This window comes from Streptomyces sp. NPDC023838, assembly GCF_040639555.1.
Lineage (GTDB): Bacteria > Actinomycetota > Actinomycetes > Streptomycetales > Streptomycetaceae > Streptomyces.
In genome coordinates this window covers 57,311-114,981 of record NZ_JBFAAD010000022.1, presented here as the reverse complement: position 1 = coordinate 114,981, position 57,671 = coordinate 57,311, and the positions used below count along the sequence as shown (strand labels likewise).

The window sequence follows — 57,671 nt, the reverse complement described above, 5'->3', positions numbered from 1 at the left end:
CCGTCTGGTCGCGGCGTACGACCCCGAACTCTCCGTCCCCGACTGGTCGTTGGGCTACCGCTGGGACATCGTCCTCGACGGCCCCACGGCCAACTCGTTCGAGGGGTGCGACGAGTACGAGGAGTACCGGGAGTCGGAGACGTACGAGGAGGGGAAACGGTGAGGCACCCCACGCCCTCCCAGACCATCGGCCCCTTCTACGGCCACGCCCTGCCCTTCGCGGGCGGCGCCGCGATGGCCCCGCCCGGCCACCCGGACACGCTCACGCTGCACGGCCACGTCTACGACGGCGAGGGCGAGCCCGTGCCGGACGCCCTCCTGGAGTTCTGGCAGCCGGGGCCCGACGGCTCCCGCACCGGCAGGCCCGGCTCCCTCGGCCGCAACGGGGTCGACTTCACCGGCTTCGGCCGGGTCCCCACCGACGCGTCCGGCCACTGGACCCTGCGCACGCTGGCGCCGGGCGGGGTCCCGTACCTCTGCGTCGCGGTCTTCGCCCGGGGCCTGCTGGACCACCTGTTCACCCGGGTGTATCTGACCGACGCGCCGGACCCGCTGCTCGACTCCCTGGAGCCGGAGCTGCGCCGCACGCTGGTGGCGGTGCCCGACCCGGGAGCGCGCGGCCACCGCTTCGACATCCACCTCCAGGGCGCGAAGGAGACGGTGTTCCTTGAGTTCCGCTGACCCCGCTGACCCCGGGAGCCCCGGCGACCCGGGGGGTGCCTGGCTCCCGCACCACCGCTGTGAAGGCCCGGCGGGCGGCCCCGTGCTGCTCCTCGGGCCCGCCCTGGGGACCTCCACCGCCGTGTGGGACGGCGTCGCCCCCGGGCTCGCCGCCACCCACCGCGTCGTCCGGTGGGACCTGCCCGGTCACGGCGGCTCGCCCACCGGGCCGATCGGTCCCGGGGCGGGCGTCGGGGACTTCGCCCGCCTCGTGCTGCGCCTCGCGGACTCGCTGGGCGTGCGCGGCTTCTCGTACGCGGGGGTCTCGCTCGGCGGGGCGGTCGGGATGTGGCTCGCCGCGCACCACCCGGATCGGGTGGACCGGCTCGCCGTGGTCTGCGCCTCGGCGGACTTCGGCGGCCGCGAACCCTGGCACGGGCGCGCCGCCGTCGTACGGAGGGAGGGGATGGAGCCGGTCGCGGCGGGCGCGGCCGGGCGGTGGTTCACGCCCGGGTTCGAGGCGCCGGGCCCGCTCGCGGACCTGCGCGCCACCGACCCGCGCGGATACGCGGCGGCGTGCGACGCGCTGGCCGGGTACGACCTGCGGACGGAGCTGAAGAAGATCGCGGCGCCGACGCTGGTGGTCGCCGGACGGGCCGACGCGGTCACGCCGCCCGCGCACGCGCGCGAACTCGCCGACGCCGTCCCGGACGCCTCGCTCGTGGAGATCGCGGGCGCCTCCCACCTCGCCCCGGTGGAGCGCCCCGAGGCCGTACTGGCCGCCCTGCGCGGCCACTTCGCGCCACCCACGCCCGGCGGCGCCGCCATCCGCCGCGAGGTCCTCGGGGACGCCCACGTCGACCGGGCCGAGGCCCGGACCGACGCGTTCACCGCCCGCTTCCAGGACCTCGTCACCCGGTACGCCTGGGGCGAGGTCTGGGGCGACCCGACGCTGAGCCGGCGCGAGCGCAGCCTGATCACGCTGACCGCTCTGGTGGCCCGGGGGCAGCTGGACGAGCTCGCCCTCCATGTGCGGGCCGCGCGGCGCGGCGGGCTCACCCCGGACGAGATCGGCGCGGCCCTGCTGCAGAGCGCCGTCTACTGCGGGGTGCCCGCCGCCAACTCCGCCTTCGCCGTGGCCCAGCGCGTGCTGGCCGAGCCGACGGCGCAGGCGGAGTGACGGGCCGTCAGCCCTGCGGCACGTACGACGGCCGGCCCCGGCCGCGGGTCAGCGTGTACCCGGCGACACCGGCGAGCGCGCCGAGCACACCGCCGACGGCCGTCCAGATCCAGCGGTCGGTCCACCAGCCGGACGACCAGCCGTCCTCCGGCTCGGCCTTCGGGCCGCCCGCCCCCAGCGGGGTGGAGAGGCTGCCGTCCACCGCGTGGGAGCCACCCGTCTTCAGGGTGGTCGGCTTCATCTCCGCCTTGACCGGCAGACCCCTCTCGGAGGCGGGCAGACCGACGGCGGTAAGCCGTACGTAGTAGCTGCCCGGCAGCGGGTCGTTCGACCAGGCGTCGGCCCAGGCCCGCACCGGGCGCAGCGTGCAGGAGAGCGTCACGCTGGTGGCGTCGGGCGCGGCCGCGCGGGACTGCGCTCCGTACATGCACGGCTGGCGGCGGCGCAGCCCGTCGTACACGTCGATCCGCCAGGTCGTGGCGGCCTGGCGGCCGGCCGACGGCAGCGTCACCGTGGCGTCGACGGTGGGGCGCTGCCCCGCGTCGGCGGGGAAGACCCAGTACAGGTAGTCACCGCTGGAGGCCGTCGCCGTGGCCTGCTGGCCCTGCTTGACGGGCGTGGCGGTGCGGAACGTGGTGCCCGCCTCCGTCGGCGCGCCGCTCGACTTGCTCGGGCTCGGAGAGGGCGTGTCGGCCAGCGCCGGGGCCGCCGGGGCGAGCAGCGCGGCCCCGGTCAGCAGTGCGGCGGCCAGGATCCTTGTGGTACGCATCAGTTGGTCCTCCAGACAGCCACGCGCCAGCGCGAGATCCAGCCCCACAGCAGACCGGCGACCAGGCCGGTGAGCACCAGGAAGCCCAGCAGCCACCAGCCGCGGCCGAGGCCGAAGGCGGCCACGTCGGAGGGCTGGTCGGGGCCGTCCACGACGTCCACGGTCAGCTCGACCGGCATGCCCGGCGTGGTCTTCACCGACGCGGGCGCCGAGAAGGAGTTGCTGACCTGGAGGCAGACGGTCTCCACGGCGTCCTTGCCGTCCTTCGCCTTCTCCTTCGCCTCCGGCTTCGGATAGCGCAGACCCGTCGAGATCAGGTCGGTGCGGCCGTCGCCCGCCTCGGAGCCGCGGACGATCTCCCGGCCGTGCCGGGTGACGGCCCGCATCAGGACGCCGTGGTCGTTGTTGACGGCGCGGTCGGCGCCGACGCTGACGGCGGCGCGCAGCTCCTGGCCGGGCTTGACGTCGACCTTGTACCAGCGGTGCTCACCGAACGTCTCGCGGTCGGTGTACAGGCCGGGCTTGAGCTGGGGCGCGCTCTCGCAGCTCGCGGAGCCGGTGGTGGCGACCGGGACGACCACCGGGTCGGCGGCGCGGTCCACCGACTGCTTGACGCGGTCCTTGAGTTCGTCCTTGTGCTTCACGGAGGTGTACGTGCCGCCGGTCGCCTGGGCGATGCAGGTCAGCTGGTCACGGGTCTTGGCGTCCGGGTTCAGGCCGAGGGTGTCGATGACCAGGTGGATGCCCTGGGCGGCGATGTCGCGCGCCACCTCGCACGGGTCGAGCGGGGCGCAGGTGTCCTCGCCGTCCGTGATGAGCACGATCCGGCGGGTCGCCTCGCCGCCCTTGAGGTCCTGCGCCGCGCCCTGCAGGGCGGGACCGATCGGCGTCCAGCCGGTCGGGGCGAGGGTGGCGACGGCGGTCTTCGCCTCGGTGCGGTCGAGCGGGCCGACCGGGTACAGCTGGCGGGTGTCCTTGCAGCCGACCTGCCGGTCGTTGCCCGGGTAGTTGGCGCCGAGCGTGCGTATGCCGAGCTCGACCTCCGGCGGGACCGAGTCCAGTACGTCGTTGAAGGCCTGCTTGGCGACGGCGATGCGGGACTGGCCGTCGATGTCGCGGGCCCGCATCGAGCCACTGACGTCGAGCACCAGCTCGACCTTGGGTGCGGCCTTCTGCGCGGGCGGTCCGTCGGCCGCGACCGCGTCGGCCGGGAGGATACCGGTGGCGAGGGTGGCGAGCAGCGCGCCCACCCCGGCCGCCAGCCGTTTTCTGGTGATCATCGCCGGATCCTATGGAAGATCGTATCCCCGCCCAAATCCAGCGGTGCGGCGGCCGGTTCCGCCGAGCGGCGGGCCGAGGGCGGCCGGCGTCAGGGATCCGCGCGCTTCACGCTCTCCAGGAGCATGTCCAGCCACTCGGTGACCTTGTCCCGGTGCTCGTCGCTGGGGAGCTGGGCGGCCCGCCAGGCGATGCCGCGCACCCCGTGGTCCTGGAGCAGGCGCTCCAGCGGGTCGTCCCCGGCCGGGGCGAGTGTGTCGAGTTCGCGCTCCCGGTCGTGCTCGCGGGCGGCGAAGGCGTGCAGCAGCTCCTGCTCGGTGCGGAGCAGCGCGTCGGCCAGCGCCTCGCTGTCCTCGGCGGTGAGATAGCCCGCGTGGACCTTGAAGAAGCGCTGGATGGCGTCGCAGTGCTCCATGGTCGGGCGCCGGTCGCCGTTGATGAGCGCACCTGCCTGCTGGCGGGACATCCCGGCGCCGTCGGCGATCTCCTGCTGGGTGTAGGGGCGCCCGTTGGGTTTCAGCCGGGAGCGGCGCAGCGCTCCGAACCGCTGGAGGAACCGCGCCTGGACGTCCGGTTCGCCCGCCGGCCGGCCCTCCAGCAGCGCCTGGACGACGTCGGCCGGAACGCCCGAGGCGTCGGAGAGCTGGTGGATGTCGAAGACCTCTGCCTGGCTCATTCCGAGCTTTCGAGCCAGTTCGTGGACGCGGGCGGCGACGTCCCCCAGGGGGCCCGTGGCCGCCGGTCCCGGATCCGAGAAGCCGTCCGTCACCAGTCATTCTCCTAGATCACACGAGTTGCTCCGCACAGCTCGAACACAAAGTGAATATGTCCGGAGGCTACTTGCTCGCGCCGTTGAGAACCAGAACTTGCCACAGCTGTGGCGTATTTGAGGCGTTCTCGGGCCGGAATGCCACGATGGTTGACATTCCGTTGTCGGCGGGAGCAGGATCGCAGCACGGTGCGAAGATCGACCTCTGTGCCATGAGGCCGCTGGGCCATGACGACGCAGGGGACGGCAGGCGCACCGCGTGCCTGCAAGAGGAGTCGCGTTCTCGATGGTGAAAGAACCGTTGGTGAACAGGTCAGCCGGCCCCGTACCGGAGAACGTACGGGGCGCCACCGCCACCGCCACCGGCCAGTGGGACGCCGAGGCGCGTGCCTATGTCGACGACCACATCGCGATGATGGACGCCACGGACTTACCGTCGTTCCTCGTCGACCGCAGCTGGAACATCGTGCACGCCAACACCGCGTACGACACGCTCTTCGAGGCCGTGGGCCCCCACCCCACCGCGATGCCGCGCGACAACTTCCTGCGTTTCGTCCTCTTCCACCCGCGCGCGGCCACCGTGCTCGCCCAGCACGAGACGGACTGGTGCCTGCCCATGCTCGCGCAGCTCTCGGCCGCCCTGGAGCAGGACCCGCACGACCCCGAACTGCGCGCCGTGCGCCGCGAGATCGGCGACGACCCGTTGATGAGCGCGGCCTACCAGCAGGGCCTGCCGCACTGGATGCGCATGGTCGGCCCCGCCGCCGTCGACCACGACGGGACCGTGCGCGCGGTGCGCCACCCCGACCCGGGCTGGGACGCCGTGGAGTGCCGGGTCCTGGACGAGTCCTCCGGCACGCTGGGCGAGCTGGGGCTGCGCCGCGTCACCCTGGTCCTGCGCCGCGAGCCCGCCGCGCCCCGCGCGCACGGGCCCGAGAGCGCCCCCGGGAGCGCCCCCAAGAACGTCGTGATCACCCGGCGCCGGGGCCATCTGAGCGTCGTCCGCACGGACCCGGCCCCCGCTGGAGGCTGACCGCGCGTCACCCGCCGCGCCACTGTGGACAATGGGCGGGTGACACTCCGCTACCGCGTACTCGGACCGACGCGGGCCCTGTGCCCGGACGGCAGTCAGACGCCGCTCGGCGGCGCCCGGCTGCGGGCGCTGCTCGCCGCGCTGGCGGCGGGCGCCGGGCGCGCGGTGCCCGTGGAGGCGCTGGCCGCACAGGTCTGGGGCGACGGCGACACCGCGCCCGCCGACGAGGCCGCGGCGGTACAGGCGCTGGTGGGACGGCTGCGGCGGGCACTCGGCCCGGGCGCGGTGGAGTCCCTGCCGGGCGCCTACCGGCTGGCCGCCGACCCCGACGACATCGACGTGTTCCGCTTCGAACGGCTGGCGCGCGAGGGCGCGGACGCGCTGGCGGACGGGGACGCGCGGCGGGCGGCACACCTGCTCGACCAGGCCCTCGCGCTGTGGCAGGGACCGGTCCTGGCCGACCTTCCGGCACGGGAGCGGGACCCGCTGGCCGTCCGGGCCGAGCGCCGCCACTTCGAGGCGCGCCGGTCCCGCCTCGCCGCCGAGACCGCGCTGGGCCGCGCCGAGCACGTCCTGCCCGAACTGGCCGCCCTGGTCGCCGCGGCGCCGCTGGACGAGCCGCTGCGGGCCCTGTACCTGCGCGCGCTGACGGCGGCCGGGCGCCGGGCCGAGGCACTGGTGGCGTACGAGTCGGCCCGGGTCGCCCTCGACGAGGCGCTGGGCGCCGCCCCCGGGCCCGAACTACGGGCGCTGCACGCCGAGTTTCTGCGGGACGACCCCTCGGCGGCGGACCCGGCCGCGCGGGCCGCGACGCCCCCGTACGCGCAAGACGCGCCACCCGCCGACGCCCGCCCCGGCGACCTCCGCGCCCGGCCCACCTCGCCCCCGTACGCGCAAGACGCGCCGCATCCCAGCACCCGTCCCGGCAACCTCCGCGCCCGGCTCACCTCCTTCGTCGGGCGCGAGCCCGAACTCCTCGCCCTGCGGGCGGACTTGACTGAGGCGCGGCTCGTCACCCTCACCGGGCCCGGCGGTGCGGGCAAGACCCGGCTCGCCCTGGAGGCCGCCGATGCCGTCGGGCACGCGTGGGCCGACGGCGTCTGGCTGGCCGAGCTCGCGCCCGTACGGGAGGCCGCGCAGCTGCCGCAGGCCCTGCTCACCGCGCTCGGGGCGCGCGAGAGCGTGCTGCTCGCGGGGGCCGAGGCCGGAGCCCGCGACCCGCTGGAGCGGCTCGTCGCCCACTGCGGCCACCGCCGCATGCTGCTCGTCCTCGACAACTGCGAGCAGATCGCCGCCGGGGCGGCCGAGCTGGCGCACGAACTGCTCACCGGCTGCCCGGGCGTCACCGTCCTCGCCACAAGCAGGGAGCCCCTCGGCGTCCCGGGGGAGCGGGTGCGCGGGGTCGGGCCGCTGCCGCTGGACACCGCCCTGCGGCTGTTCGGCGAGCGCGGCGCGGCGGCCCGGGCCGGCTTCCGGGTGGCCGAGGACCCGCAGGCCGCAGCCGAGATCTGCCGCCGCCTCGACGGGCTGCCGCTCGCCCTGGAACTCGCCGCCGCCCGGCTGCGGATGCTCACCCCGCGCCAGCTCGCGGACCGCCTCGACGACCGGTTCCGGCTGCTCGGGGACGGCGGCCGGACCAGCAGGACGCTGCGGCCCCGCCAGCAGACCCTGCGGGCCGTCGTCGACTGGTCCTGGGAGCTCCTCGACGCGCGCGAGCGGGCCGTGCTGCGCCGCCTCGCCGTCTTCTCCGGCGGCTTCGCGCTGCCGCAGGCGGAGGCGGTGTGCGCCGATCCCGCCGACCCGGCGGACGACCCCGCCGACGTGCTCGGGCTGCTCGCCTCCCTCGTCGACAAGTCGCTGGTCGTGGCGGTCCCGGACGGGGCGACGATGCGCTACCGGCTCCTTGAGACCGTCGCGGAGTACGCCGCCGAGCGCCTCGCGGAGTCCGGCGAGCGCACCGCGGCCGAGCTGCGCCATCTGGTCGCGTACCGCGAACTCGCCCGCACCGGCGAGGCCGTGCTGCGTGGGCCCCGGCAGGCCGACGGAATGCGGCGGTTCGAGACGGAGCACGAAAACATCCGGGCCGCGCTGGCCAGGGCGGTCGAGCACGGCCGCGAGCAGGACGCGCTCTGTCTGACCCTGTCGATGAGCTGGTTCTGGCAGCTGCGCGGCCACCAGTCCGACGCCCACGCCCGGTCGCTGGCCGTGGCCGGGATGGGCCCCGACCCGTTCGCGGAGCCGGTGCGCCCCGCCGTGCCGCTCGCCGCGCGCTGCACCGACGCGCCGCCGCCGTGGTCCGGGGAGCAGGTGTGGGAGGCGCGGCGCGGGGTGCGGCTGATGCTGTTCGCGGGCGGCGGCGGCGACGGCGAGGGCGCGGAGTTCGCCCGTCCCGAGGCCCAGCCCCATCTGCGGCGCATCGTGGCCGCGTACGGCACCGCGATGCCGCAGAACTGCCGCCAGCCCGGGTCCGTCTGGTACTTCGCCCGGATGCTGACCCACGAGTTCACCGGGTTCCCGCAGGCCGTCGACGCGATGGTCGAGGACTGCCGGGCGCTCGGCGAGCCGTGGGACCTCGCCTTCGCGCTGCTGCTGCGGTCCAAGCTGGTCGGCGGCCCGGACGCGGACGAGGCGCTGGCCCTGTTCGAGCGGCTCGGGGATCCGTGGGCCATCGCGGAGACGCTCTCCGCGCGCGGCGAGGACCGCTCGCGGCAGGGCCGGTACGAGGAGGCCGCGGCCGACTTCGAGCGTGCCATGGAGTCCACCACGTGGATCGGCGCGTACGCCCAGGGGCCGATGTTCAAGGCGCGCCTCGCCACCGTCCGCCTCGCCGTCGCCCGGACGGACGAGGAGACCGGGCGGGCCGAGCGGCTGCTGCTCGACGCCGTCGAGGAGTCGCGCCACTATGCGGGCGAGGGCGTCGGCACCGCCCGGATGCTGCTCGCCCACCACTATGCCGCCACCGGCCGCGTCGAGCTCGCCCGCGAGCAACTGCGCCTGATGGAGGCTGAGTTCACCAAGACCGTCCCGGAGATGTTCCGCGGTCTGGTCGCCGGGGTGGAGGGCTGGCTGGACTGCATCGGCGGCGCGTACGCGGACGCGCTCGGGCGGGTGCGGGAGGCGGTGCGGCAGCTGGAGGGGCAGGCCTATCTGGTCGCCCCGAACCTGATTACCAGTCAGTTCCTGGTCGCCGCCTGGGCGAAGGCGCATCTGGGCGCCGCCGAGGAGGGCGCCCGTCTGCTCGGCGCGTACGACCGGCACGCCACCGGGGAGCACGGCGGCTTCGGGCTGCGCCCGCTGCCGTCCGAGCCTGCCGTGCGGCGCCGCGCCGAGGCCGAGCTGCGCGCGGTGCTCGACGACAGCGCGTACCGCCGCGCCCACACGGAAGGCGACGGGCTCGCGGTGGCGGCGGCCGCGGCCCTGGTCTGAGGTGCGGTGGTGACCCCGGAGAAGGGGGAGTACGCCAGGGGCGCGTGAAGCTCGGCTGTTGACCCGCTTAAGAAAACCTCGATGGACGCGAGTGGCTCTTGCTCGGCAGATTAGTGATCAGCCATGGAACCATGGCTTTCGCCCCTCTTTGTACGTCCCGGGAGCCGCCCGCAATGAAGGCCCTTGTCAAGCAGCACGCCGAACCCGGACTGTGGCTCATGGACGTCCCGGAGCCGGAGACCGGCCCCGGTGACGTGCTGATCAAGGTGCTGCGCACCGGCATCTGCGGCACCGACCTGCACATCCGCTCCTGGGACGGCTGGGCGCAGGGCGCCGTCGAGACCCCGCTCGTCCTCGGCCACGAGTTCGTCGGCGAGGTCGCGGCGGTCGGCGCGGACGTCCGGGACATCGCGGTCGGCGACCTGGTCAGCGGCGAGGGCCATCTGGTCTGCGGCAAGTGCCGCAACTGCCTGGCGGGCCGCCGTCACCTGTGCCGCTCCACCATCGGGCTCGGCGTGGGGCGCGACGGCGCCTTCGCGGAGTACGTGGCGCTGCCCGCCGCCAACGTGTGGGTGCACCGCACGCCGGTCGACCTCGACGTCGCCGCGATCTTCGACCCGTTCGGCAACGCCGTGCACACCGCGCTCTCCTTCCCGCTGGTCGGCGAGGACGTCCTGATCACCGGCGCGGGCCCGATCGGCATCATGGCGGCGGCCGTGGCCAAGCACGCGGGTGCCCGCAGCGTCGTGATCACCGACGTCAGCCCCGAGCGCCTGGAGCTGGCCCGCAAGGCGGGCGCGACGCTCGCGGTGAACGTGGCGCAGTCCTCGATCGCGGACGCCCAGCGCCAGCTCGGTCTGCGCGAGGGCTTCGACGTCGGCCTGGAGATGTCCGGCCGCGCCGAGGCCATGCGCGACATGATCGACAACATGACGCACGGCGGCAAGATCGCCATGCTCGGCCTGCCCGCGCAGGAGTTCGCGGTCGACTGGTCGAAGATCGTCACCTCGATGATCACGGTCAAGGGCATCTACGGCCGCGAGATGTTCGAGACGTGGTACGCGATGACGGTGCTGCTCGAAGGCGGCCTCGACCTCTCCCCGGTGATCACCGGCAGCTACTCCTACCGGGACTTCGACGCGGCCTTCGACGAGGCCGCCACCGCCCGCAGCGGCAAGATCATCCTCGACTGGACCGTCTGAGTCCCTCCTCCGGCACCTAGGAGCCAGAAGCATGTACGCGTCCGTCCGTGACGACCTCCAGAACACCCTCGACGAGATCCGCGAGGCCGGTCTCTTCAAGCCCGAGCGGGTGATCTCCACCCCGCAGAACGCCTCGGTCTCCGTCCCCACCGGCGAGGTCCTGAACTTCTGTGCCAACAACTACCTGGGCCTCGCCGACCACCCCGAGGTGATCGCCGCCGCCAAGGAGGCGCTGGACCGCTGGGGCTACGGCATGGCCTCGGTCCGCTTCATCTGCGGCACCCAGGACGTCCACAAGGAGCTGGAGGCGCGGCTCTCGGCGTTCCTCGGCCAGGAGGACACGATCCTCTACTCGTCCTGCTTCGACGCCAACGGCGGTGTCTTCGAGACCCTGCTCGGCGCCGAGGACGCGGTGATCTCCGACGCCCTCAACCACGCATCGATCATCGACGGCATCCGCCTCTCCAAGGCCGCCCGTTACCGGTACGCCAACCGCGACATGGCCGAGCTGGAGGCGAAGCTCAAGGAGGCGTCCGGCGCGCGCCGTCGCCTCATCGTCACCGACGGTGTCTTCTCCATGGACGGCTACGTCGCTCCGCTCCAGGAGATCTGCGACCTCGCCGACCGCTACGACGCCATGGTCATGGTCGACGACTCGCACGCCGTCGGCTTCGTCGGCCCCGGCGGGCGCGGCACCCCCGAGCTGCACGGCGTCATGGACCGGGTCGACATCATCACCGGCACCCTCGGCAAGGCCCTGGGCGGCGCCTCCGGCGGCTACGTCGCGGCCCGCGCCGAGATCGTCGCCCTGCTGCGCCAGCGCTCGCGCCCGTACCTCTTCTCGAACTCGCTCGCCCCGGTGATCGCCGCGGCCTCCCTCAAGGTCCTCGACCTGCTGGAGTCGGCGGGCGACCTGCGCGACAAGCTCGCCGCCAACACCTCGCTCTTCAGGACGAAGATGACCGAGGCGGGCTTCGAGGTCCTGCCCGGCGACCACGCCATCGCGCCCGTCATGATCGGCGACGCCGCCGAGGCCGCCCGTATGGCCGAGCTGCTCCTGGAGCGCGGTGTGTACGTGATCGGCTTCTCCTACCCGGTGGTCCCGATGGGCCAGGCCCGCATCCGGGTCCAGCTCTCCGCCGCGCACTCCACGGCCGACGTGGAGCGGGCCGTGGCGGCGTTCATCGACGCCCGGGCGACAATGGCCGGGTGATCGACCCGCGCCGGCTCCGCATCCTGCGCGCCGCGGCGGACCACCGTACGGTGACCGCCGCGGCCGCAGCGCTCTATCTGACCCCCTCAGCCGTCTCCCAGCAGCTCGCCGCTCTGGAGCAGGAGACCGGCCACACGCTGCTGACCCGCAGCGGCAAGGGCGTACGGCTCACAGCGGCCGGCGAGATCCTCCTGGAGCACGCCAACGCGGTCCTCGCGCAGCTGGAGCGGGCGGAGGCGGAGCTGGCGGCGTACGCGGGCGGCGTGGCCGGCGACGTGACGGTGGCGGCGTTCGCCACGGGCATCGCCGAGGTGCTTGCCCCGGCCGTGGCCCGGCTGCGCGGGACGCATCCCACGATCCGGGTCCGTGTCCGTGACGCCGAGGGGGACGCGTCGCTGCCGATGGTCCTGGACGGCGAGGCGGACCTGGCGCTGGCGGTCGAGTACCGGGGCGCCCCCAGGGAGGACGACCGGCGCCTGGCCCGGGTCGCGCTCTACGCGGAGCCCTTCGACGCGGTGCTCCCGGCCGGGCACCCGCTGGCGACAGCGCCGGAGGTACGGCTCTCGGCCCTGTCCGAGGACGACTGGATCGGGCCCTACCCCGGCAACCCCTGCCACGACGTGGTCTTCCTCGCCTGTGAGCTGGCGGGCTTCGAGCCGCGGCTGATCCACTCCTCGGACGACTTCCGCGCCGTGGTGGCCCTGGCGGGGGCCGGGGCGGGCGTGGCCCTGGTGCCCCGCTCGGCGCTGCGCGGCATGGAGCGGAAGAACACGGTGGTGCGCCCGGTGGCGGGCCCCGCGGCCACCCGCCGCGTCTTCGCGGCGGTCCGCAGCGGGGCCGAGCACCACCCGCTGATCAGCCCGGTCCTGGACGCCCTGGCCCGGGCGGCGGAGGGGCTGCCGACGGGCTGAGCCCGTCGGCGGACAGGTGCGGTGCGCGGGGGCGGGGAGCGAAGTCCCACCCCGGGTCGGCGCGAAGGGCGGGCGAAGATGCTAGGACCATGCCGGTGCCGTTCCAGTCAGCTGGCATACCACCAGGTACAGCGGGATGGGCGGGGTGTACGGGCTGGTGCCCCCGGGGCAGTGGATCAACCGCCGTCCCGGAGTCTGCGGAGCGCGTGCGCCCGGAGCGTAGCGGGCCGGGTGCGGCCACGTCAGGTCGTGGTCCGAGCCGGGCGGGACCACCCACCACCAGCGGTCGGCGTCCGCGAAGACGCAGCCCGAGCGGGGCAGCCGCGCAAGGACCCGGAAGCCGTAGGAGGCGGGTACCGCGACCGCGTCGCAGCCAGCGGACGCCGGGAGCGCCGGCGGCAGCACCAGTGTGCTGCCGCCGGTCGCTCCGGCGCCCCCTTGCGAGCCGGGCCCCCAAGGCCCCCCAGCCTGATCCCGGCCGCCTCTGGACAGAAGTGTGTGTGAGCCGCTCAGCATGTACGGCCCGCCCCGAGCCGGGCCCAGACGATCCGGCCGGTGCCGCGCGGCACGTCGTGCGCGCCCCAGGCCACGCTCAGCGCGTCGACCAGCAGCAGGCCCCGGCCGCCCTCGTCCCCGTCGGCCGCGTCGCACAGGGTGGGCCCGCACGCCCCGTACCCCTGGTCCTTGACGGCGACCGTCAAGTGCCCGGCGGCGAAGGAGAGTTCGCAGGCCACACGGGTGCCCGCGGTGTGTACGACGGCGTTGGTGACGAGCTCGGAGATGACCAGGGCGGCCGCGTCGCCCAGCTCCTCGCCGAGGCCCCACCGGACGGTGAGCTCGGCCGTGTGGCGGCGGGCCGCGGCGGCGGATTCAGGCCTGGCAGCGAGGTCGAACGCGTACCGGCGGGCGTCGGCGACGGACACCGTGGGGGCCGCGCCTATGAGCTGCGGGACGAGCGCATTACCAGGAGCCACGACCGGGTCCTCACAGTGGGGAAGCGGTGTCGCACGCGACAGCCGCATGTGCTGGCGTTCACCGACCTACCTTCCACCCATCCGTGACACTTGGCAAGGGGCACTCTGAAAATTGCAGAGTGCTGTGTTCTGGGCTGAGGCGACATGGCACACTGCTCGGCAACAGGGTTAGGGGAGGTCTGACGTGAGTGAACCCCGGTCCGCCCCGACCGTGGGGCAGGTCGTGCTGGGCCGACGCCTCCAGGACCTGCGCGAGCGGGCCGGCCTCAAGCGCGAAGAGGCGGCGAAGGTGCTCCGCGTCGCCCCCGCCACGATCCGTCGCATGGAGACGGCCGAGGTCGCGCTGAAGATCCCGTACGTACAGCTGCTGCTCAAGGCGTACGGCATCGGGGACGAGGAGACGGACCGTTTCATCGAGCTCGCGGAGGAGGCCAACAAGCCCGGGTGGTGGCAGCGCTTCCACGACATCCTGCCCGACTGGTTCAGCATGTACGTGAGCCTGGAGGGCGCCGCCTCGCTCATCCGGGCGTACGAGCCGCACTTCGTTCCCGGGCTGCTGCAGACCGAGGCGTACGCGCGCTCGGTGATGGTCAGCGGCGCGCTCGGGCAGACGAGGACCGCCGACATCGAGCGGCACGTGGCGCTGCGCATGGAGCGCCAGTCGCTGCTCACCCGGGCCGACGCACCGCGGTTCTGGGTGATCATGGACGAGACCGTGCTGCGCCGCCCGGTGGGCGGCCCGGAGGTGATGCGCGGCCAGCTCGACCGGCTCCTGGAGGCGGCCGAGCTGCCCCATGTGACGCTCCAGCTCGCGGAGTTCGCGACGGGACACCACCCGGGGACCTACGGCCCGTTCGTCCTCTTCCGGTTCGCCGTGCCGGAGCTCCCGGACATGGTCTACAGCGAGTACCTGACCGGCGCGGTCTATCTCGACGCGCGCCCCGAGGTCGACACGCACCTCGAAGTCATGGACCGCATGGCGGCCCAGGCCGCGACTGCACGACGCACGAAGGAGATCCTGGCGGATCTCCGCAAGGAGCTGTGAATGGATCACATATACAACGGCATGCCGGCCCGCGAGCTCGGGACCGAGGGCTGGCACAAGCCGTGGAGCGGAGGCAACGGCGGCAACTGCGTCGAGGCCATGAAGCTGGCCGACGGCCGGGTCGCGGTGCGCCAGTCGGCCGACCCGGAGGGCCCCGCTCTGATCTACACCAGCAACGAGATCGCCGCGTTCATCCGCGGCGCCAAGTCGGGCCAGGCCGACTTCCTGCTGACGTGATCCCACCGCACGGCCGCCGCCCGCGCCCCCTCGGGGCCGGTGCGGCGGCCGAGCCGTGTCAGCCCACGTCGAAGACGTTGGGCAGCCCCAGACGGTAGCGGAAGCGGTCGTCGCGCTTGAGCGGCTCCAGCTCCGGGGCGCTGTAGAGCGACGTCACCGAGCAGCGCGGGGCGGTCGAACCGGCCCGCTCCAGCAGCGCGTTGGCGGCGAGGCGGCCCGAGGTGTTGGCGCCCTCCATCGTCGCCAGGTCGATGGGGACGGCCACGTAGTCGCCCGCCAGATAGAAGTTGGGGATCCTCGTGCCCGCCGAGGGACGGTTGTGGAACGTGCCGACCGGGTGGATCAGCAGCTCGTCCTCGTTCCTCGGGTCGGGGGTACCGATGCCGGAGACGCCCGGGTCCAGGAACCACGAGTGCAGCTTGCCGTCGCTGAGCACGGTCTTGCCGGTGTCGTTGACCGCGGCCTTCAGCTGCGCCCACACCTCGCGCGCGACCTCCTCGCGGGTGCACTGCTTGGCCGTCTTCCCGTACAGCATTCCGGGCTTGTCCCACTCGGAGATGTCCACCGAGAGGCAGTCCACCACCGTGCCGTCGCCGTAGTCGGTGCGGAAGTCGTGGTGCGGCCAGTGCTCGGCCTGGGCGATCGCGGTGAGCGACCAGGGGGAGTCGATGCAGTCGAAGTGGCCGTGCACCCCGTCGGGCCGCTCGGTCAGATAGAACTGGATGCCCGTCATCCAGTCCGTACGGAGCTTGTCGCAGCGGGCCAGCTGCGGGTCGGCCGCGCGCATCGCGGCGCTCCAGGTGAGCCGCGCGTGCTCCACCGGCAGCGCGCAGACGTAGTGGTCGGCGCTCACCGTGCGCCGCACCCCGCCCGGGTCCTCGACCACCGCGCCCGTCACCTTCGCGCCGTCGTACGCGAACTCCCGCAGGCTCCACCCGAGTTGGAACTCCACGCCGAGGGAGCGCAGGTGGGAGACCCATGGGTCGATCCACGCCTCGTTGGTGGGGGCGTTGAGGATGCGGTCGAGGGGGCCGTCCGCGCCCCGGCCGAGCACGTTGAAGACGAACGCCTCCAGGAGCGAGCCCACCGTGCGGGTGCTGGCCTCCTCCGCCTTGGTCGCCACGATGTTGCGGGTGACGCCGACGGCGAGGATGCGCTGGTACTCGTAACTCATCCGGCCCGCCTTGGTGAAGGTCCACCAGGGCGTCGCCTCCCACTGGTCGTTGCGGCGCTCGTCGCAGCTGGTCAGGAAGGTGATCAGGCGGTCGGCGAAGTACGCGGCCTCGCGCGCGGGCAGCCGCTGGAAGGTGCCGAGCAGGCCGGTGAGGGCGCGCCGCAGGGCGTCCAGGGTGAGCTGCTGCGGGGTGCCGGACCAGGGCAGCGGCAGACGCATGTCCTCGTAGCCGGTCCGGGCGAACATCATCTCCTTGGGCGCGACCAGGTTGTCCCAGACGCCGAGCGCGTTGCCCGGGAAGGGGATCCGCCGCATCGTGTCCGGCAGGTTGTGGTAGATCCCGGGGATGAACCGGAAGCCGTGCTCGGCCGGGAGCGGGGCCCGGCCGCTCCGGGCGCTGTCCGGCACATCCATGCTGCGCGCCTTGCCGCCGAGCGCCCGGCGCTCGTAGAGCGTGACGCGGAAGCCGCGTTCGGCCAGCTCGTGGGCGGCGGTGAGCCCCGCGACCCCGCCGCCGAGCACCACCACCGACTGCCCGGCCGCCGGGGCGGCCCCCGGGCGTGCCGCGGCCGCGGCCGGGAGCGCCGCGTCGAGCCCCAGGGCGGTCGCCGCGCCCGCCACCGCCGTCCCCGCGACAAATGTGCGCCTCGTACTGCCCGCAGTACTGCCCGGAGTGCTGCCCGAACGCTCCATGGTGCCCCCTATTACCAGTGGTAACGGTCACGTCGGCGCAGGAGCATACGGATGTGGCGGTCAAGCCGGAAGAGGCATTCGGGTCCAGAGTCGCGCGGGTGCACGGCAGTTGCGGTCTGCTCCAGCCGTGCCGGGCGCGGGCGGACGGATGTGGTCAGATAGGGGCATGGCCCGACGCACCTCCCGCCCCGCCCGCCGCCCCCAGCCCCCCGTGCACTGCCCCTGCGGGCTGCCCGCGCCGTATGCCGAGTGCTGCGGCCGCTACCACGCCGGGCAGGCGGCCCCCACCGCCGAGGCCCTGATGCGCTCCCGTTTCAGCGCCTTCGCGGTCCAGGACGAGCCGTATCTGCTGCGCACCTGGCACCCCGACCACCGGCCCGCGAGCGTCGACTTCGACCCGGGGATGCGCTGGATTCGCCTGGAGATCCTGGACACCAAGGACGGCAGCGCCTTCCACGCCACCGGCGAGGTCACCTTCCGCGCCCACTACACCGAGGGCGGCGGGGAGGGCTCGCTGCACGAGCGGAGTCGATTCGTCCGGTACGAGGGTGCCTGGGTGTATCTGGACGCTGTCTTCACGGACTGAACCGGATCGGGGTTTTCGGCGTCCTTTCCCGTGCACGGCCGTCATGGCCGGGATCAGGGGGAGAACATGTCCGACATCGCCGGGGACGAACTCGTCCCGTACACCGACCGGTTACCGATTCCCGAAGTGCTGCGGCCCGCGAAGGCCGATGTGCGCCGGGAGACCGAGATCGCCGTCCGCCCCACCTGGGTACGGCTGCACAGCCAGCTGCCGCCCACGCTGATGTGGGGCTACAACGGCACCGTGCCGGGCCCCACCATCGAGGTGCGGCGCGGCCGGCGTGTCAGGATCGCCTGGACCAACCGGGTGCCGCGCGGATCCGAGTACCCGGTCACCGCCGTCGAGGTGCCGCTGCGCCCGCAGGGCACCCCGCCTGCCACCACCGAGCCCGGCCGCGGAGGCGTCGAGGCCAGCGTGGACGTGACCGCGCTGCCCGCCTGGACCGTCACCCATCTGCACGGCGCCCAGACCGGCGGCGGCAACGACGGCTGGGCCGACAACGCGGTGGGGGAGGGCGACGCCCAGCTCTCGGAGTATCCGAACGACCACCAGGCCGTGCAGTGGTGGTACCACGACCACGCCATGAACATCACCCGGTTCAACGTCTACGCCGGGCTCGTCGGCACGTATCTGGTCCGCGACGACGAGGAGGACGCCCTGCGCTTGCCGCGCGGCAAGCGGGAGATGCCGCTGATCCTCGCCGACCGCAACCTCGACACCGACGAGGACGGACGCCTCGACGGGCGGCTGCTGCACAAGACGATCGTCGTCGACCCGAAGAACGCCGAGACGGGCCGGCCGGTCTCGGCCCCCTTCACCGGCCCGTTCACCACGGTCAACGGCGTCATCTGGCCCTACCTCGACACCGACGCCGCCTGGTACCGCTTCCGGCTCGTCAACGCCTCCAACGCGCGCATCTACGACCTGGTCCTCGTCGACGAGGACGACAACCCGGTGCCCGGGGTGCTCCACCAGATCGGCAGCGACGGCGGGCTGCTGCCCAGCCCGGTGACGGTCGGCTTCGACGCGGCGCTGCCGACGCTGACCGTGGCGCCCGCCGAGCGCATGGACCTGCTCATCGACTTCCGGGAGCTCGCGGGCCGCAGCCTCCGCCTGGTCAACAAGGGGGCGGGCAAGCCCGCCGGGGTGCCCGACCCGGTGAACAACGTCCGCTATCCCCAGGTGATGGAGTTCCGGGTGCGCGACTGCCCCGAGCCCGACCGGTTCGTGCTGCCGCAGGTGCTCTCCGGCTCCTTCCGGCGGTACGAGCACGGGCAGCTGCACCACGGCCACCGGCTCGTCGTGCTCACCCCGCCCGGCACCGTCGGGGGCGGCGGCCACCCGGAGATCTGGGAGATGGCCGAGGTCACCGAGGCCACCGCCGAGCCCGCGGACGGGGTGATCCAGCTGAAGGGCGCCGACGGCACGGTGAAGACCTACCGGCGGATCTCCCGCACCTTCAACGACGCCCTCGGGTTCACCGTCGCCGAGGGCACCTTCGAGCAGTGGAGCTTCCTCAACCTCGGCGGCCCGGTCCACCCCATGCACATCCACCTCGCCGACTTCCAGCTGATGGGCCGTGACACGTACACGGTGAACGGCTTCGACCCGAAGCTGGGCGGGACCCGCGATCCGGTGGCCTACGACGCGAGCCGGCCGGTCCCGCTCGCGCCCAACGAGCGCGGCTTGAAGGACGTCTTCCGGGTCCCGGCCGGGCAGTTGGTGCGGGTGCTCGGCCGCTTCGACGGCGCGTACGGGCGGTTCATGTACCACTGCCATCTGCTGGAGCACGAGGACATGGGCATGATGCGGCCGTACGTGGTGGCGCCCGCGGAGGCGCTCAAGTTCGACCACGCGGGCGGGCACGGCGGCCACGACGGCCACGGGGGGCATACGGGCTGAGGCACGGGGGCTCCTCCGGTCGGCTCATGGGTTCGGCTCATGGGTTCGGCTCATGGGGTCGGCTCATGGGGTCGGGGTGTGGGCGCGGCCGGGTCAGGACCGGGCCGCGCCCACCGTCTCGCGGTCGGCCGGGGGCAGGCCGTTGGCCAGGTCCTCGGCGAGGAGCCGCTTGGCGATGGCGTCGGCGGCGGCCCGCAGCTCCGCGCTGCGCGGCCGCCCCCGGTCCCGCTCCAACTGCTCGTTCAGCCACTCCGACCAGGACGCGCTGATCGAGTCGACCTCGCGCCGGCCTCCCTCGGAGAGCGAGAAGTAGGTGCCCTCGCGGGTGAGGAAACCCTCGTCGACCATCCGCTGGAAGACCGGCACCAGCACCTCCGGCGGCACATGGCGGCGGGCCGCGATCAGGCCGAGGCTCGCGTGGCCGACCATCCTGGTGAACAGCTCCACCTGCATCACCGCCCACGCCCCCGCGATGTCGAGCCGGGAGTCCGAGCGGGTCACGATGTGGCGTGCCGTGTCGATGCCCGCACTGCGGACGATCTTGCCGACCGACAGCTCCAGGAGCTTCTGCGAGTCGCCGGTCGACGGCTGGGCGAAGCCCTCGCCCATGTCGGTGGAGGAGGAGCGGGCGGTGTCGCGCAGCTCGACCTGCTTGAGGAAGAGCGCCACCAGGAACCCGACGGCCGCCACCGGCACGGTCCACAGGAACACGGTGTGCAGCGAGTCCGCGTACGCCTGGACGATCGGCGCGGCCGTCGCCGGGGGCAGCGACTTGAGGCCCTCGGGGGACTGAGCGGCCCCGGCGAGCGCCGCTGGATCTGCCCCGCCGGCCCTCGCCGCGGCCGCGATGCCGTCCGCCAGGTTCGGCTTGAGGGTGTTGGCGTAGATGGTGCCGAAGACGGCGGTGCCGAAGGAGCTGCCCAGCGTACGGAAGAAGGTCACGCCGGAGGTCGCGGTGCCGAGGTCGGCGTAGTCGACGGTGTTCTGCACGGCGATCGTCAGGACCTGCATGCACAGCCCGATGCCGAGGCCGAGCACGAACATGTAGAGCGATTCCAGCCCGGCGCCGGTGTCCGGTCCCATCAGCGAGAGCAGATAGAGCCCCACGCCCATCACCAGGGCGCCCACGATGGGGAAGATCCGGTACTGGCCGGTCTTGCTGACCACGTTGCCGCTGAAGACCGAGGCGATCAGCAGCCCGACCACCATCGGCAGGGTGCGCACGCCCGAGACGGTCGCGGAGTCGCCGTCCACGTACTGGAGGTAGGTCGGCAGGAACGTCATCGCGCCCAGCATCGCGAAGCCCACGATGAAGCTGAGGACCGAGCAGACCGTGAAGACCGGGTTGCGGAACAGCCGCATCGGCAGCATCGGCTCGACGGCCCGCGTCTCCGCCCAGCAGAACAGGGCCAGCGCGGCGAGACCGCCCGCGAAGAGGCCGAGGATGGCCGGAGAGGTCCAGGCGTACTCGTTGCCGCCCCAGCTCGTCGCCAGGATCAGGGCGCTCGCCCCGGCCGCGACCAGACCGATGCCGAGGTAGTCGATCACCGGTTTGGCGACCGAGCGGATCGAGGGGATGTTGCGGGCGGCGGCGATGACCACCAGGACCGCGATGGGCACGTTCACGTAGAACGCCCAGCGCCAGCTCAGGTGGTCGGTGAACAGGCCGCCGAGCAGCGGCCCGATGACCGTGGAGACGCCGAAGACCGCGCCGATCGCGCCCTGGTACTTGCCGCGTTCGCGCAGCGGGATCACATCCGCGATCAGCGCCATCGCGGTGACCATCAGACCGCCCGCGCCGATGCCCTGGAGCGCCCGCCAGGCGATGAGCAGCGACATGTTGGTGGCCAGGCCGCACAGGAACGAGCCGGTGATGAAGACGACCGCCGAGACCTGGAAGACCACCTTGCGGCCGAAGAGGTCGCCGAACTTGCCGACCAGGGCGGTCGCGACGGTCTCCGCGAGCAGGTACGAGGTGACCACCCAGGACATGTGCGCGGCGCCGCCGAGGTCCGAGACGATCGTCGGGAGCGCGGTGCCCACGATCGTCTGGTCCAGCGCGGCCAGCAGCATCCCGAGCATGATCGTGCCGAAGACGATGTTCCGCTGCCGGACGTCCAGCACGGGCGGCGCGGCGGGTGCCAAAGGCGCGGTGTCGCTGGCGGTGGTCACACTGGCACCCTCACACCGCCGCAGGTGGGACGCATGCCCTGTAGGCCGGGCGGGTGAGCCGCGCGGGCGCCTTCGCGGCGGGTCAGAGGGGCAGCGCCGCGCGGGTGGCGTCAGGCGCGGCGGTCACCGGCGCGCCGGTGGGCCGCAGCCTCGGCAGCGCCGGGACCGACGCCAGGAAGACCAGGGTCGTCAGGACGAACGGCCAGGTGAAGGGCTGTCCCCCGACCGGGGCGAAGAGCGCGCCCAGCGCGGGGCCGAGCACGGTCGCGGCCGCCGCCCCCACCACCGCGAAGCGGGCTGCTGACCCCGTCCTTGAAGATCAGGCGGCGGGCGGTGGCCGCCGCGTACGCCCGCGAGATCGAGGAGCTGTACGCGCCGAGGTGACCGAGGAGCCCGGTAAGGGGTCGGCGCGCTCGCGCAGATGCATGGCGCGCAGCACGATCTCGGTGGCGAAGCGGTGCTCGGGGTCGGCCAGCCGGCGCCCGAAGGCCGCGTCGAGGTTGCGCATGCGGTAGCGGACGGTCTGCGGGTGGATGTGCAGCACCTCGCCGATCTGGGCGGCGGTGCCACGAGTGGCGAGCCACGCCCGTAACGTCTCGATCAGGCGCTCGCGGCGGGTCGCCGTGTGGCCCTGGAGCGGGGCCAGTTCACGCTCCGCGAGCAGCTCCAGGAGCGCCGGGTCCGACATGAGCAGCAGCGTGACCAGGTGGTCCGCGCAGTGCACGACGGGCGCCTCGGTGATGATCCCGGCCAGTGCGAGGCCGAGTGCCTGACGCGCCCAGCGCAGCGAGTCGGCCGCCCCGGCCAGGGCGACCGTGGGCCCGGCCGCCGCGCGCGCCCCGCCGAGCGCCTGGGCCAGGGCCTTGCGGCGCTCCGCGTCCAGCGCGCCCGGCACCAGCAGATACGGCTGCGGGTCCCCGAGGTCCATCAGCACGTCACCGTGGAGCGCGGTGCGGGCCGGGTGGGCGCCGGCGCTCAGCGCGACCGGGGTCAGCTCCTCCGGCAGCCGCCAGCCCGCCCGTTCGGCCAGCTCGACGAGGGTGGCCCGGGGCGTGCCGCTGCCGGACGCGATCAGCCGCAGGATCTTCCTCCGCAGCTCGTCCTGGTTGTCCTCGGCCGACGCCCTGGCCTCCAGATAGCCCTCGCTGGCCAGCGCCTCCAGCTGGTCCATGTACGCGAAGAGGGTGTCCGCGAAGGACAGCATGAAGACGGGGGAGAGGTTGTAGCGCTTGCCCACCTTCTTGGTGTGGCGCAGCGCGACCCGGGCGCCGACGCGGAAGGTGCCGCGCAGGGTGTCCAGGCTGCCGCCCTGGGTAGCGGCGAACCGGCCGAAGGTACGGATCATCTCGTCCCGCAGCGGCGAGGCCACCGACGGCCGCACCACCTGGTCCACGAAGATGGTCAGGCTCTGCTCGATCGCCGAGTGCACGAACCGGCCGTGCGGGCCCGCGAAGACGTCCGCGAACTCCGGGTACGCACGGATCACCTCAGCCTTGATCTCGTCGAGCAGCGGCGGGAGTTCGGGCCACATGATGGTGGCGAGCTCCCGGGGGATCGGACCCAGCTGCTCCGAGGAGGCCGATGCGTGGAGGGCGTTCGGCATGCGCTGTCCCTTTCACTGGCCGGGACGTACGGCTCGACGTTCGGCTCTGGTGGGCGACGCACCGTGGGCCTGCTGAGTGGCCGACGTCAACTCACAACATCTGCAACATAGACCAGCCCGGGCCCGATGGCACCAGTGCGTACGGAGGAAATGTGTGCCCCATGACGGGTTCTCGTTCCGGCCGCACACAAAGATGCTCGCCCCGGCGCGCAATCGGCAATGGGATTGCCCGAACGCGAGGGAAAACGTTGACCCGCGTACGAATTTCCGGGGTGCGGCCGGCGGCAGGGCAATAACATGCGTGCGCGTGGCGGCCGGGCGGGCCGGCGGCCGGATTCGGTCGCCGGGTATTGCCCGGCCCGATTCCGCGCGCGTAGCGTCCGGAGTGCCCCGGGGAGGACGGCCCTCGCCGCCCCTCACGGCGGGCCGCCGCCCGCTCCCCGGCAGCGCGGCCCACGCCCCAGGGCTGCGGATCCCAGGCGGGGCCCCGCGATCCGTCCCCCCGGACCGCGGGGCCCCGCTCCATGTGCGCCCGGGATGTGTGCCCCCGTTGACAAGGCGAGCGCCCGGAATTGTGGCGCCGGTGACAAATAACCACCGGCGGGCGACGAGATCGGAGATTCGCGCGGAAGCGGTATTGCGGCGCGGGGTTACCCATACGTAACGTCACGGCGACATCGGCCGTTCCCGGCGCCCGTAGAACCGCTATTCCACAGGAGCAGAGCCATGGGCGGTGCATTCGACCGGCGTGGTGCCGCTATCGCCGCCGCGCTCGGCGTGATCGCGCTTCTCCTCGGCCTTGTTCCGGCATCGGACACAATTGCGCGGGACCGGGAGACGGGCGTTCAGGCCATGTACGACTGCGTGTCCGGCTCCGTACGCCGGGCCGTCACCGTCGCCTTCACCGGCGTCTACCCGACGGCCGGCCGCCCCGGACAGCCGCTGGGTGCCGAGCGGTTCACCGTACGCCCCGAGCTGACCCCCGACGCGGTCACCGCGCTTCTGCCCCCCGGCACCACGGGGGTGTCCGGCACCGCCCGCCTCGTCGTCGAGGTCGCCCAGAACGGCGCGTCGGCCCGGGCGGAGTGGGCGGGGCTCACCGCGAGCGCCGCGACGGGGGCGGAGGGGCTGGGGCCCGTGTTCACGGGGGAGGTCGCCGCGATCACGCTGGACGCGCCGGGGGAAGTGAGGTTGACGGCGGGGGAGTTGACGCTGATGCTCCAGGCCGCGCCCGAACCGGGTTCCGCATCGGCCCCGCCATCGGCCCCGTCACCGGCCCCGGATCCGACCTCGGCTCCGGGTTCGGCTCCCTCTCCGGCCCCGGCGCCCTCTCCAGTGCTGGGAGCGGCTTCCGGCGGCCCCATGACCGCTTCGGGATCGTCAGCGCCCACCGGGCCCACAGGAGGCGCGGGGCGCGAGCAACTCCCCGCCCCCACCGCCCCGGTGGAACTCCACTGCACCCCCGCAAACCCCCCGGCTCCCCGCCTGGCCACGTGGCCGGTGAACTCCTCGGGCACCGGCAGTGCCTCCACCTCCCCGCCCCCGCCCCCGACCGCCGACAGCCGGACGCACCCGCCCGCGATCCGGATCGGCCCCGGCCCGCTCGCCACCGCGCCCGTCTGCCCGGCCGCCCCGCCCGCCGGGGAGCTCGACCCGGGCAGGCTGCCGAAGCCCCCGCCCGGCGCGGTCGAGGGCAGCCTGGGCGCCTCGCTCTGTGTGGTGGCCGTCGGCTACGCCACCGTCCACAAACTCGGCAGCGCGATGATCGTCAACGATCCGCACGGCAGCCCCGGTCCGATCCACCTCAACCTCGGCAAACGCACGGTCAGCGCCCCCGACTACGACGAGTCGGACTCGGTGGGGCTGCTGCACTTCCCCGACGCACGGTCCACGTTCCTCACCTTCGGTTTCCAGCCCACCAGCGCCCAGGTCGCGTTCGAGCCCGAGCCGGTCACCGTGGTCAACATCCGGCGCGGCGAGACGTTCACCACCACCATCGCCTACCGGCAGTACCTGCGCGTCCACGACGTACGCGTCAACGGCGTGCCGCTCGACGTGGGGCAGCGCTGCCGCACCGCGCTGCCCTTCGACACGGTCCTGAGCGGTGCGTACAACTTCCTGACCGGCGGGGTCCTCGACGGGGAGATCACCATCCCGCCGTTCGCCGGCTGCGGCAGCCGGGGCGAGGACCTGTCGCCGCTGTTCACCGCCGCCCTCTCCGGCCCGGGCAACGCCGTCCGGATCCGGCAGGGGCAGCTCGCGGGCGCCGGCAGCGCCCCGCCCGTCCCCGAACTGCCCCAGCGCTGAGGAGCCGCGAAGTCATGGGAATCGACGTGGTCGTCGAGGGGCTGACCAAGACCTTCGGACGGCAGACCATCTGGCAGGACGTCACGCTCACCCTGCCCGCCGGGGAGATCAGCGTGATGCTCGGCCCCTCCGGCACCGGCAAGACCGTGTTCCTGAAGGCGATCGTCGGACTGCTCCGGCCGGACCGGGGCCGGGTCCTCGTCGACGGCGTGGACATGGCCAACAGCCGTGAGAAGGACATCTTCGAGGCCCGCAAGCTCTTCGGGCTGCTCTTCCAGGACGGGGCGCTCTTCGGCTCGATGAGCCTCTTCGACAACATCGCCTTCCCGCTGCGCGAGCACACCAGGAAGAAGGAGTCGGAGATCCGCCGGATCGTCATGGAGCGCATGGAGGTGGTCGGCCTGGTGGGTGCCGAGCGCAAGCTGCCCGGCGAGATCTCCGGCGGGATGCGCAAACGAGCCGGGCTCGCGCGGGCGCTCGTCCTCGACCCGCAGATCATCCTCTGCGACGAGCCGGACTCCGGACTCGACCCGGTGCGCACCTCGTACCTCTCCCAACTGCTCATCGACATCAACACGCAGCTCGACGCGACCATGCTGATCGTCACCCACAACATCGACATCGCGACCACCGTCCCGGACAACATGGGGATGCTGTTCTGCCGCGAGCTGGTCGCCTTCGGACCCCGCGAGACGCTGCTGACCAGCGAGGAGCCGGTCGTGGAGCAGTTCCTCAACGGGCGCAGGGCCGGGCCCATCGGCATGTCGGAGGAGAAGGACCGGGCGACCATCGCCGAGGAGGCCTCGTACGGTCTCGTCGTCGGCCCGCCCACCCGGCGCCCCCTCGTCCCGCAGCTGAAACCCACGCCCGGCCTGCCTCCCCGCCGGGCTGTCCAGCGCCGCCGCGCCCGGGTGCGCGCGCTGCTCGACGAGCTCCCGCCCGCCGCCCGCGCGGCCGTCGAGGCGGACCTGCGGGACGCCTCGCAGGCCACGGTGGTGGGCGGCGCCGAACTCGACACGCTCGTACGGACCCGGCCCCTGCACACCTACGAGGGCGGGGGGCCGGTATGAGCGCCCCTTTTGAGCCGGGGGCCGTCGGGGCGCCGGTGCCACGGCCGCCGCTGCGCGTGCTCCACCCGCTGCGCGAGACCGGCAGGCTCTTCGCGCTGGGCTGGACCGTCGTACGGCTGACGTTCCGAAGGCCGTTCCAGGTGCGGGAGTTCATCGAGCAGTTCTGGTTCATCGCCAGTGTCACCATCCTGCCCGCGATGCTGGTGACGATCCCGTTCGGCGCGGTCATCGCCCTCCAAGTGGGCTCCCTCATCCAGCAGTTCGGCGCCCAGTCGTTCACCGGGGGCGCGAGCGTCCTCGTCCTGGTCCAGCAGGCCAGCCCGCTCATCGTGTCGCTGCTGATCTCCGGCGTCGCGGGCTCCGCGATCTGCGCGGACCTCGGTGCGCGCACGATCCGCGAGGAGCTGGAGGCCATGGAGGTCATGGGCGTCTCGCCGGTGCAACGGCTCGTCGTGCCCCGGGTCCTCGCGGTCATGTCGGTCGGGCTGCTGCTCAATGGCCTGGTCTCGGTGGTCGGGACGATCGGCGGCTACTTCTTCGCGGTGATCGTGCAGCACGGCACCCCCGGCGCGTACCTCGCGAGCTTCTCCGCCCTCGCCCAGCTCTCCGACCTGCTGATCGGCGAACTCAAGGCGGTGCTCTTCGGGTTCATCGCCGGTGTGGTCGCCGCCCACCGGGGCCTGAACCCCAAGGGCGGGCCGAAGGGGGTGGGGGACGCGGTGAACCAGTCCGTCGTCTTCACCTTCCTGATCCTCTTCTTCGTCAACATGGTGCTGACGGCCCTCTACCTTCAGCTCGTCCCGGCCAAGGGCCTCTGACATGGCACTCCTGGACCGGGCCCGAGGCCGCACCCCCGCCGGCGCCGCCACCGGACAAGGCGAGCCGAGCCGGCTGTTCGCCTGGCTGGACCGCCCCGGCGACGAGCTCCTCTTCTACCTCCGCGCCCTCCTGTGGATCCCGCGCGCCGTCCGCCGCTACCCCAAGGAGGTCCAGCGCATCCTCGCCGAGGTCTCCTTCGGCACCGGCGGACTGAGCGTCATCGGCGGCACGGTCGGCGTGATGATCGGCATCACCGTCTTCACCGGGACCGTCGTCGGCCTCCAGGGGTACGCGGCGCTCAGCCAGATCGGCACCGACGCCTTCACCGGTTTCGTCTCCGCGTACTTCAACACCCGCGAGATCGCTCCGCTGGTCGCCGCGCTCTCCCTGTCCACCACGGTCGGCGCGGGCTTCACCGCCCAGCTCGGCGCGATGCGCATCAACGAGGAGGTCGACGCGCTGGAGAGCATGGGCGTGCGCTCGATGCCGTATCTCGTCTCGACGCGGATCGTGGCCGGCGCCGTGGCGATCGTCCCGCTGTACGGCATCGGGCTGCTCGGGTCGTTCCTGGCGTCCCGGACGGTCACGGTCCTCTTCAACAACCAGTCCACCGGCACCTATGACCACTACTTCCACCTCTTCCTCGCCCCCACCGACGTCCTGCTCTCCTTCCTCAAGGTGCTGGTCTTCAGCGTCCTGGTGATCATGGCGCACTGCTATTACGGCTACCGCGCCACCGGCGGGCCGGCGGGCGTCGGCGTGGCCGTGGGCCGGTCGGTGCGGACCGCCATCGTGCTGATCAGTGTCACGGACTTCTTCCTCAGCCTGGCGCTGTGGGGCGCCACGACCACGGTGAAGGTGGCGGGATGAGCGCGCCCGTGCGGGAAAGGCCGATGGATACCCGGGCGAAGGCGCGCCCGGCGGACACCGTGCTCGCGCGGCGCCGCAGACTGGCCGGGCTGGTCTATCTGCTGCTGCCGGTCCCCTTGGGCTGGCTGTCGCTCGCCTTCTACCACCACGACTTCGAGCCCACGGCCCGGGTCGTCGTGGAGGCCGGACCGGTCGGCAACGAGATGCGCCCGCAGGCCGAGGTGAAGCTCCGAGGCGTGGTGATCGGGCGCGTCGAGAAGATCGACACGGATGGCCGTACCGCCCGGCTCACCCTCGCCATGCGGCCGGGGCAACTGGGCCGGGTGCCCTCGGACGTCACGGCCCAGCTGCTGCCCACCACGCTCTTCGGCCAGCGGTACGTGGCGCTGGTGCCGCCCGCACGGCCCTCCGCGCGGCCGCTGGCACCCGGCAGCGTCATCCCGAAGGACCGCAGCCGCAACGCGGTCGAGCTGGAGACGGCGCTCAACCACCTGCTGCCGCTGCTGACCGCCGTACAGCCGCAGAAACTGTCCGCGACGCTCACCGCCGTCTCGGACGCGCTGCGCGGACGCGGCGACAAGATCGGCGCGTCGATGGCCCAACTCGACGCGTATCTGGGCAAGTTCAACCCCCAACTGCCCGTCCTCAACCGGGACATCAAGGAGTTCGTCCGGGTGGGCGAGGGGTACGCGCAGGCGGCGCCCGACATCGTCGACGCGCTCTACGACGCGACCACCACCAGTGCCACCCTCGCCGCCGAACAGCACCAACTGGCCACGGTGTACGCGTCGGTGACCACCTCGTCCCGGGACCTCACCACCTGGATCCGGCAGAACCGGGCCAACCTCATCCGCGTCACGGCCGCGAGCCGCCCCTCCCTCCAGATCTTCGGCCGCTACGCCCCCGCCTTCCCCTGCACCCTGAAGACCCTGGCCGACTTCGTCCCCGCGATGGACCGCGCCCTCGGCCAGGGCACCGACGAGCCGGGCCTGCACGTCGACGTCACGGTGGTCCGGGACCGGGGTGCCTACCGGCCGGGCCACGACGCGCCGAGCTACACCGCCACCGGCGGCCCGGCCTGCTACCCGGTCCCGTACGGCGGCGGCCCGGCCTCCGGGCAGGCCCCGGCTTCCCCGGCGCTCGCGACCGTCGGCGGCGGCCTCGGCGTGGCCAACTCCCCGCAGGAGAACACCCTGGTGAACGAGGTGCTCGCGGCCGGGGGCACACGCACGCCCGACACGCTGCCCGACTGGTCCAGCGTGCTCGCCGGGCCGGTGCTGCGCGGCACGGAGGTGAGGCTCAAGTGAACCGGGCCCCGCTGACCGGGCCGCTCCTCAAGTCGGCCGTCTTCGTCCTGGTCACCGTCCTCGCCACCACCGTGCTCGCGCTGAGCATCAGCAACACGGGCGTGGGCGACAAGGACACGTACAAGGCGTGGTTCACCGACGCCACCGGGCTCACCAAGGGCGACTCGATACGGATCGCGGGCGTCAGGGTCGGACAGGTCGAGTCGATCGGCATCGTCCAACGGCGGTACGCCGAGGTGACGTTCTCCGTACAGCGGGGCAGGGCCCTGCCCGCCTCCAGCACCGCCACGATCAAATACCTCAACATGGTCGGCCAGCGCTATGTGGCCCTGGAACGCGGCACCGGCCCGCTCGGACAGCCGCCGCTGCGGCCCGGCGGTACCATTCCGCTGCGCCGCACCTCGCCCGCGCTCGACCTCACCCAGCTGTTCAACGGCTTCCAGCCGCTCTTCCAGGGGCTCTCGCCGGCCGAGACCAACAAGCTGGCCGGCTCCGTCGTCCAGGTCCTCCAGGGCGAGGGCCCCACGGTGGAGAGCCTGGTCACCACCATCGGCTCGGTCACCAGCACGCTCGCCGCCAAGGACACGGTGATCGGGTCGGTCGTCGACAACCTCAACACCGTGCTGCGGACCGTCAACACCCGCGAGACCCGGCTGACCGGCCTCATCGACACGCTCGACGAACTGGTCGCGGGCCTCTCCGGCGACCGCAAACCCATCGGGCAGGCGATCAGTTCCCTGGCGGCGCTGACGACCAGCACCGCGGGGCTGCTCGACGAGGGCCGGGCGCCGCTGCGCGCCGGCATCGACCAGCTCGGCCGGCTCTCCGCCAACCTCGCGGACGAAGCGCCGCTGCTCGAACAGTTCCTGCAACGCACGCCCGCCAAGATGGCGGCCGTCACCCGCCTCGCCTCGTACGGGAGTTGGCTCAACCTCTACCTCTGCGAGGCGCGGGTGACCGGAGTCGCCACCGACGACGGCAGCCCGCCCCCCACCGGCATCGCGATCAAGGACCAGAGGTGCCGCCGATGACTCCTGTACGCATACGCGGTCGGCGCCTCCCGAAGCCGCCGCGCAGACCGCCGGCCGAGCGCAACCCCGTGGCGATCGCCGTCGTCGGGCTGCTCTCCATGACCCTGATCGGGCTCCTCGTGTACAACGTCAAGGCGCTGCCGTTCCTGGGCGGCGGGACCCGCTACACCGCCGACTTCAAGGAGTCGGCCGGCCTCCACCCCGGCGACGAGGTCCGTATCGCGGGCGTGAAGGCCGGGGAGGTGAAGGCGGTCGGGCTGGACGGGCCCAAGGTGAAGGTGGCGTTCACCGTCGAGGACGCCTGGGTGGGGGACGCCAGCACGGTCGGGATCGCCATCAGGACGCTCCTGGGCTCCAAGTACCTCGCGGTCGACCCGCGCGGCGCCGCCGCCCAGAACCCGCACCGGCGCATCCCGATCACCCGCACGACCTCCCCGTACGACGTGCTGGACGCGCTCGACGGACTGGGCGAGACGGTCGGGGAGCTCGACACGAAGACCCTCGCCAAGAGCTTCCGGACGCTCTCGGCCACCTTCCGGAACACCCCGCCGAGCGTGCACAAGGCCGTCACCGGCCTGGCCGACCTGTCTCTGACCGTCGCGAGCCGCGACGAGCAGATCACCCGGCTGCTCAAGGGCACCGACCGGGTCACCAGAACGCTGGACGCCAAGAAGGACCGGGTGAGCAGCCTGCTGGCCAACGGCGGGCGGCTCCTCGCCGAGGTCGGCTACCGCAGGGACGCCATCCACGGCCTGCTCACCGGCGCCCAGAACCTGAGCGCCCAGCTCAGCGGGGTCGTCGCGGACAACCGGGCCAGGCTGGGCCCCGCGCTCGACTCGCTCGGCCGCGTCACGGCGGTCCTCTCCAGGAACAAGGCGAGCCTCGACAGGATCCTGGCCCAGGCGGGCCCGTACTACCGCCTGGTCGGCAACACCCTGGGCAACGGCCACTGGATGGACAGCTATCTGTGCGGCCTGGTGCCGCCGTCGTACCTGCCCCCGGACAGCACGCCGCCGGACGGCTGCATGCCCCCGAAACCCGCGGGCCCCAAACCAAGGAAGAGCCCGACATCAGGGATGAGCCCGACAGCAGGGACGAGCCCGAAACCAGGTAAGGGGAGCCGGAGTTGAGGCCTTCGCGAGTCACCCTGCGCCGGCCGCGACGCAAGCTCCTCGTGCTCGGCATCGCTCTCGCGCTGCTGGTCGCGGCCACCGTCTCGGCCGTCGCCGTGCGTGTCCTGGGCGACGACGGCGCCCTGCACATCACCGCGTACTTCGACCGGACGGTCGGCGTGCACGAAGGGTCGGACCTGCGCGTCCTGGGCGTACGCGTCGGCAGCGTCGGCCGCATCCGGCCCGAGGGCAGGCAGGTGCGCGTCGCCTTGAGCGTGCGGAAGGGTGTACGGATTCCCCGGCTCGTCCAGGCGGTCGTGGTCGCCCCCAGCGTGGTCTCCGGCCGCTTCGTGCAGCTCAGCCCCGCCTACAGCGGCAGCGGACCGACCCTGCCGGACGGCGCGGTCATCCCGCGCGAGCGGACCGCGACCCCGATGGAGGTCGACGAGCTGGCCGGCAGTGTCAGCGCCCTCGTCGAAGCGCTCGGCCCCGACGGCGCCAACAAACCCGACGGCGCCAACAAACCCGGCGGCGCCGACAAGCCCGGCGGCGCCGACAAGAAGGGCGCGCTCTCGGACCTCATCGACACCGGCGCCAAGAACCTCAAGGGCAACGGCGACGCCGTCGGCCAAACCGTCCAGCAGCTCGGGGGCGCCGCCAAGGTCCTCGGCGGATCCAGCGCCGACCTGGTCAGGACCGTGCGGCAGCTCCAGTCGTTCGTCACGATGCTCAAGGAGAACGACGGCACGGTCCGCACCACCGAACAGCAGCTCTCCGACGTCACCACTTTCCTGGCGGGCGAGAAGGACGACCTCGCCGCCGCGCTGCGCCGGCTCGGGACCGCCCTCGGCCAGGTGAAGACCTTCATCCGCGACAACCGGGGCACACTGAAGAAGGACGTCGACCGCCTCGCCACGCTCACCCAGTCGCTCGTCGACCAACGGGCCTCCCTGGGCGAGGCGTTGGACACCCTGCCGCTCGCCGCGTCCAACCTGGAGAACGCGTACGACCCGGCGACCCGCACCATCGACGGCCGCGCCGACCTCAACGAGCTCGGCCTGCTGCCGCTGCCCGCCGCCGAGACGTACGGGCGGAGCACGCCTGGGGCCCGGCGGTGAGGCGCGCGGTCGCGCGGGCCGGGCTCGCGGTGTGTGCCGCCGCCGTCGTCACCGGGCTGGCGATGGTGCCGGGCGGGCCAGGGCTGCCGTCGTTCCACGGCATCGAGGACCTGCCGCTGCCCGGCGGCGCCGACCTGGGCAGCCACCCGTACCGGATCACCGCCGTCTTCAAGGACGTGACCAGCCTCTTCCCGCAGTCGTCGGTCAAGGTCAACGACGTTCCGGTGGGCCGGGTCGAGAAGATCACCGTGAGCGGGGACGACTGGCTCGCCCGGGTGACCATGAAGGTCAACGGCAAGGTGCACCTCCCCGCCGACGCCTACGCCAACCTGGAGCAGTCCAGCCTGCTCGGCGAGAAGTACGTCCAGCTCGTCGCGCCCGAGGACCTCGCGCCGCGCCCCGACCTCAACGACACCTCGGGCCTGCGCGACGCCACCGCCGTACGCGATGTCGCGCCGCTCGCGGACGGCGCGGTCATCCCGCTCGCGCGCACCAACCGCAACGCCGAGGTCGAGGAGGTCTTCGGCGCCCTGTCCATGCTGCTCAACGGTGGCGGTGTGCAGCAGATCAACACCATCACGCGCGAGCTGAACCGTGCCCTCGACGGCCGGCAGTCCTCGGCCCGTTCCGTACTCACCCGGATCGCCGCCTTCGCCAAGGACCTCGACGTCCACCGGGGCGACATCACGGACGCGCTCGGCGCCCTGGACCAGCTGTCGTCGACCGTGGCCGGGCGCGACGCCCGGGTCGGCGCGGTACTGGACCGGCTCGGCCCCGGCCTCAAGGTGCTGCGGGACCAGCGCGGCTCGCTTGTCACCATGCTCAAGTCCCTGGACACGCTCTCGACGGCCGCCGTCGACACGGTCGACCGCACCCGGGCCGACATCGTCGCCGACTTGCGGGCGCTCGCGCCCACGTTGAAGGGCCTGGCCGACGCGGGCCGGAACCTGCCCGCCTCGCTCCAGGTGCTGATGACGTATCCGTTCACCGACGAGGTGCTGAGCGGCGTCAAGGGCGACTACCTGAACGTCTATCTCAAGGTCGCCGCGGCGCCCGGCACCGTGATCCTCCCGGCGCACGGACCCGCCCACGGACCCGCGGACGGCCCCGCGCACGGCCCCGCGCACGGCGGATCCGCACCGGCCGGGGGCGCGCTGCCGCTGCCGCCCGTGGGGGAAGGCGGTGCCCGGTGATCACCCTCGGCACGCACCTCAAGAACCTCGCCTTCCTGCTGCTCGGCGCGCTGGTGCTCGGCTACATCGCGGTGACCTACGCGGACCTGGGACGCTTCGTCGGCGCACCCGGCTCGTACACCGTACGCGTCCAACTCGCCGAGACCGGCGGCCTGTTCACCGGGTCGGACGTCACCTACCGGGGCGTCGACGTCGGCCGGGTGCGCAGTATCGCGCTGACCCGCGACGGGGTGGAGGCGCGGCTCGCCATCGACGACGGCACCCCGCCGATCCCCGCCGACCTGGACGCGAAGGTGGCCGGTCTCTCGGCGGTGGGCGAGCAGTACCTCGACCTCGCGCCCCGCACCGACCGCGGGCCCTACCTCCGCGACGGCGACACGGTCTCCCGCAGGGACAGCAGCACGCCGGCCCCGATCGCCCAACTGCTCACCGGAGTGGACGCCTTGGCGGCCTCGGTGCCCACGGACGAGCTGCGCACCGCCGTGGACGAGCTCGGCAGGGCCTTCGCCAACCAGGGCTCCAACCTCCAGGTGCTCCTGGACGCGGGCAGCCAGTTCCTCAACGCCGCCGACCAGGCGCTGCCCGCCACCACGAAGCTGCTCACCGACGGGGAGACCGTGCTGAAGACCCAGGCCGACAGCGTCCGCGCCCTCACCTCCTTCGCCACCGGGGCCCGTCGGCTCGCCCGGCAGCTGAAGGACTCCGACTCCGACCTCCGCCGCGTCATCGACGAAACCCCGGGCACGGCCGACGAGTTCACCGCGCTGCTGCGCGACACCGACCCGGGGCTGAGCGTGCTGCTGGCCAACCTGACCACCACCTCCGAGCTCCTGGTCACCCGGCAGCGAGGCACCGAGGAGCTGATGGTGCGGCTGCCCCGGGTGGCGGCCGCGGGCTCCACCGCCGTCGGGCCGGGCGGAGTGAACTTCGGCATGGTCACCACCTTCTTCAAGCCCCTGCCCTGTACGACGGGTTACGAGGGCACCCGCTACCGCGACGGTCGCGACACCTCAGGGAGTGCACAGGTGAACACCGCGGCGCGCTGCACCGCCCCGGCCGCCAGCGGCCAGAACGTCCGCGGCTCGGGCAACGCCCCCAGGGCGCCGCTGCCCACCCCGGCCGTGCCGGGCTCACTGTCCGGCTTCGGTTCGGGTGCGCGCTCCGGATTCGGGTCCGGCTTCGGCGGGGGCGTCGGCGTGCTGGGCACGCCCTCCGTACCGCCGCAGAGCCCCACCGGCCTCGCCGGTCTGCTGGGACTGGGGGAGTGACGGCATGAGGCGTCGGCGGTCGGTACTGGTCCTGGGGCTCGTGCTCGCGCTGGCCCTGTGCGGTGTGTCCGGGTGGTCGTACGCGCGCGCCCGGGGCGACAACGATCTGGCGTACGCGAAGAGCCGCGACGCGGCGCTCGCCGCCGGACGCCGCCACATCGTCCGGCTGAACTCCCTCGACGCCCGTGACGTGGACGCGGGCCTGGCCGCCTGGCTCGACGCGACGACCGGCCCGCTCCGGGACGAACTGCGCGCGAGCCGCGCCACGAGCGCCCGGGTCCTGAACGAGCAGGGCACCACGACCCGCGCCGAGGTCACCGACGCGGCCGTCACCGAACTCGACGACCGGTCCGGCACGGCTCGGCTGATCGCGACCGTACGGATCGAGGCCCAGCCGCGCACCGGCGGCCCGACCACCGACCGCAAACGTTTCGAGGCGAGCCTGGCACGCACCGGCGGCGGCTGGAAGCTCACCTCCCTGACCGCCGTCGCGGTCGGGACCGGCTGAGAGGAGGGGACCAGACGATGACCACGACCGAGGAGAGGGCCACCACGGCCGGCGCCGCCGGGAAATCCTCCGTCCACACACGCCTGCGCCGCTTCCTGCTGCCGCTGCTCATCGCGGCCCTGCTGGCGTCGAGCGGCCTTCTCCTGCTGCTGGCCGGGCAGGCGAAGCACTCCCCGGCCGCCGCCAACCGCGCGCTCACCGACCGCGCGGCGACCGACGAGGTGCTGGACGAGGTGGGCACGGCGGTGAGCCGCGTGTTCAGCTACGGCCCGCAGACCCTGACCCGCACCCGCGACGAGGCCCACGCGCTGCTGCGGGGGCAGGCCGCGAAGGAGTACGACGCCCTCTTCGCGCAGGTCCAACTGCGAGTGAGAGAGCAGGAGTTGACGCTCAGCACGAGGGTCGCCCGCGCCGGAGTCACCCGGCTCGCGGCCACCCGCGCGGAGCTGCTGCTCTTCCTCGACCAGACCAGTGTGCGGCGCGGCGGCACGGCGACCACGGTGGCCGCGCAGCTCTCGGTCTCCGCCGGACGCGACGGCGGCCACTGGCGGATCACAGCGATCAAGGCCCGCTAGGGCGAGTGGGGAGGTGCCATGGCACGGATGAGACCGGCGGGGCGCAGAAGGCCGTCGCGAACGGCGGCGACCGGCCTTGCGGCCGCGCTGGCCTGCGCGTTCGCCGTCTGGACGGGCGGTTCCTGGTACGCGGTCGCGCACGACGAGCGGGCCGCGTTCGCCCGTACCAGGGACGAGGTGCTGCAGGCGGGCGAGCAGGGCGTGCAGAACATGAACACCCTCGACCACGGCGACCTGACCCACGGTCTCGACCTGTGGGAGGAGTCGGCCACCGGCGATCTGCTCAAGGAACTCAAGGACAGCAGGAAGCAGTTCGAGCAGCAGGTCGACAGCGCCGGGACCACCACCACCGCCAAGGTGCTCTCCGGCGCGGTCACCGAACTCGACGAACGGGCGGGCCGGGCACGCGTGATGGTCGCGCTCCGGATCACCGTCGTGGCGGCCGACCACAAGAGCAACACCAAGGACAGCCGGATGATCGGCGAACTGACCCGCACCCCGGCGGGCTGGAAGCTCAGCCGACTGGGCCAGGCACCGGTCGGCGACGCGGCCGCCCCGTCCGCCGCCCCGTCCGCCCTTCCGCCCGCCGGTACGCCCACCCCCAGCGGCAGCTGACCCGGAGGCCCGATGTCGACCACGCGCCACCTCGTCAACCGGCAGCGCCGCCTGGCCGCGGCGCGCCCGCCCACCGTCCGGCCGCCCACCGCCCGGCCGGCCGCCCGCCGAAAGCCCGAGGCCGCACCCCGCCCGGGCAGGAGCCACATCGCGCCCTGGCCGCTGGTGCTCGCCGCGCTGACCGTGCTGCTCGCCGCGTTCTCCGTCCTCGCGTACGTCGAGGGCGGGCACGCGCGGAAGGACACCGCCGGGCACAACACCGCACTGGCCGACACCGCCCGTACCAGCGAGGTCAAGGGTGTCGTCGACGAGGCCGTGCAGGGGATCTTCTCGTACGACCACACCGACCCGGCCAGGACCGAGGCGGCTGCGGCGAGCCGGCTCACCGGCGCGGCCGTCGCGCAGTACCGGGCGCTGATGGGGCCGGTCCGCGAACAGGGGCCGCGGCAGAAGCTCGTGCTGACCACCACCGTCACCGACAGCGGCGTCGAGGTCGTCGACGGGGACCGCGCCCGCGTCCTGGTCTTCGCCGACCAGAGCAGCACCCGTACCGGCGCGGGCGGCGGCACCACCGTCGCCGCCGCGATGTTCGCGGTCGACGCGGTCCGCCAGGACGGTTCCTGGCGGATCGCCGCCCTCGACACCTTCCAGCGCGCCCCCGGCACCAGCACCGACCAGGGCAAGGAGTGAGAGCCGTGTTTCCTCGACAGACGAACCGGGCCGTGGGGCGCCTCGCGCTGCTCGCCGCCGTGGCCCTGCCGTCCGCCGCGTGCGGCTCCTCGGCGCAGCCGCCGCCGGAGGTGGACTGGGCGGGCGGAGTCTGCGCGCACCTGACGGAGAGCGGGACCGGACTCGCGGTGCCCACGGTCGACCAGAAGCAGCCGGTACGGGCCAAGGGCCAGATGGTCACCTTCCTCACCGCGCTCTCCGAGCGGCTCGGAGCGCTGCGGGCGGACATGCAGAAGGACGGGGCGCCACCGGTTGACGGCGGTGCGGCCGCCTTCGGCACGGCCCTGGCCCATCTGGACCGGGCCCGTACGTCGGTGGGCCAAGCGGTCGCCACGCTCTCCCGGGCCGAGGTCACCGACCAGAAGTCGCTGAAGTCGGCGCTGGACGCGGCGGGTTCGTCGCTGAAGGCGGTGAGCGCGTACAAGGGCCCCGCCGACGACCTGCGGGCGGATCCGAAGCTGCGGAAGGCCTTCGACGACAACCCGGACTGCGCCCAGGCCGTCACGGCGGCCGGGGGCGGGCAGGGGGCGCGCGATGGATCCTGAACCGGGCGGCGAAGACAGCAACGACCGCCACGACTGCAACGACCGCCACGACTGCGACGACCGCCAAGGCTGCCACGACCGTTACGACCGCCGCGATAGTCTGCGGGAGCTGACGTCGGGTCAGCGGCTGGCCGTCGTCGTCGCCGCGGCCGCCGTGGCCGTGGGCCTGCTCGTCCACACCGGCGCGACCTTCCTGCACCTGGCCCCGCGCAACGCGGCCACCGACGCCATCGGCGACACGGTCAACTCCTATATGGCGCCCGAGTTCACGCAGAGCTGGCAGCTCTTCGCGCCCGACATCACCCGGACCATGACGGCGGTCGGCGCCCGCGTCGAACTGCGCGATGCGGACGGCACGACCCGGACCGGCCCCTGGCGGGACCTGACCGCGCAGGACCTCGCGGAGCTGCGCGGCAACCCGCTGCCGAGCCGGATCCGCCAGCAACTCGCCAACGCCTGGACGCACATGCTCGCCTCGCACGACGCCGAACAGCGGCCGGTCGGCCCGGCAGGACTCGACAGCGAGCAGTACCTCAAGCGTCTTGCCCTGTCCCGGATGCCCGCCACACCACGGGGCGCGCGCATCGAACGGATCCAGTTCCGCTCGACCGACACCACGGTCCCGCCGCCGCCCTGGAAGGCGGGCGCCACCCGCACCGCGCCGGTGGTGCGCACGTATCCCTGGTGGCCGGTGGGCACCGACGACTTCGCTCAGGGGCGTACGTCATGAAGCCACAACCAGCCCGTGGGAGAGCCGAGTCGACGTCGATGCCCGGCGGGGCGCTCGGCGGGGCGCTCGACCGGGTGCTCGGACGGGTGCTCGGGCGGGCGTGCGACGCACGCGTGTGGGCTCACCAGACCGCGGCCGTACGGATCGGCATGGCCGGGGTGTGGCTTCTGCTCCTCGTCCACGAGTTCTGGCGGCGCGAGAGGATATGGGGGCCCGACGCCCCGTGGAGCTGGCGGCTGGCGGAGCACTCGCTCGACCGGAGCCACGCGTTCAGCGTGCTGCGCTGGTCCGGCGGCGCGCTGTGGTTCGAGATCTTCTACGTGCTCTCGGTGGCCGTCGCGGTGGCGCTCCTGGTCGGCTGGCGCACCCGCACGGCCTCACTGCTCTTCCTGATCAGCGTGCTGTCTCTGGACCACCGCAACGAGAACGTGCTCAACGCGGGCGACACCATCTTCCGCATCACCGCGGTCTACCTCGTCTTCACCCGGTGCGCCCAGGTGTGGTCGCTGGACGCGCGGCGGCGCGGGCGAGCACCGGAGGCGGGTGACCGCACCGGCGTCGCGCTGTGGTCGCTCTGCGGCCTCGTCCTCACCTGGGCGACGCTGCTCGCGCGGCTCACCGGCGGTTGGGCGCTGCTGCTGTGGGGCTGCTGGGCGGGCCAGGCGGTGTGGCGCGGGGTGCGCGGCCGTCCGGGCGTACGCCGCACCCTGGAGCTGATCGGCCATCTGCTGCACAACGGCGCGGTGGCGATGATGATGATCCAGCTGTGCCTGCTGTACGGGTCGGCCGGCTGGTACAAGATCCAGGGCGCGCCCTGGCAGGACGGCACCGCCGTGTACTGGTCGGCCGGCCTCGACTGGCTGGAACCGTACCCCGCGCTCTCGCACGCCCTCTCCTCGCACGCGCTGACCGTCCTGGCGCTGACGTACGGGACGGTGCTCGTCCAGGTCGCCTTCCCGTTCAGCCTGCTCGACCGGCGGGTCAAGAACGTCTTGCTGGCGCTGCTGTTCGCCGAGCACATCGGCATCGGGCTGCTGCTCGGGCTGCCGTACTTCTCGCTCTCGATGATCGTGGCCGACCTGGTGTTCCTGCCGACCGGGTTCCTGGTGGCGGCGGGGGAGCGCGTGGCCGGGCCGTGGCGGCGTCCGGCCGATGGCAGCGGACGACCGGCCCCCGACGCCCGGGGCGCGGAGGCCGGTCTGGCGGCCCGATCGACGGGCTCGGTGGGCTCGGCGGAAGGGGACGGGGTCACCCCTTCTTGGCGAGCGTCATGTTGATCGTGTTGCCCGGGCCCGAGGTGAAGGCGCTGAGGATGTCGTTGAACGCGCCGCAGCTCTTCAGGGGCGGCAAGGTGTACGTGCCCTTGAGCTTGCCGCCGCTGAGCGGGTCGAACCGGCCGTCCGAGGTGAGGTTGACGTCGGCCGGGGTGCCGCTCTTGCAGTCCGCGCCGCCGCCCAGCGGGATGCCGAAGACGGCTATCTCGGGGAGCTTCACGTACATGCTCGACTTGGTGGTCAGGTCACCGGCAGTGTTGAGCGTGCCGTTCGTCCGGCCCGCCTGCTGGAACTCGATCTTCGCGGTCGCGGGGAGGAAGCCGAGGATCGAGAACTTGCCCGAGGTCGGGTTCAGCGTCAGATCGGCGTTGTATGTGCCCGAGGCGAGGTCGAAGTCGGCCTCGATGCCCCCGGCCAACGCGGCGGTCCCGTTCGCCGCCTTGATGACCGAGCTTCCGGTGAGGCCGTAGCTCAGGTGGATGGGCGGGGTGGGGTTGGTGGGGTTGGTCGGGTTGGTTGGGCTGGTGGGGTTCGTTGGGTCGGTTGGGTTGGTCGGGTTCGTTGGGTTGGTTGGGTCCGTGGGGTTGGTGGGGTTCGTCGGGTTGGTTGGACTCGTGGGGTTCGTGGGGTTCGTGGGGTTCGTAGGGTCGGTCGGGTTCGTGGGGTTCGTAGGGTCGGTCGGGTTCGTCGGGTTGTCCACGACCTTGAAGCGGTGCAGGGTCTTGTCCGTCGAGGTCAGGGTGCACGCGGCGTCGAACGTGTCCTTGCCCGTGACGAGTTGAACCGGCTTGCCGTTGGCGTCCCGCGCGATCATGTCGTGCAGGGAGATGTTGTTGACGTCGATGCTGCCGTCACCGGTCTGGTCGAAGGTCAGCGAGGGCGCGTGGCCCGTGGCGACGACGCTGAAGTCGGCGGGCGGGCTGGGGATGTTGCCCTTGGCCACGTCGTTCTCGACCTTGATCCCGGAGAGCGGACCGGACGGGGTGTTGACCGTGATGTCGGCCGTCGCCTTGCCCTCCAGGGTCCTGGCGCCGACCAGGCCCAGGCCCTGCGCGGCCCGGGAGCTCACCAACGTGTTCGCGTCGATTTCGAAGGCCGGGGTCGCCTGGCCCTTCTGGATCTCGGACGGGATGTCGGCCGTGATGGTGATCTTGATCGGGTCGGCGTTGATCAGAGGGAAGACGCAGGAGTAGTCCTGCACCAGTTTCGCCGGTACCGCCGCTGCCGTGCCGGCGGCGGTGACCGACACCGTGGTGGCGACCACGCCGATGGCGGCGGTCACGGCCAGGGTGGACAGTGCCCCCTTGGTCCGCTTTCTCTGAATTCCCATGAGCTGCCTCTCGCGATGGTGAAGCGGGTGAAGCGACCGTGTTTCGGATCGGAAACTACTGAGCGGTAAGGTGAGGGTCAAGATAAAATCCGGTACGGCACACCCCGAGAATTGCGAATTGGCAGCGATTGATGAATCGGACGGTCTTTTTTCGTTGGCCCGTGCGTGTTCTCCGTATCGTAGGGACGTGATTCGGACGGGCTGGGGGCGGTCCTGAAATGGCCGTTGACCGGCCTCCCCGACTTCACTACTTTCCTTGGAGTATGGGAGTTCCTCAAAGCAGGACCAGGGTGAAATGCGTGCTCGGCGGTTCGGCGGCCCTCGCGCTGGCGGGCGGCACGCTCCTCTCGTACGGGGTGGGCAGCGCGGCCGCCGTCCAGGCCCGGCTGTCGCAGACGTACGAGACCACGACTCCCACCGGCCCCTCCCCGACGGGCTCCGCGACGGCCGGGCCGGGCCCGACGGGACCGTCCCCGACCGGGCCGTCCCCCACCGGCCCGAGCCCGACCGGCCCCGGCGGCACGCAAGGCCCCACCGGAACCGCCGGACCCGGCTCGTCCGCCCCGCCGCCAGGGACGACCGGCGACACCTCGGCCGGCGCTTCCGTCGGCGCCGACCTCGTCACCCACGTCAACGGCCTCGGCTCCGGCGGCGGCAGCCTCGCGGGTACCGGCGCCGCCGCGGGCCGGCTGCTCACCGGCGCCGGAGTACTCGGCGCGGCGGGCATCGCCGCCTTCCACTACGTGCCGCGCCGCATCCGGGGCGAGGACGACGACGGCACCCCATAAGACGACGGCACCCCATAAGACGACGGCACCGCATAAGGCGACAGGACCGCATGAGCCGTACGCGTACGGCCGAAGTCACCCGGTCCGGCCCGCCGCACGGCGGTGGCGCAGCACCAGCCACACCACGACACCGGCGACCACGACTCCCGCGAGGGCGACGACCGTCCAGTTCACCGTGGCGTAGCCGACCTCGGCACTCTCGACCAGGTCACCCGCCGTGTCGCTGGCCGTCACCTCGACGTTCCCCCAGTCCACGAGCGGCGGCCCGACCCACTTCTGGGTCACCTCGACGCGCTGGCCCGGCAGCAGTTCGGCGGGCAGCCGCCGCCCCGGGGGCTCGAAGGCGGTGTGGCCGAACACCCCCTTCGCCCGCAGGGTCACCTGCGGCGAGAGCATCACGTTGCCGCTGTTGACCAGCACGTACGAGATGCTCGCGGCGCGTCGCGCACCCGGCACGAGGGGCGCGGTGTAGCGGAACCGCACGTCGTCGATGCGGAGCCCCTGCACGCGGGCGCCGCTCACCTTGAGATAGACGCGGGCCCCGACGGCCTGCTGGACCGCGACCCCGTTGCCGTCGGCGCGGCCCAGATGCGTGTCGAGGGCGACGATCGCCCCCGGGTGGTCGCCCGGCTCGGCGTCCTTGGGCACGGTGAGCGTGAACGGAACGGTGACTTCGCCGCCGCCCGGAACGGTCACCTCCGTACGGTCCAGACGCGTCCAGGCCCCGATGTCCGTCATCCGCTCGGCCTTGTCGCGTACGGCGAAACCGCCGTCGCGCGGAGTGTTGTAGCCGTCCGTTCCGTACAACTGGAAGGTCGTCGTCCGGGCGTCGAGGTTCTTGACGGTCACCTTGTCGCGCACGGTCGCGCCCCGGTCGGCGGTCATCCGGAAGTACGCCCGGGTCGGCGTGTTCGACGCGCCCTGGTGCACCGGGAAGACCGACCAGCGGCCGTTGTCGGCGGCCTGCGCGGAGGGCGCCTGGAGCGTGGGCAGCGCGGTGAACGCCGCGAGCAGCCCGAGTACGGCGAGGAGCGGCGCCGACCGCCGCGAAGTGCTGCGCGTGCTCATACGGATTCCCCCTCGTGGGGCCGGAAGTTCGTGGGGTTGCCGGCTCGTGGGGCCGGAAGTTCGTGGGGTTGCCGGCTCGTGGGGCCGGAGGTTCGTGGGGCCGGGGCCTGCGGGCGGGGCGGCCCTGGGGACGGAAGCGGGCCGGTCGCTGGCTGCGACCGGCCCGGGGGAGCCGCGACTCACGTCAGAGTGAGTGTGAGCACGGCCTTGTAGTCGCCCGCGGCGGCCGTCGCGGGGATGGCGAGGGAGAGCGCGCCGTCGACGCTGAACTGACCGCCGGTGGCGGCCGCGTCGGGCGCCCCGGCCAGGGTGGCGCCGACGGTTCCGACGGGACCCTCGGTCCCTGCCACGCAGTTGCTCTTGGAGCCGGGAGCCGTCACGCATGCGGGCTTCCAGCTGAGCTTGTCCGCGGCGATCGCCCCGGCCGTACCGGTGAAGTCGGTGACCTTGCCGGTCAGTGACCAGCCGGTGGCGCCGTTGCGGCCGTCCTTGACGGTGACGGTCTGCAGATTGCCGCTGGAGACGCCGCCCACGCCCTGGTTCACGGCGGAGAGGGCCACGTTGTCACCGGGCTGGCTCATGGAGAGCGTGCCGGCCGCGGCCTTCACCTGGGTGCTCAGGTTCTGCTGCGCGGTGGAACCGGAGGGTGCGGTGGGGTTGGTGGGGTCGGTCGGGTTGGTGGGGTTCGTTGGATTGGTGGGGTTGGTCGGGTCCGTAGGGTTGGTGGGATTCGTTGGGTTGGTTGGGTCAGTCGGGTTCGTGGGGTTCGTGGGGTTGGTTGGGTTCGTAGGGTCCGTGGGGTTCTTCGGCACGACCTTGAAGCTCGCCAGGACCTTGTCCGTGGACTTCAGCGTGCACGGCGCGTCGAACGTGTCCTTGCCCGTGACCAGCTGGATCGGCTTGCCGTTGGCATCGCGCACGATCATGTCGTGCAGCCCGATCCCGTTCACCTCGATACGCGCGTCGCCCGCCGTATTGAAGGTGAGCGAGGGTGCGTTGCCCTTGGCGTTGACCGTGAAGTCGGCCGGCGGACTCGGGATGTTGGTCTTGTCGACCGTGTTCTCGACGCCGATTCCGGAGAGCGGGCCGTCCGGCGTGTATACGGTGACGTTCGCCGTCGCCTTGCCCTCCAGCGTCTTGCCGCCGACGAGGCCGAGGCCCTGCGCCGCCCGTGAACTGACCTTGGTGGCCGTGTTGACCGCGAATGCGGGGGACGGCGTTCCCGCTTCGATCTCGGTCGGTATCTCGGCCGTGACGATGGCCTCGATCGGATCATTGCCGATCAGCGGGAACACGCAGTCGTACTGCTGGACGAGTTTCGCCGGTGCGGCCTGCGCGGCCCCGGCACCCGCGAAGCCGAGAAGCCCCGCGACGACACCGCCCGCGGCGGTGAGGGCCAGGGCGGATCTCGTCCCGGACTTTCTTTGCCGATCTCCCATTGAGTACCTCTTGTGTGGTGTACGGACAGTGCGGAACTGGCGCGAACACTTGAGGTGAAGGGCGGAGAGTTCCGCGTTTCGGATGCGTAAACTACTTGCGAGTAGGGGGACGGTCAAGGCGCGGGATATGCAAGGGTGTCCAAGGTCGCGGTCATTCCTGTTTCTTGTCACCGTGGTGAGTGCGGTCGCACCCTTTTTTGTCTCCACCGCACACATAGTCACCTGCGTGACAAATTCCGGAACGGAGCCGGAAACGGAAACGGGAACGGGCCCGTGACGGGCCCGCAATGGACCCGCGGCAGAACCGCAGGGGAATAGTAAGGGAAAACAGGATTCCGGAAGCGGGGGCGGATTCGGCCACGTGCGGCTCGACCTCGCACGATGATCCCGTACCGCCTCCGGCGGCTCAGAAGCGATTGCAATATGACGGGCTGTCAGATATGACGGAACGTCAGGGAAGGTGAGGAGTCCATGGGAAAACCGGGACGACCGGGGACGGCGCGGTGGGGTGCGGCGGGGCGCGAGGCGCCCTGGCAGCCGCTCCCCCTGATGGGTAAGGTCGGCCACCGCGCGACCTCGCGACCCCGCACGCCCCCGCGTCCCCGCACGTCCCGGCAGTGGCACGAGTTCCGGCACCAGCGCACGTCCCCGTGCCGGCGCACCTTCCCGCATCAGCGCACGTCCCCGCATCAGCGCACGTCCCGGCAGTGGTACGAGCTCCACCGGCGGCCCGGCGTCGCCGGACGGTCCGCCCCCCGGCCGTCCGGCGGGCCCGCCGCCCCAGGGCTCCCGGAGCTCACCGCTGCCGTCACCCCCCTCGCAGCTCCATCGGTCTGATTCGGAGTGTTCATGACGCCCGTAGCGCCGAACCCTGAACTTGTCATCGGATTGAGCCCGTTAGGCCTGCCCGACCCGCGTCCGGTCGCCGCGGTCCGCCGGGCGGGCGGACTCGGAGTGCTGGATCTCGGGGCGGGCGACCGCCGTACGAGAGAGGCGCTCGCGCGTGTACGGCGCTGGACGGCGGACGCGTTCGCCGTCCGGGTCGGGCCGTCCTGTGCGCTGACCCCCGAGGAGGTCGCCGAGGAGTGCGGCGGAACCCTCCCGTCCGTGGTGCTGCTCGCCGCCGACGCCGACTGGAAGATCAGTCAACTGGCCGCCGAGTGCAGGGTGTTGGCGGAGGTCGCGGGCCTGGAGGAGGCGCGCCGGGCCGCGGCCGACGGCGCGTACGGGCTCGTGGCGCGCGGCAGCGAGTGCGGCGGCCGCGGCGGCGAGCTGAGCACCTTCGTCCTCCTCCAGGCGCTGCTCGCCGACCCGGCGTACGACCTGCCCGTGTGGGCCTGCGGGGGCATCGGCCCGCGTACGGCGGCGGCGGCCGTGGTCGGCGGCGCGGCCGGGGTCGTCCTCGACGCCCAGCTGGCCCTCCTCGCGGAGTCCGGGATCACCGACGAGGCGGCGGCCGCGCTGCGCGCGACGGACGGGTCCGGGACGAGCGTCGTCGACGGCGTCCGGGCGCTGCGCAACGCCCGTACGGGCCTTGAACTCCCCGTCGGCCAGGACGGCTTCCTCGCCGCCCGCTTCGCCGAGCGATGGGGGACCGTGGCCGGTGCCGTACGTGGCGTGCGCGAGGCCGTTCTGGCGGCCGTGGGTGATCCGGCCGTGGCGCGGACCCTGGCGGCGGGCTCCCCGATGGCGGAGGCGCTCGGCACCCGACTGCCGGTCGTGCAGGGGCCGATGACCCGGGTCAGCGACCGGGCGGGCTTCGCTGCGGCCGTGGCGCGCGAAGGGGCGCTGCCGATGCTGGCGCTCGCCCTCTCCGACGGCGAACAGAGCCGCGCCCTGCTCGAACGTACCCGCGACGAACTGGGCGAACGGCCCTGGGGTGTCGGCATCCTCGGCTTCACCGACAGCCGGATCAGGGCGGAGCAGCTGGCGGCCGTACGCGCGGTCCGGCCCACGCACGCGATCATCGCCGGCGGCCGCCCTTCCCAGGCGGCCGACCTTGAGGCGGTGGGCATCAAGACGTTCCTGCACGTGCCGTCGGCCACGCTGCTCCAGCAGTTCATTGACATGGGCATGCGTAGATTTGTCTTCGAAGGCGCCGAATGCGGCGGACATGTCGGACCGCGCAACAGCTTTCCGCTCTGGGAGGCGCAGCTGGCGGTCATCGAGGAGTACGTGGCCCACGCGCCCGGCACCGCGGGCGACTTCCAGGTGCTGCTCGCGGGCGGCATCCACGACGAGCGCTCCTCGGCCATGGCCGCCGCACTCACCGCCCCGCTCGCCGCACGCGGGGTCGCGGTCGGCGTCCTCATGGGCACCGCGTACCTCTTCACCGCCGAGGCGGTCGAGTGCGGCGCGATCCAGCCGGTCTTCCAGCGCCAGGTCATCGCCGCCGGGGCCACCGCGCTCCTGGAGAGCGCCCCCGGCCACGCCACCCGCTGCGTCGCCAGCCCGTACACCGCCGACTACGCGGCCGCCCGCGCGCGCCTGCACGCCGACGGCACCCCCGACCGCCAGGCCTGGGAGGAGCTGGAGCGGCTGAACATCGGGCGGCTGCGGATCGCCAGCAAGGGGGTGGAGCGGGAGGGTGCCGAACTGCGGCCCGTCTCCGAGCAACGCCAGCTCGACGCCGGGATGTTCATGGCCGGGGAGGTGGCCGTGCTGCGCTCGGCGGCCACGACCGTCGGCGCGCTGCACGACGCCGTGAGCCGGGGCGCCGCCGCCTTCGCCGAGCGGCGCGCGGCGGAGTTGGGCGAGGCGTGGGGCGCGGCCGAGGACGTCGTCGAGGAGCCCGCCGCGCAGCCGCTCGACATCGCTGTCGTGGGCATGGCCTGCATGTTCCCGCAGGCTCCCGATCTGGCGACGTACTGGGCGAACGTCGTCGGCGGTGTCGACGCGGTCACCGAAGTCCCCGCCGACCGCTGGGACCCGGAGATCTACCACGACGCCACGGGCGAGCGCGCCGGGACGACCGCGTCGCGGTGGGGAGGCTTTCTGCCGCCGGTCCCCTTCGACCCGTTCGCGTACGGCATCCCGCCCGCCTCGCTCGGCAGCATCGAACCCGTACAGCTGCTCGCCCTCGAAGCGGCCCGGCGGGCGCTGGAGGACGCCGGGTACGGCGACCGGCCCTTCGACCGCTCCCGTACGTCCGTGGTCTTCGGGGCGGAGTCCGGCAGCGACCTGTCCGGCGCGACCACCCTGCGCACGGTTCTGCCCGCCTACCTGGGGGAGATACCGCCCGCCGTCGAGGAGCAGTTGCCGAAGCTCACCGAGGACTCCTTCCCCGGCATGCTCGCCAACGTCATCGCGGGCCGGATCGCCAACCGCCTCGACCTCGGCGGCGCCAACTACACCGTCGACGCGGCGTGCGCCTCCTCGCTCGCCGCGCTCGACGTGGCCTGCAAGGAACTGGGCTCCGGCACCAGCGAAATGGTGCTCTGCGGCGGCGCCGACCTGCACAACGGCATCAACGACTACCTGCTGTTCTCGTCGGTGCGCGCCCTGTCCCCGACCGGCCGCTCCCGTACGTTCGACGCCTGTGCCGACGGCACCGTGCTCGGCGAGGGCGTGGCCTGCGTCGCGCTGAAGCGGCTGGCCGACGCCGAACGGGACGGCGACCGCGTGTACGCCGTGGTCAAGGGCATCGGCAGTGCCAGCGACGGCCGCTCCCTCGGGCTCACCGCGCCCCGGCCCGAGGGCCAGCGGGCCGCGCTGGAGCGGGCGTACCGGGCGGCCGGGGTGTCGCCCGCGCGGGTCGGCCTGGTCGAGGCGCACGGCACCGGGACCGTGGTCGGCGATCGCACCGAACTGGCCACCCTGACCGCCGTGTTCACCGAGGCGGGCGCGGCCCCCGGCGGATGTGCCCTCGGCTCGGTCAAGTCCCAGCTGGGCCACACCAAGTGCGCGGCGGGCCTGGCGGGCCTGATCAAGGCGGCGATGGCCCTGCACACCGGGATCACCCCGCCCACCCTCCACCTCCAGGAGCCGAACGCGGCCTGGTCCCCCGCGACCAGCCCCTTCGCCTTCCACGCCGAGGCCCGGCCGTGGGCGGCCCCGGCGGGCGAACGGCTCGCCGGGGTCAGCGCGTTCGGCTTCGGCGGCACCAACTTCCACGCGGTGCTCGCCGCGCACGACGCGGACGCGCCACCCGCCCAGGGCTACGAGGCGTGGCCGGCGGAGCTGTTCCTGTTCCGGGGCGCGGATACTGCGGCGGCCGCACGGGAGGCGGAGTGGCTGCTGGGCGAGCTGGGTGAGTCGGGTGTGTCGGGCGAGCCGGACGTGGTGGGTGCGGGCCTGCGGCTGCGGGATGCGGCGCTGGTGGCGGCCCGGCGCGCCGAGACCCGCCCGGGGCCGGTACGGATCGCGGTCGTCGCGGAGAGCGTGGGTGAGCTGCGCGGGTTGCTGCGGAAGGCGGCGGACGGGGAGCAGGAGCGGGGGGTGTATGTGACGGACGGGTGCGGGGTGGACGGGCCCGCGACGGGCGGGTTCGGGGCGGGCGGGTCCGCGACGGGCGGGTTCGGGGACAATCCCCTCGGGTTCGGGGCGGGCGGGTCCGCGACGGACAGGCCCGGGGACAATCCCCTCGGGTCCGGGGGCAATCCCCTCGGGCCCGGGGACAGTGCCCTCGGACCCGACCCCAAGGTCGCCTTCCTCTTCCCCGGTCAGGGCAGCCAGCGGCCCGGCATGCTCGCCGAGCTGCTCGTGGCGTTCCCCGAGGCCGCGCACCTGGCGCGGCAGGGCGGGGCGTACGCCTCCGCGCTCTATCCGCCGCAGTCCTTCGACCCGGGCGCCGCCGGCCGTCAGCAGGACGCGCTCAAGGACACGCGGATGGCTCAACCCGCCCTGGGGATAGTGGGCCTGACGACTCATCACATTCTGGAGTGGGCAGGCGTACGCCCCGACATGGCGGGCGGGCACTCCTACGGGGAGCTGGTGGCGTTGGCGGCCGCCGGAGCCCTGGCCCCGGACGCGCTGCTCGACCTGAGCGCCCGGCGGGCCGAGTCCATCCTGGACTCGCTCGGGGACGACCCCGGCACCATGGCGGCGGTCACGGCCGCCCCCGCCGACGTGGAACGTGTCCTCGCCGGGGCGGGGCTGGGCGGCCGGGTCGTCGCCGCCAACCGCAACGGCCCCCGGCAGACCATCGTCTCCGGTCCCACCGCCCTGGTGGACGAGGCGATGGATCACCTCCGGGGCGCGGGGCACACCGTACGGCGCATCCCGGTCGCCTGCGCCTTCCACAGCCCGCTGGTCGCGGGCGCGGGCGAACGGTTCGCCCCGGTCCTGGCCCGGCACACGGTCAGGGCGCCGGAGTTTCCGGTGTGGGCGAACCGGACGGCCGCCGCCTATCCGGCCCGGCCCGATGGCATACGCGCCGAACTGGCCGCGCAGATCGGGTCCCCGGTCCGCTTCGCGGAGCAGGTCGAGGCGATGTACGCGGCCGGGGCGCGGATCTTCGTCGAGGCGGGCCCGGGCACGGTGCTCACCGGCCTCGTCGGCCAGATCCTGGGCGACCGGCCGCATCTGGCGGTCGCCTGCGAGCCCCGCCCCGGCGCCGGGCTGCGCGGTCTGCTGGAGTCGCTGGCGCGGCTCGCGGTCGCGGGGGTGCCGGTCCTCGCCGGGCGGCTCCTCCAGGGCCGGGGCGCGGTGACGGCGCGGCCGGAGCCGCCCGGCTGGACCGTGGACGGCCAACTGGTCCGCACCCGCTCCGGCGACCTGCTGCCCGGAGCCCTGAAACCGGCCCGACGGGTCAGTCTGGAGACGAGCACGGTGACGCGCGACAGCGACTCCCGACATGACCGGCACGCCCAGCCCACCCAGCATGACCTCATCGCGGATTTCCTGCGTACGACGCGCGAGCTGGTCGCGGCCCAACGGGACGTCCTGCTCACGCACTTGGGGGCGACCGGCGCCGCCGTACCCCCGCCACCGGTCCCACCTCGTACGGACGTCGCCGCTCCGCAGGCCGTGCCCCCGGCCGTGGTCCAGGGGACGCCAGGTCCGGTCGTGGTCGACATCGAGCAGGCCGTGCTCACCGTCATCAGTGAACGCACCGGATACCCGGCCGACATGATCGAGCCCGATCTGGACCTCGAAGCCGACCTGAGCATCGACTCCATCAAGCGCACCGAGATCGTCGGCGAGCTGGCCCGCCACCTCGCGGGGACCCGCACGTTCGACGACGCGGAGATGGAAGGGCTCTCCCGGGCCCGGACGGTCGCCGCGATCACGGCGTGGATCACCGGGCACGAGAACCCGGCCGAGCCCACGCGCATGCCCGAGTCCGTGCCCGAGTCCGCGCCCGCGACTGCCGAGCCCGAGCCGATCCACGGCGTCGCCCCGCGCCGCTTCCTCCTTGAGGAGACACCTCTCGACCTGCCGCCCACCCCGCCGGACGCCGACCTGCACGGCAAGCGTTTCGCCCTGCTCGGAGGCGGTGCGACCGCCGAGGAGCTGGCGGCCCGGCTGGCGGACAGGGGTGCCGAGGTCGTCGCGTACGACAGCGACCGCCGGCTCGACCCGGCCGACGGCCCCCTCGACGGGGTCTTCCACCTGGGGGCCGTGGTCCCCGCAGCGGCGTCCGACGCCGGCGGAGCGCTGCTTCCCGGGGCGTTCGAGGTCTTCCGGGCCGCCCTGCGCCTCGCCCCCCGGTGGCTGATCTGCGGCAGGACCGCGCCCGGCGCCGGAGAGGACGCGGGGGCCGGGCTGCACGGGCTGTTCCGGACCATCGCGCGGGAGTACGACTCCATCGCCGCCCGCGTCGTCGACCTCGACCCGGCGGCCACGGCCGCGCGGCGGGCCGAGTTCCTGCTGGGCGAGCTGTACGCCGAGGACCGTGCCCCGGTCGTCGCGCGCACCGCCGCCGGGCGGTACGGGTACGCGCTGGTGGAGCGCGGCCTCGGCGGCCTGGCCCGGACCGGCGCGGGGCCCGCCGGGGACGGGGCCGCCGAGGCGGCGGCGCTCGGGCTCGACCGGGACTGCGTCGTCGTGCTCGCCGGAGGCGCGCGCGGGATCACCGCCGACTTCGCCCTGGCGCTCGCGGCGGCCTCCCGCTGCCGGATCGAACTCCTCGGCAGGACCCCGCTGCCCGCCGGTCCCGAGGATCCGGAGCTCGCGGGCGCCCCCGACGCGGCCGCGCTGCGGGCGCTGCTCGCCGCCCGGGGCGACCTGGCCCCCGCCGCGATCGAGCGCGAGGTCAGGAACGTCCTCTCGGGCCGCGAGGTCGCCCACACCCTCGGCCGGTTGGGGCAGTTGGGCAGCCCGGCCGCGTACCGCGTCGCCGACATGTGCGACGCCGGGGCCGTGGCCCAGGCCGTCAAGGAGATCCAGGCCGAGCACGGGCGCATCGACATGGTGGTGTACGCGGCGGGCGTGATCGAGGACCGGCTCATCGAGGAGAAGGACCCCGAGTCGTTCCGGCGGGTGTACGCGACGAAGGTGGACGGCGCCCGCGCGCTGCTCGACGCCGCTTCCCAGCTGGCCCACGGCCCCCGCACCGCCGTGCTGTTCGGCAGCGTCTCCGCCGTACTGGGCAACCGGGGGCAGAGCGACTACGCCGCCGCCAACGACGCGCTCGCGGGCCTCGGCGAGCGGTGGGCGCGGCGCACCGGGCGGCGGGCGCTGACCGTGCACTGGGGGCCGTGGGCACCGTCCGCGGTGCACGGCGGGATGGTCACCCCGCACCTCGCCCGCGAGTACGCCCGGCGCGGCGTGGCCCTCATCGACCGCGAGGAGGGGGCGCTCGCCCTGCTGCGCGAGCTGGCCTGGGGCGACGAGTCGGCCACGTCCGTCGTCTACACGGCATCGGGCTGGTGAGATGACCGACGACAGGCACACCGTGGGGGAGCCTCAAGTCCCCGTCGCCATCGTCGGCATGGCCGTCCTGCTGCCCGGCGCCAAGGATCTGGACGCGTACTGGCGCAACCTCGTCGACGGGGTGGACGCCGTACGGGAGGTGCCGGAGGACCGCTGGGACCCGGTCTACTACCGGCCCGGCGATCCGGGCGGCGCCGCCGACCGGATCTACTGCCGGCGCGGCGGCTTCGTGGACGGCCTCGCCGAGGTCGACGCCGCCCGCTTCGGCATCATGCCGAGATCGGTCGCGGGCACCGAGCCCGACCAGCTGATCGCGCTCTCGGTCGCGGCCCGGGCGATCGCGGACGCGGGCGGTGAGGAGCGGCTGCCCGAGCGCGGCCGGATCGGGGTGGTCCTCGGCCGGGGCGGATACCTCAACCCGGGCCTCGCCCGCCTCGACCAACGGGTGCGCACCGCCCATCAGTTGACGCGCACCCTGGGCGAGCTGCTGCCGCACCTCGCCCCGGACCAGCTCGACCGGGTACGGGCCGCCTTCACCGAGACGCTGGGGCCCGAGCACCCCGAGTCGGCCATCGGGCTCGTCCCCAACCTGGCGGCGTCCCGCATCGCCAACCGGCTCGATCTGCGGGGCCCGGCGTACACCGTGGACGCGGCCTGCGCCTCCTCGCTGATCGCGGTCGACCAGGCGGTGGGCGAACTGGCCTCGGGCCGCTGCGACCTGATGCTCGCGGGCGCGGTCCACCACTGCCACGACATCACGCTGTGGAGCGTCTTCGCCCAGTTGCGCGCCCTCTCGCCGAGCCAGCGCAGCCGCCCCTTCCACGCGGCGGCCGACGGCATCCTCATCGGCGAGGGCACCGGCGTCGTCGTCCTCAAGCGCCTCGCGGACGCCGAACGTGACGGCGACCGGGTGTACGCGGTGATCCGGGGCACCGGCGTCGCGGGCGACGGCCGCGCCGCCGGGCTGATGAACCCCGACCCGGGTGGCCAGACCCGAGCGGTCCGGCAGGCCTGGCGAGCGGCGGGCCTCGACCCGCGCGCCCCCGGCTCCCTCGGCCTCCTAGAGGCGCACGGCACCGGCACCCCGGCGGGCGACGCGGCCGAACTGGCCACGCTGGCCGAGGTGTTCGGGCCGGGAGAGGGCAGCGCGCCCGCGCCCGTCATCGGCTCGGTGAAGTCGATGATCGGTCACTGCATGCCCGCGGCGGGCGTCGCTGGACTGGTGAAGGCGGCTCTCGCCGTGCACCACGCGACGCTGCTGCCCACCCTGCACTGCGACGATCCGCACCCCGCCCTCGCCGGCACCCGGTTCCGCCCGACGGCCGTCGCCCGTCCGTGGGAGGGTCCGCTGCGCCGGGCCGCCGTCAACGCGTTCGGCTTCGGTGGGATCAACGCCCATGTGGTGCTTGAGCAGGCGCCGGGCGCCGTGGCCGCCCCGAGCCGAGCGGCCGTGCGCGAACCGGAACGGGTGCTCCGCCTGAGCGCCGACACGGCCGAGGGCCTGGCACGGCTCCTGGACGCGGACGACGCGACGGTACGGGAGCGGGGCGCGGCCTCCCCCCACGAGCCGGGCACGCCGGCCGCCGCCCGCCTCGGCATCGTCGATCCGACCGCGAAACGGCTGGCGGTCGCCCGTCGCGCGGTGGCCCAGGGCCGGCCCTGGCGCGGGCGCGGCGACGTGTGGTTCGCCCCGCGTCCGCTGCTCGGGACGGCGGGCGGAGGCAAGGTGGCGTTCGTCTTCCCCGGTCTGGAGGCCGAGTTCGCCCCCCGCGTGGACGAGGTGGCCGAACACTACGGGCTGCGGCTGCCGGGCCGTGCGTACACCGAGGCGACCGACGTCGCCCGGCACGGGCTCGGCGTGCTCCGCGTCGGCCGGGTCCTCGATCACGCCCTGCGCGCACTCGGCGTCCAGCCCGACGGGGTCGCCGGACACAGCGTCGGGGAGTGGACGGCGATGATCGCGGGCGGCATGTTCGCGGCCGGCAAGGCCGACGACTTCTTCGCCTCCTTCGATCCCGACTCACTGCGGGTGCCGGGCCTGGCGTTCGCGGCGATCGGAGCCCCGGCGGACCGGGTCGGCGAGGCCCTCACCGACTGGCCGGATCTCGTCCTCTCGCACGACAACTCGCCCAGCCAGTCGATGGTGTGCGGCCCGGAACAACCGGTCGAGGAGTTCGCGGCGAAGCTCCGGGCCGAGCGCGTGATCTGCCAGGTGCTCCCGTTCCGCTCCGGCTTCCACACACCGATGCTCGCCCCGTATCTGGGCCCCATGAGGCGGGGTGTGGACGCGGCGGAGATCCTCCCGCAGCGGGTCCCGGTCTGGTCCGGCACCACGGCGGGCCCGTTCCCGGCCGACCCCGACGAGGTGCGCGCCCTGTTCGTCCGCCACCTTCTGGAACCGGTACGGTTCCGGCCACTCGTCGACGCCATGTACGCGGCGGGCTTCCGCGCCTTCGTCCAGGTGGGCACGGGCCGTCTGACGTCGTTGATCGACGACACCCTCAAGGCCCGCGACCACCTGACGCTCTCCGCCAACTCGCCCCGGCGCGGCGGCCTCGCGCAGCTGCTGCGGGTGGAGACGGGCCTGTGGGCGGAGGGGTACGAGCTCTCGCCCACCCGGCCGGACGGGCCGCGCGCCTTCGCCGCGCCGGTCCCGCTCGACCTCGGGGCCGCGCTGGTGCCTCTTGATCCCCACCGCCTGGACGAGTTACGTGCCGAGCTGCGCCCCCGTAACGGATCGGCGCACCAAACACCCACCTCCGCAGGCCTGTTGAGCGACTCCCTCACCCGGCGCCACCCCGTCGCCGCGGAGCTCGACGCGCTGCTGCGGGAGACGGCGGACAGCGTCGCGGCCGTACTGGAGGCGGCGGACGCGCCCGACACGGCCGCCCCACCCCCGCCCGGCGAGCACGAACACCGCACGCGGCTGCGCGTCTCCACCGCCGCCATGCCCTACCTCCTCGACCACTGCTTCTTCCCGCAGCGGCCCGGCTGGCCCGAGCCCGCAGACCGGCATCCCGTCGTCCCCGCCACCACCGTCCTGCACCACCTGATGGCCGCCGCCGAGCGGGCCGCGCCCGGGCAGCGGGCCGTCGCCGTGGCGGACGTGCGGCTGGAGAAGTGGGTCAACGCCATCCCGGCCGTGGACGTGACGATCACGGCCCGGCCGCTGGGCGCCGGCCGGTGGGCCCTGGCGTTCGGGCCGTACGCCCGCGCGACCGTCCACCTCGCCCCCGGCTACCCGGCCACGCCGCCCACCCCGCCCCTGGACGCGGCCGACGAGCGCCCGCCCGGCATCGCGGCGGCCCAGCTGTACGAGGACCGGTGGATGTTCCACGGGCCCGCCTTCCAGGGCGTCAGCGCGCTGCGCGGGATCGGGCCCGGCCACGTCCGGGGCACGATCACCACGCCGTCCGCGCCGGGCGGGCTCCTCGACAACGTGGGCCAACTCCTCGGCTACTGGCTGATGTCCACCCACCCCACCCGGACCGTGATCTTCCCCGTCGCCCTGGAGCGGGCCCGCTTCCACGGGCCGCCCCCGCCCACCGGCACCCCCGTCGACTGCCACGCCGTCATCACCTCGCTCACCGAGGACACCCTCCTCGCCGACGTCCGGCTCACCCTGCCCGACGGAACGGTGTGGGCGGAGCTCTCCGGCTGGCGCGACCGCCGGTTCTCCGGGCTCGACGCGCGCAGGTCCGGCGGCTACCCGGAACACCTCGCCCTCGCCGAGGCACGGCCCGGCGGCTGGTGCCTGCTGCGGGACGTGTGGCCGGACCCCGCCTCCCGCGACCTGCTGATGCGCATGCAACTGGGCCGGGCCGAGCGGGAGGCGTACGAGACGAAGCCGCCGCGCGGGCGGCGGCAGTGGCTGCTCGGCCGGATCGCCGCCAAGGACGCGGTGCGGCGGTGGCTGTGGGAGCGGGGCGAGGGCGCGGTGTTCCCGGCCGAGATCGAGATCGTGAACGAGGAGTCGGGGCGGCCCCGCGCCGTGGGGATGCACGGCCGCTCGCTCCCGGCGCTCGACCTGTCCCTCGCCCACCGGGGCGATCTGGCCGTCGCTCTCGTACGCCCCGCGCGCCCCGGCCCGTACCCGAACGGCGTCGGGATCGACGTCGAAGAGATCGCGGACCGCACCCCCGAGACCCATCGCGTCGCCCTCGGCCACCGCGAACTCGCCCTTCTGGCCCGGCTCGTGGCCGGATCCGGTGAGTCCGAGGCCCTCTGGTTCACCCGGTTCTGGACGGCCAAGGAGGCCGCCGCCAAGGCGGAGGGCACCGGATTCGCGGGGCGGCCGCACGCCTTCGAGGTGACCGAGGCGGCCCCCGACTCCCTCGCCGTCACCGTTGGCGGCCGCCGCCACCACGTCCACTGCACGCTCGTCGACCCCACCCATGTCGTGGCCTGGACCACGTCTGCGACGACCCTCAAGGAGAACACCCAGTGACCACCAGCGAACGGCCGCCCGCCCCCGTCCCGCTCGCCCCGCCCGACGAGGAGCAGGTCCTGGCCGAGATCGCCGGGCTGATCGTGGAGGTGCTCGGGGAGTACGCCCCCGACCCCGCCGACATCCGCCCCGAGACCCTGTTCGGCGACGATCTGGAGCTGGAGAGCATCGACCTCGTCATGCTGTCCGGACACCTCCAGGAGCGGTACGGCGAACAGGTCAACTTCGCCGAGTTCGTGGCCTCTCTGGAGATCGACGAGGTCATCGCGCTCTCCGTGGGACGGCTCGTCGACCATGTCCTGCACAGCCTCGGCACGGCCCCGGAAGCGGGAGCCGCTCCATGGTCATGATCCGCGCGAACGGTCTCGGCCTGCACGTCCAGCGGCTGCGCCCGCCCCACCGGCAGCCCTACGCCACCGTGGTGTTCGTCCACGGCGCCTTCATCGACAGCCTCGCCAGCTACTACTTCACCCTCGGCCCCAAGTTCGCCGAGGCCGGGTTCGACGCCGTCATGTACGACCTGCGGGGACACGGCCGCAGCGAACGCCCGCCCAGCGGCTACGCCCTGGAGCACTTCACCGCCGATCTCGACGCACTCCTCGACGAACTGGGCATCGCCGACCCCGTCCACCTCGTCGGCAACTCCTTCGGCGGCACGGTCGCCCTCGACTTCGTCGTCCACCGGCCCGATCGCGTCGCCACCGTCACCGTGGTCGAGTCGGGGCCCGCCAGCCGGGCCTGGTCGCACACGATGACGTCCGCCCTGCGCCACGCCGGGGACATGGGGGACGACGAGGCGCTGGTGTGGTTCACCGAGCAGTACGGGACGCTCTCCTCGACCCGGACCGGCGACGCCCGCCACGACGCGCACATCCGCCGCCTCGGC

The 57,671-nt window shown here is 73.3% G+C and carries 45 protein-coding genes and 1 pseudogene (2 of these 46 running past the window's edge); 34 read left to right on the top strand and 12 right to left on the bottom strand.

Going from position 1 to position 57,671, the window contains the following annotated elements:
* The 3 genes in view from pcaH to AB0G17_RS24955 are tightly spaced (each overlapping or abutting the next) and all read left to right on the top strand, a layout consistent with a single transcriptional unit that may run on beyond the window.
* Positions 1-163, top strand: the 3' portion of a protein-coding gene (gene pcaH, locus AB0G17_RS24965) for a protocatechuate 3,4-dioxygenase subunit beta (protein WP_361386873.1). Its footprint begins 704 nt before the window's first position; only the last 163 of its 867 coding nucleotides appear in the window; its start codon lies off the left edge, out of view; it ends in the stop codon at positions 161-163.
* Positions 160-681 carry a protocatechuate 3,4-dioxygenase subunit alpha gene (pcaG, locus tag AB0G17_RS24960; protein WP_361386870.1) on the top strand — a complete coding sequence of 174 codons (522 nt, stop codon included), beginning with the start codon at positions 160-162 and terminating at the stop codon, positions 679-681. Before pcaH ends, pcaG begins: the two co-directional genes overlap by 4 nt.
* Entirely contained in the window at positions 668-1,840 is a 1,173-nt protein-coding gene (locus tag AB0G17_RS24955; RefSeq protein WP_361386867.1) for an alpha/beta fold hydrolase, read from the top strand. The genes pcaG and AB0G17_RS24955 overlap by 14 nt, the downstream gene beginning before the upstream one ends.
* Before the next feature lie 7 nt (positions 1,841-1,847).
* On the opposite strand, the gene AB0G17_RS24950 is transcribed toward AB0G17_RS24955, so the two are convergent.
* From AB0G17_RS24950 to AB0G17_RS24940, 3 genes are all read right to left on the bottom strand, one after another.
* The gene (locus AB0G17_RS24950; RefSeq protein ID WP_361386864.1) at positions 1,848-2,609 is read right to left on the bottom strand and encodes a hypothetical protein; all 762 of its coding nucleotides are present in this window, start codon (positions 2,607-2,609) and stop codon (positions 1,848-1,850) included.
* A complete protein-coding gene (locus AB0G17_RS24945; RefSeq protein WP_361386861.1) occupies positions 2,609-3,889 on the bottom strand; it encodes a VWA domain-containing protein in 1,281 nt (426 codons plus the stop codon). The genes AB0G17_RS24950 and AB0G17_RS24945 overlap by 1 nt, the downstream gene beginning before the upstream one ends.
* Positions 3,890-3,978: 89 nt before the next feature.
* Positions 3,979-4,656, bottom strand: a complete 678-nt coding sequence (locus tag AB0G17_RS24940; protein ID WP_361386858.1) for a helix-turn-helix domain-containing protein — start codon at positions 4,654-4,656, stop codon at positions 3,979-3,981.
* Positions 4,657-4,960: 304 nt separating this feature from the next.
* Here AB0G17_RS24940 and AB0G17_RS24935 point away from each other — a divergent pair, with 304 nt between their 5' ends.
* The 5 genes from AB0G17_RS24935 (at position 4,961) to AB0G17_RS24915 (ending at position 12,441) form a co-directional block, all read left to right on the top strand.
* Positions 4,961-5,689: a hypothetical protein gene (locus tag AB0G17_RS24935; protein WP_361386855.1), complete on the top strand. Its 729-nt coding sequence runs from the start codon at positions 4,961-4,963 to the stop codon at positions 5,687-5,689.
* A gap of 39 nt (positions 5,690-5,728) precedes the next feature.
* Positions 5,729-9,115: a BTAD domain-containing putative transcriptional regulator gene (locus AB0G17_RS24930; protein WP_361386852.1), complete on the top strand. Its 3,387-nt coding sequence runs from the start codon at positions 5,729-5,731 to the stop codon at positions 9,113-9,115.
* 173 nt (positions 9,116-9,288) lie between these two features.
* Complete coding sequence (gene tdh / locus AB0G17_RS24925) at positions 9,289-10,317, top strand: L-threonine 3-dehydrogenase (RefSeq protein ID WP_361386849.1); 1,029 nt, start codon at positions 9,289-9,291, stop codon at positions 10,315-10,317.
* Positions 10,318-10,348: 31 nt separating this feature from the next.
* The gene (locus tag AB0G17_RS24920; RefSeq protein ID WP_361386846.1) at positions 10,349-11,530 is read left to right on the top strand and encodes a glycine C-acetyltransferase; all 1,182 of its coding nucleotides are present in this window, start codon (positions 10,349-10,351) and stop codon (positions 11,528-11,530) included.
* On the top strand, positions 11,527-12,441 hold the full coding sequence (locus AB0G17_RS24915; protein WP_361386843.1) for a LysR family transcriptional regulator: 915 nt from the start codon (positions 11,527-11,529) through the stop codon (positions 12,439-12,441). The genes AB0G17_RS24920 and AB0G17_RS24915 overlap by 4 nt, the downstream gene beginning before the upstream one ends.
* 81 nt (positions 12,442-12,522) lie before the next feature.
* Here the strand turns inward: AB0G17_RS24915 and AB0G17_RS24910 are convergent.
* Both AB0G17_RS24910 and AB0G17_RS24905 read right to left on the bottom strand, forming a co-directional pair.
* A pseudogene (locus tag AB0G17_RS24910) lies at positions 12,523-12,849 on the bottom strand (hypothetical protein); the annotation flags it as partial.
* 101 nt (positions 12,850-12,950) lie between these two features.
* Entirely contained in the window at positions 12,951-13,415 is a 465-nt protein-coding gene (locus tag AB0G17_RS24905) for an ATP-binding protein (RefSeq protein WP_361386840.1), read from the bottom strand.
* Positions 13,416-13,599: 184 nt separating this feature from the next.
* Here AB0G17_RS24905 and AB0G17_RS24900 point away from each other — a divergent pair, with 184 nt between their 5' ends.
* Positions 13,600-14,460 carry a helix-turn-helix transcriptional regulator gene (locus AB0G17_RS24900; protein WP_361386837.1) on the top strand — a complete coding sequence of 287 codons (861 nt, stop codon included), beginning with the start codon at positions 13,600-13,602 and terminating at the stop codon, positions 14,458-14,460.
* The gene (locus AB0G17_RS24895; protein WP_361386834.1) at positions 14,461-14,697 is read left to right on the top strand and encodes a DUF397 domain-containing protein; all 237 of its coding nucleotides are present in this window, start codon (positions 14,461-14,463) and stop codon (positions 14,695-14,697) included.
* A gap of 58 nt (positions 14,698-14,755) precedes the next feature.
* On the opposite strand, the gene AB0G17_RS24890 is transcribed toward AB0G17_RS24895, so the two are convergent.
* The gene (locus AB0G17_RS24890) at positions 14,756-16,564 is read right to left on the bottom strand and encodes an FAD-dependent oxidoreductase (protein ID WP_361386831.1); all 1,809 of its coding nucleotides are present in this window, start codon (positions 16,562-16,564) and stop codon (positions 14,756-14,758) included.
* A 166-nt stretch (positions 16,565-16,730) separates the two neighbouring features.
* Between AB0G17_RS24890 and AB0G17_RS24885 the strand changes: the two genes are divergently transcribed.
* Together AB0G17_RS24885 and phsA are read left to right on the top strand one after the other, a co-directional pair.
* Entirely contained in the window at positions 16,731-17,150 is a 420-nt protein-coding gene (locus AB0G17_RS24885; RefSeq protein WP_361386828.1) for a YchJ family metal-binding protein, read from the top strand.
* Positions 17,151-17,216: 66 nt separating this feature from the next.
* Positions 17,217-19,052, top strand: a complete 1,836-nt coding sequence (phsA, locus tag AB0G17_RS24880) for an O-aminophenol oxidase PhsA (protein ID WP_361386825.1) — start codon at positions 17,217-17,219, stop codon at positions 19,050-19,052.
* A gap of 93 nt (positions 19,053-19,145) precedes the next feature.
* On the opposite strand, the gene AB0G17_RS24875 is transcribed toward phsA, so the two are convergent.
* The 3 genes from AB0G17_RS24875 to AB0G17_RS24865 all read right to left on the bottom strand — a co-directional run bounded on the left by AB0G17_RS24875 (position 19,146) and on the right by AB0G17_RS24865 (position 22,827).
* Positions 19,146-21,224: an MDR family MFS transporter gene (locus AB0G17_RS24875; protein WP_361386823.1), complete on the bottom strand. Its 2,079-nt coding sequence runs from the start codon at positions 21,222-21,224 to the stop codon at positions 19,146-19,148.
* Between the two features lie 82 nt (positions 21,225-21,306).
* Entirely contained in the window at positions 21,307-21,510 is a 204-nt protein-coding gene (locus tag AB0G17_RS24870) for an urea transporter (protein ID WP_361386821.1), read from the bottom strand.
* Between the two features lie 33 nt (positions 21,511-21,543).
* Positions 21,544-22,827 carry a helix-turn-helix domain-containing protein gene (locus tag AB0G17_RS24865; protein ID WP_361386818.1) on the bottom strand — a complete coding sequence of 428 codons (1,284 nt, stop codon included), beginning with the start codon at positions 22,825-22,827 and terminating at the stop codon, positions 21,544-21,546.
* A gap of 726 nt (positions 22,828-23,553) precedes the next feature.
* Here AB0G17_RS24865 and AB0G17_RS24860 point away from each other — a divergent pair.
* The 17 genes from AB0G17_RS24860 (at position 23,554) to AB0G17_RS24780 (ending at position 39,901) form a co-directional block, all read left to right on the top strand.
* On the top strand, positions 23,554-25,134 hold the full coding sequence (locus AB0G17_RS24860; protein WP_361386815.1) for a DUF6801 domain-containing protein: 1,581 nt from the start codon (positions 23,554-23,556) through the stop codon (positions 25,132-25,134).
* Between the two features lie 14 nt (positions 25,135-25,148).
* Complete coding sequence (locus AB0G17_RS24855; protein ID WP_361386812.1) at positions 25,149-26,204, top strand: ATP-binding cassette domain-containing protein; 1,056 nt, start codon at positions 25,149-25,151, stop codon at positions 26,202-26,204.
* Positions 26,201-27,022, top strand: coding sequence for an ABC transporter permease (locus tag AB0G17_RS24850; RefSeq protein ID WP_361386809.1), 822 nt, complete (start codon positions 26,201-26,203; stop codon positions 27,020-27,022). Before AB0G17_RS24855 ends, AB0G17_RS24850 begins: the two co-directional genes overlap by 4 nt.
* 73 nt (positions 27,023-27,095) lie before the next feature.
* On the top strand, positions 27,096-27,893 hold the full coding sequence (locus AB0G17_RS24845) for an ABC transporter permease (protein ID WP_361386923.1): 798 nt from the start codon (positions 27,096-27,098) through the stop codon (positions 27,891-27,893).
* 23 nt (positions 27,894-27,916) lie between these two features.
* The gene (locus AB0G17_RS24840; protein ID WP_361386920.1) at positions 27,917-29,200 is read left to right on the top strand and encodes an MCE family protein; all 1,284 of its coding nucleotides are present in this window, start codon (positions 27,917-27,919) and stop codon (positions 29,198-29,200) included.
* Positions 29,197-30,231 (top strand): MCE family protein, encoded by a 1,035-nt coding sequence (locus AB0G17_RS24835; RefSeq protein WP_361386806.1) that lies wholly within the window; start codon positions 29,197-29,199, stop codon positions 30,229-30,231. Before AB0G17_RS24840 ends, AB0G17_RS24835 begins: the two co-directional genes overlap by 4 nt.
* Entirely contained in the window at positions 30,228-31,361 is a 1,134-nt protein-coding gene (locus AB0G17_RS24830; protein ID WP_361386803.1) for an MCE family protein, read from the top strand. The genes AB0G17_RS24835 and AB0G17_RS24830 overlap by 4 nt, the downstream gene beginning before the upstream one ends.
* On the top strand, positions 31,358-32,461 hold the full coding sequence (locus tag AB0G17_RS24825) for an MCE family protein (protein ID WP_361386801.1): 1,104 nt from the start codon (positions 31,358-31,360) through the stop codon (positions 32,459-32,461). The genes AB0G17_RS24830 and AB0G17_RS24825 overlap by 4 nt, the downstream gene beginning before the upstream one ends.
* A gap of 29 nt (positions 32,462-32,490) precedes the next feature.
* A complete protein-coding gene (locus tag AB0G17_RS24820; protein WP_361386917.1) occupies positions 32,491-33,654 on the top strand; it encodes an MlaD family protein in 1,164 nt (387 codons plus the stop codon).
* Positions 33,651-34,922, top strand: coding sequence for an MlaD family protein (locus AB0G17_RS24815; protein ID WP_361386798.1), 1,272 nt, complete (start codon positions 33,651-33,653; stop codon positions 34,920-34,922). Before AB0G17_RS24820 ends, AB0G17_RS24815 begins: the two co-directional genes overlap by 4 nt.
* Positions 34,923-34,926: 4 nt before the next feature.
* The gene (locus AB0G17_RS24810) at positions 34,927-35,430 is read left to right on the top strand and encodes a hypothetical protein (protein WP_361386795.1); all 504 of its coding nucleotides are present in this window, start codon (positions 34,927-34,929) and stop codon (positions 35,428-35,430) included.
* Between the two features lie 17 nt (positions 35,431-35,447).
* Positions 35,448-36,005, top strand: coding sequence for a hypothetical protein (locus tag AB0G17_RS24805; RefSeq protein ID WP_361386792.1), 558 nt, complete (start codon positions 35,448-35,450; stop codon positions 36,003-36,005).
* Between the two features lie 27 nt (positions 36,006-36,032).
* The gene (locus tag AB0G17_RS24800) at positions 36,033-36,620 is read left to right on the top strand and encodes a hypothetical protein (protein WP_361386914.1); all 588 of its coding nucleotides are present in this window, start codon (positions 36,033-36,035) and stop codon (positions 36,618-36,620) included.
* 12 nt (positions 36,621-36,632) lie between these two features.
* Positions 36,633-37,310: a hypothetical protein gene (locus AB0G17_RS24795; protein WP_361386789.1), complete on the top strand. Its 678-nt coding sequence runs from the start codon at positions 36,633-36,635 to the stop codon at positions 37,308-37,310.
* 5 nt (positions 37,311-37,315) lie between these two features.
* Complete coding sequence (locus tag AB0G17_RS24790; protein WP_361386786.1) at positions 37,316-37,894, top strand: hypothetical protein; 579 nt, start codon at positions 37,316-37,318, stop codon at positions 37,892-37,894.
* Positions 37,884-38,624, top strand: coding sequence for a DUF5819 family protein (locus tag AB0G17_RS24785; RefSeq protein ID WP_361386783.1), 741 nt, complete (start codon positions 37,884-37,886; stop codon positions 38,622-38,624). The genes AB0G17_RS24790 and AB0G17_RS24785 overlap by 11 nt, the downstream gene beginning before the upstream one ends.
* Positions 38,621-39,901: an HTTM domain-containing protein gene (locus AB0G17_RS24780; protein ID WP_361386780.1), complete on the top strand. Its 1,281-nt coding sequence runs from the start codon at positions 38,621-38,623 to the stop codon at positions 39,899-39,901. Before AB0G17_RS24785 ends, AB0G17_RS24780 begins: the two co-directional genes overlap by 4 nt.
* Here AB0G17_RS24780 and AB0G17_RS24775 read toward each other — a convergent pair.
* A complete protein-coding gene (locus tag AB0G17_RS24775; RefSeq protein WP_361386777.1) occupies positions 39,873-41,228 on the bottom strand; it encodes a DUF6801 domain-containing protein in 1,356 nt (451 codons plus the stop codon). The genes AB0G17_RS24780 and AB0G17_RS24775 overlap by 29 nt on opposite strands.
* A gap of 299 nt (positions 41,229-41,527) precedes the next feature.
* On the opposite strand from AB0G17_RS24775, the gene AB0G17_RS24770 reads away from it, so the two are divergent.
* A complete protein-coding gene (locus tag AB0G17_RS24770; RefSeq protein WP_361386774.1) occupies positions 41,528-42,016 on the top strand; it encodes a hypothetical protein in 489 nt (162 codons plus the stop codon).
* A 75-nt stretch (positions 42,017-42,091) separates the two neighbouring features.
* On the opposite strand, the gene AB0G17_RS24765 is transcribed toward AB0G17_RS24770, so the two are convergent.
* Positions 42,092-43,084 carry a DUF916 domain-containing protein gene (locus AB0G17_RS24765; protein WP_361386771.1) on the bottom strand — a complete coding sequence of 331 codons (993 nt, stop codon included), beginning with the start codon at positions 43,082-43,084 and terminating at the stop codon, positions 42,092-42,094.
* A 179-nt stretch (positions 43,085-43,263) separates the two neighbouring features.
* Complete coding sequence (locus tag AB0G17_RS24760) at positions 43,264-44,523, bottom strand: DUF6801 domain-containing protein (protein WP_361386768.1); 1,260 nt, start codon at positions 44,521-44,523, stop codon at positions 43,264-43,266.
* Between the two features lie 849 nt (positions 44,524-45,372).
* On the opposite strand from AB0G17_RS24760, the gene AB0G17_RS24755 reads away from it, so the two are divergent.
* The 4 genes in view from AB0G17_RS24755 to AB0G17_RS24740 are tightly spaced (at most 1 nt apart) and all read left to right on the top strand, a layout consistent with a single transcriptional unit that may run on beyond the window.
* Positions 45,373-52,338, top strand: coding sequence for an SDR family oxidoreductase (locus AB0G17_RS24755; RefSeq protein WP_361386765.1), 6,966 nt, complete (start codon positions 45,373-45,375; stop codon positions 52,336-52,338).
* Position 52,339: 1 nt separating this feature from the next.
* Complete coding sequence (locus AB0G17_RS24750) at positions 52,340-56,785, top strand: beta-ketoacyl synthase N-terminal-like domain-containing protein (RefSeq protein ID WP_361386762.1); 4,446 nt, start codon at positions 52,340-52,342, stop codon at positions 56,783-56,785.
* Positions 56,782-57,135: a phosphopantetheine-binding protein gene (locus AB0G17_RS24745; RefSeq protein WP_361386759.1), complete on the top strand. Its 354-nt coding sequence runs from the start codon at positions 56,782-56,784 to the stop codon at positions 57,133-57,135. Before AB0G17_RS24750 ends, AB0G17_RS24745 begins: the two co-directional genes overlap by 4 nt.
* Positions 57,126-57,671 carry the 5' portion of an alpha/beta hydrolase gene (locus tag AB0G17_RS24740; protein WP_361386756.1) on the top strand. 312 nt of this gene lie beyond the right edge of the window, so the window shows 546 of its 858 coding nt (coding positions 1-546); its start codon is at positions 57,126-57,128; the stop codon falls past the right edge of the window. Before AB0G17_RS24745 ends, AB0G17_RS24740 begins: the two co-directional genes overlap by 10 nt.

Bases quoted from the DNA above. Each gene is read 5' to 3' on its own strand.
- AB0G17_RS24795 (WP_361386789.1), top strand. From the start codon at position 36,633: ATGTCGACCACGCGCCACCTCGTCAACCGGCAGCGCCGCCTGGCCGCG.
- AB0G17_RS24765 (WP_361386771.1), bottom strand. From the start codon at position 43,084: ATGAGCACGCGCAGCACTTCGCGGCGGTCGGCGCCGCTCCTCGCCGTA.
- phsA (WP_361386825.1), top strand. From the start codon at position 17,217: ATGTCCGACATCGCCGGGGACGAACTCGTCCCGTACACCGACCGGTTA.
- AB0G17_RS24805 (WP_361386792.1), top strand. From the start codon at position 35,448: ATGACCACGACCGAGGAGAGGGCCACCACGGCCGGCGCCGCCGGGAAA.
- AB0G17_RS24785 (WP_361386783.1), top strand. From the start codon at position 37,884: ATGGATCCTGAACCGGGCGGCGAAGACAGCAACGACCGCCACGACTGC.
- AB0G17_RS24950 (WP_361386864.1), bottom strand. From the start codon at position 2,609: ATGCGTACCACAAGGATCCTGGCCGCCGCACTGCTGACCGGGGCCGCG.
- AB0G17_RS24830 (WP_361386803.1), top strand. From the start codon at position 30,228: ATGACTCCTGTACGCATACGCGGTCGGCGCCTCCCGAAGCCGCCGCGC.
- AB0G17_RS24920 (WP_361386846.1), top strand. From the start codon at position 10,349: ATGTACGCGTCCGTCCGTGACGACCTCCAGAACACCCTCGACGAGATC.
- AB0G17_RS24885 (WP_361386828.1), top strand. From the start codon at position 16,731: ATGGCCCGACGCACCTCCCGCCCCGCCCGCCGCCCCCAGCCCCCCGTG.
- AB0G17_RS24945 (WP_361386861.1), bottom strand. From the start codon at position 3,889: ATGATCACCAGAAAACGGCTGGCGGCCGGGGTGGGCGCGCTGCTCGCC.
- AB0G17_RS24780 (WP_361386780.1), top strand. From the start codon at position 38,621: ATGAAGCCACAACCAGCCCGTGGGAGAGCCGAGTCGACGTCGATGCCC.
- AB0G17_RS24895 (WP_361386834.1), top strand. From the start codon at position 14,461: ATGGATCACATATACAACGGCATGCCGGCCCGCGAGCTCGGGACCGAG.
- AB0G17_RS24890 (WP_361386831.1), bottom strand. From the start codon at position 16,564: ATGGAGCGTTCGGGCAGCACTCCGGGCAGTACTGCGGGCAGTACGAGG.
- tdh (WP_361386849.1), top strand. From the start codon at position 9,289: ATGAAGGCCCTTGTCAAGCAGCACGCCGAACCCGGACTGTGGCTCATG.
- AB0G17_RS24865 (WP_361386818.1), bottom strand. From the start codon at position 22,827: ATGCCGAACGCCCTCCACGCATCGGCCTCCTCGGAGCAGCTGGGTCCG.
- AB0G17_RS24860 (WP_361386815.1), top strand. From the start codon at position 23,554: ATGGGCGGTGCATTCGACCGGCGTGGTGCCGCTATCGCCGCCGCGCTC.
- AB0G17_RS24840 (WP_361386920.1), top strand. From the start codon at position 27,917: ATGGATACCCGGGCGAAGGCGCGCCCGGCGGACACCGTGCTCGCGCGG.
- AB0G17_RS24775 (WP_361386777.1), bottom strand. From the start codon at position 41,228: ATGGGAATTCAGAGAAAGCGGACCAAGGGGGCACTGTCCACCCTGGCC.
- AB0G17_RS24855 (WP_361386812.1), top strand. From the start codon at position 25,149: ATGGGAATCGACGTGGTCGTCGAGGGGCTGACCAAGACCTTCGGACGG.
- AB0G17_RS24850 (WP_361386809.1), top strand. From the start codon at position 26,201: ATGAGCGCCCCTTTTGAGCCGGGGGCCGTCGGGGCGCCGGTGCCACGG.
- AB0G17_RS24800 (WP_361386914.1), top strand. From the start codon at position 36,033: ATGAGACCGGCGGGGCGCAGAAGGCCGTCGCGAACGGCGGCGACCGGC.
- AB0G17_RS24755 (WP_361386765.1), top strand. From the start codon at position 45,373: ATGACGCCCGTAGCGCCGAACCCTGAACTTGTCATCGGATTGAGCCCG.
- AB0G17_RS24810 (WP_361386795.1), top strand. From the start codon at position 34,927: ATGAGGCGTCGGCGGTCGGTACTGGTCCTGGGGCTCGTGCTCGCGCTG.
- AB0G17_RS24760 (WP_361386768.1), bottom strand. From the start codon at position 44,523: ATGGGAGATCGGCAAAGAAAGTCCGGGACGAGATCCGCCCTGGCCCTC.
- AB0G17_RS24750 (WP_361386762.1), top strand. From the start codon at position 52,340: ATGACCGACGACAGGCACACCGTGGGGGAGCCTCAAGTCCCCGTCGCC.